The organism is Burkholderia sp. HI2761 (assembly GCF_002223355.1).
Taxonomy (GTDB): domain Bacteria; phylum Pseudomonadota; class Gammaproteobacteria; order Burkholderiales; family Burkholderiaceae; genus Burkholderia.
On the sequence record NZ_NKFN01000005.1, the window covers coordinates 55610 to 113280 of the forward strand.

Consider the following 57671-nt stretch of genomic DNA (forward strand, 5'->3'; position numbering starts at 1 on the left):
CGGGCCCGATCGACGTGCTCAGCGGAGGCGGCGCCGGCGCGATGCACGAGGACCTGCAGGAAGCCTGCCTCGAGGCGCTGAAGATCGAACGCACGACTGCGCGCGCGTGGGCGGAACGCTTCTCGTGGCGCGCGGCATCCGAGCAGTTCGCGTCGCATCTGAAGCCGCTGCCGAAGACCGCGTACTCGCCCGCCGAAGGTGCCGCCGTTTGAAACGAGACCTGAACGACAAGATCCCGCCCCCCGCCGCAACGCCGCCACGGCACCACCCGTTCGACGAGGAAGAGCCGCACGCCGAAACGGACGCGCATCCGCACGAGCCGCTCGGCCCGGACGATCAGCTGACGCCGCTGCCGCCGAACCCGTACAAGCGCCACCGCGGCATCACGCGCGCGTGGTTCGCGCTCAAGCATTCGCTGAACGGCTTTCGCGTCGCGATCCGCGAGGAAAGCGCGTTTCGCCAGGAGCTCACGCTCGCCGCGCTGATGCTGCCGATCGGCGCATTCGCGCCGGTGCCGGCCCCGTCGCGCGCGCTGCTGATCGCGTCGGTGCTGCTGGTGCTGATCGTCGAGCTGCTGAACTCGAGCGTCGAAGCCGCGATCGACCGCATCTCGCTCGAGCGCCACGAACTCTCGAAGCGCGCGAAGGACCTCGGCAGCGCGGCCGTGACGGTCGCGCTGTTCGCGTGCGTGACGACCTGGGGCTTCGTGCTCGGCCCGGTCGTCGCACGCTGGCTCGGCTTCTAGGCATCCCCACGCGCCCGCCCCGCCGCCCGCGTGCGGCGCTGCACCATGCGCCGCGCGGGGCCGCAATCACGAAATGCCCCGATGTGGCGAAACCCCGGTTTATAATCGTCCGCTAGACATAGAACAGCAACCCGCGCCGGACGAATCACGCAGCATCGATTGCAGCGCCCGCCAGTCCGGCACACACAGGGCCGGACGACATGGAAGCGAAACCTCCCCGCCGCACCCGCGAACGGATTCTCGAGTTGTCGTTGAAACTCTTCAACGAGATCGGCGAGCCGAACGTCACCACCACGACGATCGCCGAGGAAATGGAAATCAGTCCAGGCAACCTGTACTACCATTTCCGCAACAAGGACGACATCATCAACAGCATCTTCGCGCAGTTCGAGCAGCAGATCGAACGGCGGCTGCGCTTCCCCGAAGATCATCGTCCGACGATCGACGAAACCTGGTCGTACCTGCAGTACATGGCCGACTTCATGTGGACCTACCGGTTCCTGTATCGCGACCTCAACGACCTGCTCGCCCGCAACCGCACGCTCGAGACGCACTTCAAACAGATCATCAGCCACAAGGTGCGCTTCGCGCACGACATGTGCGAGCTGCTCGTGTCCGACGCCGAAATGGTCGCGACGCCCGCCGAGATCGAGGTCATCGCGACCAACATGGCGGTGATCTCGACGTACTGGCTGTCGTACCAGTACGTGATGCACCCGCGCAAGTACAACGACCAGGACGCGATCCGCGAGGAACTGCACCAGGTCAGCATGCACGTGATCTCCGTGATGGCCCCGTACCTGCGCGGCCGTTCGCGCCAGCTGTTCGACGATCTGGTCTCCGGCAAGCTGCCCAAGCGCCAGTTCACCGACTACCTGCCGCCGCGCGACGGTTCGCCGCGCCCCGCCGGCGGGCCGGTCACCGTTGGGCAGCCCCCGGCCAAGGACGCCAAGCAATGAAGGCAGTCTGCGTTTACTGCGGCTCGTCGTCCGGCGTGCGGCCCGTCTATGCCGATGCCGCGCGCGCCTTCGGCCGCGCGCTCGTCGATGCGGGCCTCACGCTCGTATACGGCGGCGGCCGCGTCGGCCTGATGGGCGTGATCGCCGACGAAGTGATGGCGGCCGGCGGCCGTGCGGTCGGCGTGATCCCCGAGTTGCTCGTCGACAAGGAAGTCGGCCATACGGGGCTGTCGGAACTGCACGTCGTGCCCGACATGCACCATCGCAAGAAGATGATGGCCGACCTCTCCGATGCGTTCGTCGCGATGCCGGGCGGCGCCGGCACGCTCGAGGAGCTCTTCGAGGTCTACACGTGGGCGCAGCTCGGCTATCACCGCAAGCCCGTCGCGCTCTACAACATCGATTCGTTCTACGATCCGCTGATCGCGCTGTTGCGCCATACGGTCGACGAAGGCTTCATGCGGCCGGCCTATTTCGACGCGCTGTGCGTCGAATCGGAACCCGCCGGGCTGATCGAGCGGCTGCGCCGCTACCAGCCGCCCGCCCGCGACAAGTGGGCATCCGACGCCGCGAAGTAACCTTCATCGGAGCCCGCACGCAATGACCGCACCGTCCGATCGTAAAGCCGTCCTCATCACTGGCGCGAGCCGTGGCATCGGCCGCGCGACCGCCGTGCTCGCGGCCGAACGCGGCTGGGACATCGGCATCAACTACGCGCGCGACGCGGCGGCGGCCGAACGGACCGCGCAGGCCGTGCGCGACGCGGGCGGCCGCGCGTGCATCGTCGCGGGCGATGTCGCGAACGAGGCGGACGTCGTCGCGATGTTCGACACCGTTGCCGCCGAATTCGGGCGCCTCGACGCGCTGGTCAACAATGCAGGCATCGTCGCGCCGTCGATGCCGCTTGCCGACATGCCGGTCGACCGGCTGCGGCGGATGTTCGATACCAACGTGCTCGGCGCCTATCTGTGCGCGCGCGAAGCCGCGCGCCGGCTGTCCACCGACCGCGGCGGCCGCGGCGGCGCGATCGTCAACGTGTCGTCGATCGCGTCGCGGCTCGGCTCGCCGAACGAGTACGTCGACTACGCGGGCTCGAAAGGCGCGGTCGATTCGCTGACGATCGGCCTGGCAAAGGAACTCGGCCCGCACGGCGTGCGCGTCAACGCGGTGCGCCCCGGCCTGATCGAGACCGAAATTCATGCAAGCGGCGGCCAGCCGGGCCGGGCGGCCCGTCTCGGCGCGCAGACACCGCTCGGCCGCGCGGGCGAAGCGCAGGAGATCGCCGAGGCGATCGTCTGGCTGCTCGGCGATATGGCGTCCTACACGACGGGCGCCCTGCTCGACGTCGGCGGCGGCCGCTAAGCTGACGCGCGGCGCAACAATACAGCGGTCGAAAACCGCCCCGTGGTCACGGCGCCACAAATCTCCACAATTCCGTGACAGTTTCAGTAAACGTCCGTAACAATTCCGTGCTCTACTAGCGGACATTCAGACAGGTGTCTTAAACACGCCGTCCGTTACCCGGATGTAGCCCCTTATCGGTCCTGCCCATGTCGCGGACCGGCTCGACTCGACCCGAGATCTTTTCCATGCCTGGAACCGCAGCGCCCAACCGGCGACGCACGCCCGTGCCCGCCCCGGCCGCGCACACCCGCTCGACCGCCGATACCGACATCGTCGCGACGCTGGACGTCGGCGGCACGCCCGTCGCCGCTTCGACCGCCGCCATCGGCACCCCGCGCGAGCGCTCGCTGCTGCTCGGCTGGCGCGCCTGGCTGTTCGTCGCCGCACTGGTGTGCGCGTACACGCTGCCCGGCGTGCTCGGACACGATCCGTGGAAACAGGACGAAACCTACACGTTCGGCATCATCCAGCACATGCTCGAAACCGGCGACTTCGTCGTGCCGACCAATGCCGGCCTGCCGTTCATGGAAAAGCCGCCGCTTTACGCGTGGGTCGCGACCAGCCTCGCGTGGCTGCTGCAGCGCGTGATGCCGCTGCACGACGCGGCGCGCCTCGCGAGCGCCCTGTTCGCCGCGCTCGCGTTCGGCTTCATCGCGCGCGCGGCCCGCGTGGCCAGCCGGGCGGACAGCTGGTTCGACCTGCGCGTGCTCGGCCCGGTCGTGCTGAGCGCGGGCACGCTCGTCGTCATCAAGCACGTACACGACATGATGACGGACGTCGCGCTGTTTGCCGGCACGGCAATGGGGTTCTGCGGGCTGCTCGAACTCGTGATCCAGCACGTCGCGCGTGCGCAGCAGATGCGGCACGGTCTGCCGGCGCATCCGGCGAGCCGCTGGGCCGCGCCGATCTTCGGCGCGGGCGTCGGCGTCGCGCTGATGGCGAAGGGGCTGTTCGTGCCGCTCGTGTTCGCGGCCACGCTCGTCTGCACGCTGGTGCTCTATCCGGCCTGTCGCACCCGCTCGTTCGCACGCGCGCTCGGCATTGCCGCGCTCGTGTTCGCGCCGTTCGCGCTGATCTGGCCGACCGCCCTGTTCCTGCGCTCGGAAACGCTGTTCATGACGTGGTTCTGGGACAACAACGTCGGCCGCTTCTTCGGCTTCTCCGTTCCCGAACTGGGCGCCGAAAACGACAAGCCGTTCTTCATCCTGCGCGCGTTCCTGCTCGTCGGCTTCCCGGTCGCCCCGCTCGCGATCGTCGCGCTCGCCCGCGGCGCATGGCGCGACTGGCACGCGCCACGCATCGCGCTGCCCGTGCTGTTCGCCGGCATCGGGCTCGTGGTGCTGCAGGTGTCCGCGACGTCGCGCCAGCTCTACATCCTGCCGTTCTTCGCACCGCTCGCGCTGGTCGCCGCGCAGGCGATCGACCGCCTGCCGCGCCGGCTGCATCTCGCGTGGGATTACCTGAGCCGTGTCCTGTTCGGCACGGTCGTCGTGCTCGCGTGGGCGATCTGGGCGGTGATGGCCGATCCGGCCGCGTCGCGCGCCGATCTCGCGCTGCTCGGCCGCTGGCTGCCGCTCGACTGGACGATGCCGATCCAGCCCGCGCTCGTGACCGGCGCGCTCGCGCTGACGGTCGGCTGGCTGACGCTGCTGCCGAAGCTGCGCACGACCGGCTTGTGGCGCGGCGCGCTGTCGTGGGGCGCCGGCGCGCTCGTCGCATGGGGGCTCATCTATACGCTGCTGCTGCCGTGGCTCGACGTCGCGAAGAGCTATCGCTCGGTGTTCGACGACCTGAACGCGCATCTCGCGCTCGAATGGAACGACGGCGACTGCATGGCGAGCCTGCACGGGCTCGGCGAATCGGAAGCGCCGATGCTGTACTACTTCTCCGGCATCCAGCACACCCCGATCGACGACGCGAAGACGACGCGCTGCACGTGGATGATCGTGCAGGGCGTGCGGGCCGTCGATCCGGCGCCCGGCAACGAATGGAAGCTGTTCTGGACCGGCGCCCGCCCGGGCGACAACACGGAACTGCTGCGCGTCTACGTGCGCACGCCCGAACAGCACCTGCAATGACATCGGGCGGCGCGATGCGCCGTCCTGCCCGCCTTTAGTTTCCGCTTCGGCACCGGCCGCGCGCTGTGCGCGATGCCGGCCGGCACGAACCCGCCGGCATCGCGCCCCTTCCGTCGTCACACCCCTGCCCGATCGTCAGAACGACGAGCCGGGCTCCCGCAGAAACACCGTTTCCTCGTCGGTCGACGCGCGACCGAGAATCGCGTTCCGGTGCGGAAAGCGGCCGAAGCGCTCGACGATCGCCGCATGCAGCAACGCGAAGCGGTGATAACTCTCGCATCCGGCCTCGTCGCGGATGCCCGCGCACAGGCGCACGGCCTCGCGCTGGCTCTCGACCGATTCGTCGTGCTCGAACGGCAGATATGCGAACGCACGGTGATGTCCGCTCGGCAACTGCGCATCCCAGCCGGCAGCGACGATGCGGCGGGCGAGCGCGAGCACCTTCGGATCGGCGGCAAACGCGCGCGGCGTGCCGCGATGGATGTTGCGCGAGAACTGGTCGAGCACGACGATCAACGCCAGCGCACCCTCCGGCGAATCGGCCCAGTGATCGCAGGCGCCGTCGCACGCGGCGTCGAGCAACGCGCCGTAACGCGTGCGCAGCACGTCGTCGAACGCCGCGCCGCCGTTGAACCAGATCTTGCGTTCCTGCCCGAATTCGGCCGAGCCCGGTTCGCCGAACCAGAAATCCAGAATCTCGCGCGCTTGCGGATCCAGCGCCGCCGCGCCCGCTTTCCCGCTATCGATCGTCATGCAAACTCCAGTACGAGGCGCCGTGTGCGCGCACTCTTCTTTTCCAGTTTCGCGACCCGCAGCCCGCCGATTTCGGACGTGTTGCGCACATGCGTGCCGCCGCACGGCTGCAGGTCGACGTTTTCGATGCGCAGCAGCCGCACGCGGCCGAGGCCCATCGGCGGCTTCACGCTCATCGTGCGCACGAGTTCGGGCCGCTCGGCCATCTCGTCGTCGGTGATCCATTCGGTCGTGACCGGATGCGCGCCGTCGACAAGGCCCGCGAGGCGCCGTTCGACGTCGTCGCGGTCGATCGCGTCGGACGTCGCGAAATCGAGCCGCACGTAGTCGGCCGTCACGCTGCAGCCGTCGACCGCGTACGGCAGCACCGCGCACATCAGGTGCGCGGCCGTGTGCAGGCGCATGTGCCGGTAGCGGCGCGGCCAGTCGATCGCGGCGACCACGCGCGTGCCGGGAGCAAGCGTCGCGACGCGCGCCTCCTGGCCCGGCGCGGGCACGTGCACGGCGTCGTCGGGCGTCGCGCCGTCGAACTTCGCCTTGCGCGTATCGGCAATCGCAAGCGTGCCGCCGTCGGGCAGCGTCAGCGTGCCGGCGTCGCCGGCCTGGCCGCCGCCGAGCGGATAGAACACCGTGCGGTCGAGGCGGATGCCGTCGTCGCCCACGGCCTGGACGATCGCCTCGCATTGCGTGAGGTACGCGTCTTCGCGAAACAGCGCTTGTGTCGTCATCGGGGGAGCCTCGTATCGATGGGGGAAACGGCCAGTGTCGCGCCGGGCTGCCCATGCGCCCAGACGCAGATCGTCCCGCGCGCAGGCAGCGGCGTACCGGTCGATCAACCGGGCCGGTTGCGCATCCAGTCGGCCGTGTCGTAGAACGAATGCATGAGCCGCTCGCGCAGCGGCTCCGGCAACCCGACATCCTCCATCGCCCACGCCATGCAGCGCAGCCACTGGTCGCGCTCGACCGACGCGATCGGGAACGGCAGGTGCCGCGCGCGCAGCCGGGGATGGCCGAACCGGCCGATGTAGTGGTCGGGGCCGCCGAGCCAGCCGCACAGGAACCAGAACAGCTTGTCGCGCGACCCGTCGAGCGACGGCGGATGCAGCGCGCGAATCTGCGCGAACTCGGGCTCGAGGTCCATCAGGTCGTAGAAGCGGTCCACCATTTCGCGCACGCGGGCTTCGCCGCCCACGAGCTCGAACGCCGTCGGCTGCGACGGCGCATCGTCATTCACATCGGTCATACGGATAGTCTGAAAACGGGATCTTCGGGCTGCGGGCGACGCTCAGGCGTCGCGCAGCGACTGCAGCGCGGGGCGCCGCAACACATTATGCAGGCTCAGCCAGCCGGCCGCACCGGCGCAGACGACGCCGGCCGCGATGCCGGCCGGCACGAGCCACGGATCGACGGCGAGCTGGAAATCGAACACGCGCGACGCGAGCACCCAGCCGACCGCGATCGCGCCCGCCGACGCCAGCGCGCCGGCCAGCGCGCCGACGACGATGAATTCCGCGCGCTGCACCGCATTGACCTGCGCGCGCGACGCGCCGAGCGCGCGCAACAGCGCGGCCTCGCGCACGCGCTCGTCGCGCGAGCCGGCGAGCGCCGTGTACAGCACGAGCACGCCGGCCGCGAGCGTGAACGCAAACAGGAACTGCACCGCCCCCACCACCTGCAGCATCATCCGCTGCAACTGCGCGAGGATCGGCGCGACGTCGATCGCGGTCAGGTTCGGGTAGCGCGCGATCAGCGGATCGAGCAGCGCGGCGTCCGATGCCGGCAGATGGAAGCTCGTCAGGTAGACGGCCGGAAAATCCTTCAGCACCGGCGGCGGCATCAGCACGAAGAAGTTGACGCGGAACGAGCCCCAGTCGAGCTTGCGCACGCTCGTGACGGGCGCATCGACCGTCAGCCCCGTCACGTCGAAGCGCAGCGTGTCGCCCGGCTTCACGTTCAGCGTCTTCGCAAGGCCGGCTTCGATCGAGATCTGCGGCGTGGCCGCGGTACCGAACCAGTCGCCTTCGACGATTCGGTTGTCGGACGGCAGCTCGGTCGTATACGACAGGTTGAATTCGCGATCGACGAGCCGGCGGGCCTCTTCGGACGGGTACGCGTCCGGATTCACCGGCTTGCCGTTGATCGCGACGAGGCGGCCGCGCACCATCGGCGCGGGGATGGCGTCGCGCACGCCGTGCGCGGCGAGATAGGCGGCGACGTCGGCGCGCTGGTCGGGCTGGATGTCGATCAGGAACTGGTTCGGCGCATCGGGCGGCGTCGACTGCCGCCAGCCCGCCACGAGGTCGTTGCGCGTGATCGCGATCAGCAACAGGCACATCAGGCCGAGCGCGAGCGCGGTGATCTGCAGCGCGCTGGCCGTGCCGCGCCGGTGCAGCGACGCCAGCGCGTAACGCCAGCCGACGCCCGCGGCTACGCGCGCATTGCGCACCGCGCGCGCGGCGGCGAACAGCACCAGCCGGGCGATCAGCGCGAACCCGACCAGCGCGCCGGCAAAGCCGCCCGCCACGATCAGGCCGAGCTTCAGGTTGCCGGCGGCCACGATCAGCAGCCCCGCGAACAGCACGACGCCGATCGCATACGCGGCCCACGCGGTGCGCGACGCATCGCCCCACTCGCGCCGCAGCACGCGCACCGGCGGCACGCGCGTGAGCGGCACGAGCGGCGGCAGCGCGAAGCCGAGTAGCAGTACGAGCGCGGCGCCCATGCCGATCACCGCCGGCCACAACGTGGGCGGCGGCAGCACGACGTCGATCAGGCCGCCGAGCGCGGCCAGCAATGCCCAGTGACCGCCGTAGCCGAGCACCGCGCCCGCGGCGCCCGACACGATGCCGACGCCGGCGAATTCGAGCGCGAACAGCGCGCCGAGCGTGCGGCGGCTCACGCCGAGGCAGCGCATCGTCGCGCAGCCGTCGAGATGGCGCCGCATGTAGCGCTGCGCGGCCATCGCAATCGCGACCGCCGCGAGCAGCGCGGTCAGCAATGCGACGAGCGTCAGGAAATGGCGCGCGCGATCCAGCGTCTGCCGCACCTGCGGCTGCCCTTCCTGCAACGACTCGAGCCCGACGCCGCGCAGTTTCCCGCCGTCGACGCGCGCGTGTGCATACGCTTCGAAGCGCGCGACGGCCGGTGCGTCGCCGGCGACCAGCAGCCGGTACGTGACGCGGCTGCCGTAGCCCGTGAGCCCCGTCGCGGCGAGCTCGTCCGCGCGCATCATCAGCCGCGGGGAAAAATTGACGAACGAAAAGCCGCGATCGAGTTCGCGGGAGATCGAGGCGGCGACCGTAAACGTGCGCAGCCCGACGCGCACCGTATCGCCCGCTTTGAGATGCAGCGCGTCGAGCAGCGCCGGGTCGGCCCAGACGGTGCCTGGCGCGGGAATCGCGGTCGCCTTCCGCGCGACGGCCGCGCCGGCCGGCAGGATCTCGACCGCGCCGCGCAGCGGATAGCCGGGCGACACGGCCTTCACGGCCGCGAGGCGCGACGGCGCCACATCGGCGGCCTGCCCGCCCGCGGCGGACGCGATCATGCTCGGGAAGATGGCCGTCGTCGCGGTACGCAGGCCGAGCGCGCGAGCCTGCCGGTCGAACGACGGATCGACGGGACGGTCGGCACGCACGACGAAATCGGCGCCGAGCATCTGGCGCGCGTCGCGCTCGAGCCCCTGGCGCAGCCGATCGGCGAGAAAGCCGACGCTCGTCAGCGCCGCGACCGCGAGCACCAGCGCGAGCACCAGCAGCGTCAGTTCGCCCGCGCGCCAGTCGCGCGCGGTCATCCGGGCGGCCTGGCGGATCAGGTCGCGCAGGCCGAAGCGGCCCGCATGCGCGCGCCCGTCATGGCCGGGTTGCCCGGCCGGCGGCTGCGCCGCCTGTTGCGGCCCCTTCAATCGCGTTTCCCTCCGATCGAGTTGAGCCGCGACACCATGTGGTTGGCCATCCCGCGAAAACCGCCCGACACGCCGCGCCACAGGCGCGGCAGCGCCCATGCCGACGCCGCGATGAACGCGGCGAGCAGCACGAGGAACGCGAGCGGAACGAAGAATGCGAGCGCGAGCCCGCCGACCACCAGACCGTCCTCGGTCGACGACGCGACCCAGTTCGAAAGCGGTTCGGGAGACAGGTTGATCAGCGCGCGCGTGCCGGCCTTCGCCACGTGCGCGGCGCCGGCAAGCGAGCCGCCGGCGAGCCCCGCGACCGCCAGCACGGTCGGATCGGCATGGCCGAGCGCGCCGGCCGCGAGCACGGCGCCGGCCGGAATGCGGATGAAGGTATGCACGGCATCCCACAGCGAGTCGAACGCGGGAATCTTGTCGGCAAGGAATTCGGTCACGGCGAGCACGGCCGCGGCGCCGATGACCCACGGCGACATCAGCACGGCCAGCGTGTCGGGCAGATGGAGCCAGCCGAACCGCGCCAGCACGCCGGCGATCAGCACCGTCAGGTACAGGCGCAGGCCGCTTGCCCACGCGAGCCCCGCGCCGAGCGAAATGGCTTCGATCATGGCCCTCTCCTTGCACTTTCCGTGCGCTTTGCCGATTGATCGGATCGGGTCGGACAGACCGGCCGCGCGGCGCGTGGCGACCGGCACCGCATGCCGCGAGCAACACGACGGTGTTCAGGCCCGAATGCTTTCCATTATAGACAGGCCGGCCGGGCGACCGGCGCAATTCCGCGGCGGCGCGGCGCCCGGGATGCCGTCGTCAGGCGGCCGACGACAGCTTCAGGCCGACCAGCCCCGCGACGATGAGCGCCGCGCTCGCGACGCGCGCGACGGTCAGCGCCTCGCCCATCATCACGATGCCGAACACGAACGCGCCGACCGCGCCGATGCCCGTCCACACCGCGTACGCGGTGCCGAGCGGCAACTGGCGCATCGCGACCGCGAGCAGCCCGAAGCTGGCCAGCGCCGTCACGATCGTAAACACCGACGGACCGAGCTTCGTGAAGCCGTCCGACGATTTCAGGCCGGCCGCCCAGGCCACTTCCAGCAAACCGGCGATCAACAACCATACCCACGCCATCTCGACGTACTCCGTATCGGATGGGGCCGTCCCCGTTGAAGCGAATGACCCGGGGTCGTCCCCGGGCGGCGCCGAGTATAACAAGCGGCTTACGGACCTGGCGGCTGCCGGCCACGCCCGCGGCCGATGCGGGGCGCGATCGGCCCGACGCGGTCAGTTCGCCACGCGCTTCGGCGCGACGCCGCCGACGCAGCGGTCGTCGCGGTACAACGCCCACTCCTCGCACACGCGGCCATCCTTGAACATGCACATGCCGACCTGCCCGCGCGGCAGGCTGCGGACCACGTGGCGACCGCCGAGCTTCTCGCAGTTGACCGACGCGGGATTGGCCAGCGCCGCTTGCGCGGGCGGCTGCTGCCCGGGCGGCAGCGGCTGGGCGAACGCGCCGGGCATGGCCAGCGCCAGCGCACCGATGACGACCAGACGGACGGACATTGCACGCTCCTCGTTTTCGTTCGCGGAACGTTCAGGATAGCGGGGATTGCGCAGCCGGTGTGCAAGGCCGGCCGCGCTCGGGAGACTGTCGCGCCGGCGCAACCTCGCCGGCGCGCGGCATCCTGGCCGCGTGCTGCGCTGCGCCCCCCCCCCCGTCACACGGCGCCGACTAGTCGGTAGCCGACGCCCGTCTCGGTGACGATGTGCTCGGGCTGCGCGGGATCGGCCTCGAGCTTCTGGCGCAGGTGCGCCATGTAGATGCGCAGGTAGTGATGGCTCTCGACGTGCGACGGCCCCCACACGTCACGCAGCAGCTGGCGGTGCGTGAGCACGCGCCCCGCGTGACGCACGAGCGTCGCGAGCAACCGGTATTCGAGCGGCGTCAGGTGCACGATCGCGTCGTCGCGCCACACCTGACGCAGCGCGAGATCGACGGTCACGGCGCCGAAGGCCACCTTCGGCGACTCGTTCGCGCCGCCCTGATTGCGCCGGCGCAGTTGCGCGCGAATCCGCGCGCGCAGTTCGGACACGCCGAACGGCTTGGTCAGGTAGTCGTCGGCGCCCGCGTCGAGCGCCGCGACTTTCTCCTCTTCCTGCGTGCGGGCGGACAGCACGATCACCGGCACCTCGGACCAGCCGCGCAGCTCGCGGATCACGTCGAGGCCGTCGGTGTCCGGCAGGCCGAGGTCGACGATCACGAGGTCGGGCTTGCGCGTCGCCGCGGCGATCAGCCCCTGCTTGCCCGTCTCGGCCTCGAACACCGCGATGTCCTCCTCTTCGAGCGCGGCGCGCACGAAGCGGCGGATCTGCTTTTCGTCCTCGATCAGGACGACGGTCAGGCTGGGTTCACTCATGGTCTGGCAATGACTCGGATGGGGGCGATGCGCCCGGCAGGTCGGATTCGTCGTCGGGCACGGGCGGCGCGGCCGGCGGCGTGTCGACCGGCAGCGTGAACCAGAAGCGCGCGCCCGTCACGTGGCCGTCGGGCGCAGTGCGGTTGAGCGCGCCGATTTTACCGCCGTGCGCCTCGACAATCGCACGGCAGATCGCAAGCCCGAGCCCGATGCCGGGCGTCGCCGATTCCTTCTCGCCGCGCGTGAATTTGTCGAAAATCCGCGCCTCCATGCCGGCCGGCAAGCCGGGGCCGTGATCGTCGACGTGCACGCGCACGAACGGGCTCCCGAACGGGTTCCCGTCGTCGGTCACGCGCTCCGCGCCGATGTCGAGCGACGTATCGGGCGGCGTGTACTTCGCCGCGTTCTCGAACAGGTTGGTGAACAGCCGCTCCATCAGCACCGCGTCCATCTGCAGCAGCGGCAGGTCGGCCGGCAGCGCGACGCGCACGGGATGGCGCGCGAGCACCCGCCGGCATGCGGCGAGCGCGGCGCCGACGGTTTCCTCGAGCAGCGACCACTGGCGCTTGAGCTGCAGGCTGCCGGCCTGCAGCCGCGCCATGTCGAGCAGGTTCGTGACGATGCCCGTCATGCGCAGCGCCTCGTCGTGGATCGCGTCGACGAGTTCGCCCTCGCGCTGCGCGAGGCGCCCGGCCGCCGCGGCGTCGCCCGCCTGCGCGGCCGCGCGCCCGTTCGCGAGCATCGACGAAAAGCCGACGATCGTCGTGAGCGGCGTGCGCAGGTCGTGCGAGATCGCCGACAGCAGCGAGTTGCGCAGCCGCTCGGACTCCATGTTGACGAGCGCGTCGCGCGCGATCTCGACGTAATGCACGCGCTCGAGCGCGAGCGCGATCTGCGCGGCGAATGCATCGAGCATCCGCTGCTGCTCGGGCACCTCGAGTTCGCGCGGCTCGCGCGATGCGACCGCGAGCACGCCGCGCGTGCGCATCGGCGCTTTCAGCGGCAGGTACAGCGCGGCCGTCGCCGGCAGCGTGTCGGTACCGCGCCCGGCCGGCTTCTGCTGGTCGTACACCCATTGGCCGACGTCGCTGTCGAGCTCCGCGCCCGTCAGCGTGACGGCCGCATCGGGCTCCTCGATCTTCTGCCGCACCTGGTCCGCGCTGTCGGGCAGCAGGAACGCGACGCGTGCGCGGAACACCTCGCCCACGTGGCGGCTGCCGATCTCGACGATCTGCTCGGTCGTCAACGCCGCGCCGAGCTCGCGCGCCATCGCGTAGATCGCGCCGGTGCGGCGCTCGCGGCGCTGCGCGACGCTCGCCTGGCGCGTGAGCGTCGACGTCAGGTGGCTGATCACGAGCGACGTCAGCAGCATCCCGAAGAAGGTCAGCAAGTATTGCGTGTCGCTGACCGAGAACGACATGCGCGGCGGCACGAAGAAGAAATCGAACGCGGCCACCGACAGGAACGACTGCAGCACGCCCGGGCCGCGCCCGAGCCGTACGGCCGAAAACACCACGCCGAGCAGGTACAGCATCACGAGATTCGTAAGGTCGAGCCGCCCGGACACGACGCTCGCGACGACGGTGATCGCCGCACAGATCGCGGCCGCATACGCGTAATGGCGCGGCGGCGAACGATGCGTGCCGAACTGCGCAAACGCATCGCGCCAGTCGCGTGCCCGCGCGTCCAGCGGCGCGGCGCGCGCCTCGTCGCTCGCGGATGCGCGGATCAGCATCAGGTCGACGTCGCCCGCGCGTTCGGCGAGCTGCTCGCCGAATGGCCGCGCGAAGCGGCGCGCAAGCCCGACCTTCGGCGAGCCGCCCGCGACGAGCTTCGATACGTTGCGCACCTTCGCATAGCCGATCAGCGCGGCGACCGCGTCGGCGCCGGCGAGCGTGGCCGTCTCCGCGCCGAGCTCGGCCGCGAGCTTCAGCGCGTCGAGCGTGCGCTGCCGCCGCGCGTCGGGCAGCCGCTGCAGGCGCGGCGTCTCGACATACACGGCGATCCAGTCGGCCTTCAGGCTCGCGGCGAGCCGCGCGGCCGCGCGCACGAGCGTCGGCGCCTCGGCGCCCGGGCCGACGCACACGAGCAGCCGCTCGCGCGCCTGCCAGATGCGCTGGATCGAACGATCGGCGCGGTACTCGCGCATCTGCGCGTCGACGCGATCGGCCGTGCGGCGCAGCGCCAGCTCGCGCAGCGCAATCAGGTTGCCCTTGCGGAAGAAGTTGCGCACCGCGCGCTCGGCCTGCTGCGCGAGATAGACCTTGCCGTCGCGCATGCGCTCGAGCAGCTCCTCGGCCGGCAGGTCGACGAGCGTGACTTCGTCGGCCGCGTCGAACACGCGATCGGGCACGGTCTCCCACACGCGGATGCCGGTGATGGCGCCGACGACGTCGTTCAGGCTTTCGAGGTGCTGGACGTTGACGGTCGTATACACGTCGATGCCCGCGTCGAGCAGCTCGTAGACGTCCTGCCAGCGCTTCAGGTGCCGTGCGCCCTGCACGTTCGAATGCGCGAGTTCGTCGACGAGGATCAGTTGCGGCTGGCGAGCGAGTGCGCCATCGAGATCGAATTCGGCGAGCGCGCGGCCGCGATGGTCGATGCGGGCGGGCGGCAGCACGTCGAGGCCGTCGAGCAGCGCGGCGGTCTCGCCGCGGCCGTGGGTCTCGACGATGCCGACGACGACGTCGACGCCTTCCTGCCGGCGCTGCCGCGCGGCCTGCAGCATCGCGTAGGTCTTGCCGACGCCGGCGGACGCGCCGAAGAAGATCTTGAGCTGGCCGCGCCGCTGCTTTTCTTCGTCTCGCTGCAGCTTGTCGAGAAGTTGGTCTGGATCGGGACGGTTCATGCGTGAGAAAAGCGGAGCGCCCGGATGCGCGCGAGTACGAGCATTGTGGTTCCAAATCGCCGCAAAAGGCAAAGACGGCGCGAACGCCGTCGGGGAAAGCGCATCCGGCGCGGTTCAGGCCGCGCCGGATGTCGGCCGGCACGCGCGATCGGTCAGTGCGCGGCCTGCGCCGCGTCGAGCGCGAGGTTCAGCTTCAGCACGTTCACACGCGGCTCGCCGAGCACGCCGAACTGGCGGCCCGTCGTGTTCGCGGCGACGAGTTGCGCGACCGCGTCCGGCGCCAGGTTGCGCACCTTCGCGACGCGCTCGACCTGGTACGCGGCGGCGGCCGGCGTGATCTCCGGATCGAGGCCGCTCGCCGACGCCGTCACGAGGTCGACCGGCACCGGCTTCGACAGGTCGGTGCCCGCTTCGCGCAGCGCGGCGATGCGCGCCTTCACCTGATCGGCGAGCGACGGGTTCAGCGGGCCGAGGTTCGAGCCGCCGGAGCCGGCCGCGTTGTACGGCATCGGCGCGGTGGCCGACAGCCGGCCCCAGAAATACTTCGGCGCGTCGAACGACTGGCCGATCAGCGCGGAGCCGACGATCTTGCCGTCCTGCTCGATCAGGCTGCCGTTGGCCTGCGACGGGAACACGGCCTGACCGAACACGGTCATCACGGCCGGGTAGGCGAGCCCCGTCACGACGGTCAGTACGACGAAGAGCACGACGAGCGGACGAATCAACGTTTTCATGAGAGTTCCTTCAAGTACGGCCGGCTCAGGCCCAGCCGAGTGCAGCAAGCGTCATGTCGATCAGCTTGATGAACGGGAACGGCAGCAGCACGCCGCCGAGGCCGTACACCAGCAGGTTGCGGCGCAGCAGCGACGCGGCGCCGAGCGGCCGGTAGGTCACGCCCTTCAGCGCGAGCGGGATCAGCGCGACGATGATCAGCGCGTTGAAGATCACCGCCGACAGGATCGCGGACGCCGGCGACGTCAGATGCATGATGTCGAGCACGCGAAGTTGCGGGTAGGTCGTCACGAACGCGGCCGGGATGATCGCGAAGTACTTCGCGATGTCGTTCGCGATCGAGAACGTGGTCAGCGACCCGCGCGTCATCAGCATCTGCTTGCCGATCTCGACGATCTCGATCAGCTTCGTCGGGTTCGAGTCGAGGTCGACCATGTTGCCGGCTTCCTTCGCCGCCTGCGTGCCGGTGTTCATCGCCACCGCGACGTCCGCCTGCGCGAGCGCCGGCGCGTCGTTGGTGCCGTCGCCCGTCATCGCGACGAGGCGCCCGGCCGCCTGATGCTCGCGGATCGTCGCGAGCTTGGTTTCCGGCGTCGCTTCCGCGAGGAAATCGTCGACGCCCGCTTCCGCCGCGATCGCCGCGGCCGTCAGCCGGTTGTCGCCCGTCACCATCACGGTCTTGATGCCCATCTTGCGCAGTTCCGCGAAGCGCTCCTTGATGCCGCCCTTCACGATGTCCTTCAGCTCGATCACGCCGAGCACGCGCGCCGCCCCTTCCTGCAGGTCGGCCACGACGAGCGGCGTGCTGCCGCGGCGCGCGACGTCGTCCACCGCGCGGCGCACTTCTTCCGGAAAGCGGCTGCCGTGGGTTTCGACGTAGCGGCGGATCGCGTCGGCCGCGCCCTTGCGGATTTCGCGGCCCGGCAGATCGACGCCGCTCATCCGCGTCTGCGCGGAAAAGCCGAGGAACGTCGCGTGCAGTTGCGCCATGTCGCGCTGGCGAATGTTGAAGCGCTCCTTCGCGAGGACGACGATGCTGCGGCCTTCCGGCGTTTCGTCGGCGAGCGACGACAGTTGCGCGGCGTCGGCCAGCGCTTCCTCGGTCACGCCCGGCGCGGGCACGAACATCGACGCCTGGCGGTTGCCGAGCGTGATCGTGCCGGTCTTGTCGAGCAGCAGCACGTCGACGTCGCCGGCCGCTTCCACCGCGCGGCCCGACGTCGCGATCACGTTCGCCTGCATCATCCGGCTCATCCCGGCCACGCCGATCGCGGACAGCAGGCCGCCGATCGTCGTCGGGATCAGGCACACGAGCAGCGCGACCAGCACGGTGATCGTCACCACGTGGCCGGCCTTCATCGCGTCGACCGCGAACGTCGAGAACGGCAGCAGCGTCGCGGTCGCGAGCAGCATCACGATCGTCAGCGCGACGAGCAGGATCGTCAGCGCGACCTCGTTCGGCGTCTTCTTGCGCTTCGCGCCTTCGACCATCGCGATCATCCGGTCGAGGAACGCCTCGCCCGGGTTCGCGGTGACCTTGACGACGATCCAGTCCGACAGCACGCGCGTGCCGCCCGTCACCGACGAGAAGTCGCCGCCCGATTCGCGGATCACCGGCGCGGATTCGCCGGTGATCGCCGATTCGTCGACCGACGCGACGCCGTCGACGACCTCGCCGTCGGCCGGGATCACGTCGCCGGTCTCGACCAGCACGACGTCGCCTTTACGCAAGTCGGACGCGGTCGTGATGCGGATCGGCGACTTCGGATGCGGCTCGTTGAGCTTCTTCGCCATCACGTCCTTCTTCGCGCTGCGCAGCGACGCGGCCTGCGCCTTCGAGCGCCCTTCCGCGAGCGCTTCGGCGAAGTTCGCGAACAGCACCGTGAACCACAGCCACAGCGCGATCGCGAGGATGAAGCCGGCGGGCGCCTCGGCCTGGCCGGCGAGCGCCGCGATCCACAGGATCGTGGTCAGGATGCTGCCGACGTACACGCAGAACATCACCGGGTTGCGGAACTGCGTGCGCGGCGTGAGTTTCTTGAACGAATCCACGATCGCCGGGCGCAGCAGCGCCGGATCGAACATGGATCGTGTTGCGGAATGTTGAGTCATTGCGATCTCTTCAAGCTCTTCAGTCTTTTCAATGTGTCGCCATGCGGGCGCGCGTCACGCGCCCAGCCACATCATCAGGTGCTCGACGCCCGGGCCGAGCGCGAGCGCCGGCACGTAGGTCAGCGCGCCCACCAGCAGCACGGTGCCGAGCAGCAGCACGACGAACAGCGGGCCGTGGGTCGGCAGCGTGCCGCCCGTCACCGCGATGCGCTTCTTCGCGGCGAGCGAGCCGGCGATCGCCAGCACCGGCACGATCGTGCCGAAGCGGCCGAACCACATCGCGATCGCGGTCATCCAGTTGTAGAACGGCGTGCCGACCGTCAGGCCTGCGAACGCGCTGCCGTTGTTGTTCGCGGCCGAGCTGAACGCGTACAGGATTTCCGAGAAGCCGTGCGGGCCCGGGTTCGCGATACCGGCCTTGCCCACGTCCGCCAACACCGCGATCGACGTGCCGATCAGCACCAGCAGCGGCGTGAGCAGCACGACGATCGACACCATCTTCATCTCGTACGACTCGATCTTCTTGCCGACGTATTCCGGCGTGCGGCCGATCATCAGGCCGGCGACGAACACCGCGAGCAGCGCGAACACGAGCATCCCGTAGAGGCCCGAGCCGACCCCGCCGTAGACCACCTCGCCAAGCTGCATCAGCAGCATCGGCACGAGGCCGCCGACCGGCGTCAGCGAATCGTGCATCGTGTCGACCGCGCCGCACGACGCGGCCGTCGTCGCGACCGTGAAGATGCCGGTCTGCGCGATCCCGAAGCGGGTTTCCTTGCCTTCCATGTTGCCGCCCGGCTGCAGCGCGCTCGCCGACTGGTCGACGTGCAGCGCGGCAAGCGTCGGGTTGCCGCCCTGCTCGGCGCTCACCTCGACGCCGACCGCGACCGCGAACGCGACCGTCATCGCCGCGAGCACCGCCATGCCCTGCCGGCGGTCGCCGATCACGCGGCCGAACACCAGGCACAGCGCGGCCGGAATGATCAGGATCGCGAAGATCTCGATGAAGTTCGCGAATGGCGTCGGGTTTTCGTACGGGTGCGCGGAGTTCGCGTTGAAGAAGCCGCCGCCGTTGGTGCCGAGCATCTTGATCGCTTCCTGCGACGCGACCGGGCCCATCGCGAGCGTCTGCTTCGTGAGCCGGGTCGGCACCGTGACCGCGTTGCCCTTGTCGTCCTTCACCGGGTTGCCCTGCGCGTCGAGCTTCGGCGCCGCATAGGTGCTCGCCTGCAGCACCGGCACGTCCTGGTACGCCTTCATGTTCTGGATCACGCCCTGGCTCATCAGCAGCGCGGCGACGATCATCGCCATCGGCACGAGCACGTACAGCGTCACGCGCGTGAGGTCGACCCAGAAGTTGCCGATGGTCTGCGCGGTGTGGCGCGCGAAGCCGCGGACCAGCGCGATCACGACGACGATGCCGGTCGCCGCCGACAGGAAGTTCTGCACGGTCAGGCCGAGCATCTGCGTCAGGTAGCTGACGGTCTGCTCCGGCGTGTAGTCCTGCCAGTTCGTGTTGGTGACGAAGCTGACGGCCGTGTTGAACGCGCCGTCGACCGTCATCGCGCCGAACTGCTGCGGGTTGCCGGGCAGAAAGCCCTGCAGGCGCAGCAGGCCGTAGAGGAACAATGCGCCGAGCGCGTTGAATGCGATCGTCGCGATCGCGTACTGCTTCCAGCTCATCTCGCTGCCGGTGTCGACGCCGGCGATGCGGTACAGCACGCGTTCGAGCGGCCCGAACACGCGCACGACGCGCGAGCTGCCGTCCATCACCGCCGTCAGGTAGCGCGCGACCGGCACGGCCGCCGCCAGCAGCACGACGATGAACAGCAGCATCTGCAACAGGTTGTTCGCGTTCATTCGATGTCCTCCGCGCGCAGCAGCGCAAAGACGAGATACGCGAACAGCAGGGCTGTCGATGCGCCCGCCAGCCAAAGCATCCAGGTCATGCCCGCCCCCCGCGACCGTATTGCACGAGCTTCTCGCAACCGGCAACCAAACCGAGGATCAGCACGGTGAAAAGCACCAGGGCGCCGATGAATACCCCATCCATTTTTGTGTTCTCCGTCGTCGAAATCAGACGACTGGAACCTTATGGGAACGCACGTAAAGGGCGGGTCAAAGGTATCGGGGCGGATATAAAAAACGTGTAAACGCGAGGCGGGAGAAAACGGAGGCGGGACGGGCGGCGGCGCGGCGCCGCCCGCGAAGGCGCGTGCCGGCATGGCGCCGGCACGAAAGGAATGGTCAGGGAACGAGGATCGTCGAGCCAGTGGTCCTGCGCGCCTCGAGATCCGCATGCGCGCGGCCGACTTCCGCGAGCGGATAGCGCTGGTTGATACTCGTCTTCACCTTGCCCGACAGGATCACGTCGAACAGCTCGGCGGCCGCTGCTTCGAGATCGGCGCGCTTCGCGATGTACGAGAACAGCGTGGGCCGCGTGAAGAACAGCGAGCCGCGCGACGAGAATTCCTTCGAGTCGATCGGCGGCAGCGGACCCGACGCGTTGCCGAAGCTGACGAAGTAGCCGAGCGGCGCGAGGCTGTCGAGCGAGCCGATATAGGTGTCCTTGCCGATCGAATCGTAGACGACCGGCACGCCCGCGCCATGGGTGATCTCCTTCACGCGCTGCGTGAAGTTCTCGCGCGTATAGACGATCGGATGATCGCAGCCGTGCGCCTTCGCGAGCGCGGCTTTCTCGTCCGAGCCGACCGTCCCGATCACGGTCGCGCCGAGCGCCTTCGCCCACTGGCACACGAGCAGCCCAACGCCGCCGGCCGCCGCATGGATCAGGATCGTGTCGCCGGCCTTCACCGGGTACGTGCGACGCAGCAGATAGTGCGCGGTCAGGCCCTGCAGCATCACGGACGCCGCATCGTCGTAGCTGATACCGTCGGGCAGCTTCACGAGCTTCTCGGCCGGCAGCACGCGCTCCTGCGCGTACGCGCCCGGCGGCTGCGCGACGTAGGCGACACGATCGCCGGCCTTCAATGCGCTCACGCCGTCGCCGACGGCCGTCACTTCGCCGGCCGCCTCCATCCCGATGCCCGCGGGCAGCGGCTGCGGATACAGGCCCGTGCGGAAATACACGTCGATGTAGTTGAGCCCGACCGCATGCTGGCGGATGCGCACCTCGCCGGCCTTCGGCGCGTCGACGTCGACATCGACCCACTTCATCACGTCCGGGCCGCCCGGCTGGTCGTATCGGATTGCTTTCGGCATCGTTTCGCTCCTCGTCTCTCGATCGGTCAGGGAAAAATTCGGGTCGCCGATGCGCGGGCCGGCCGATGGATGCGGAAACCGGCGGCGGACGCGCGGCGCGACGCACGATTCTCGCGCGTGGCGGCCAACCGTGCATGGCCCTGCCGCGAGCAGGGACAATCGGCCGCCGCCTGCGCCTAGCAAACGTCCTGCATGTTCCGCGCCAGATCGTCGAGCAGCATCCGCGCGGTCGCGACGTTCGTCGCCACCGGCACGTCGTGCACGTCGCAGGCGCGCACGAGCGCGGTGATGTCGGGATCGTGCGGCTGCGCGGTCATCGGATCGCGCAGGAACACGACGACGTCGACGCGGCCGTCGGCCAGTTCCGCGCCGATCTGCAGGTCGCCGCCGAGCGGCCCCGACAGCTTGCGCTCGACGTCGAGCCCGTGCGCGGCGGCGATGCGGCCGCCCGTGGTGCCGGTCGCGACGAGCCGGCATTGCGCGAGCGTCTCGCGGTACTGGCCCGCGAGTGCGACGATCTCGTCTTTCTTCGCGTCGTGCGCAATCAGTGCGATGCGAGGTTTGCTCATCTCTCCAGTTCCTTTGTCGTTCGGTTGTCGTCGTTCGGTCGTTATCGGCGATGATGCGCGCGCATCAGAACGTGCCCGGATACGCGCCGCCGTCGAGCAGCCAGTTCTGCCCGGTGATATAGCCGGCATGCACGCTGCACAGGAACGCGCATGCGGCGCCGAATTCCTCGCGCGTGCCGAGCCTGCCGGCCGGGATGTCCCTGGTGCGCCGCGCACGCATCTCGTCGAGCGTCACGCCTTGCGCCTTCGCGGACGCGGCGAGCGTCGTCGCGATCCGGTCGGTGTCGAACAGCCCCGGCAGCAGGTTGTTGATCGTCACCCCCTGCCCCGCGACCTTGCGCGACAGCCCCGCGACGAAGCCGGTCAGCCCCGAGCGCGCACCGTTCGACAGCGCCAGCACGTCGATCGGCGCCTTCACCGCCGAACTCGTGATGTTGACGATCCGGCCGAAGCCGCGGCCGATCATCCCGTCGATGGTCGCCCGGATCAGCTCGATCGGCGTCAGCATGTTCGACTCGAGCGCGCGGATCCAGTCGTCGTGGGAGAAATCGCGGAAATCGCCGGGCGGCGGGCCGCCGGCATTCGTCACGAGAATGTCCGGCTGCGGGCACGCGGCGAGCGCGGCCGCGCGGCCGTCCGGTGTCGTGATGTCGCAGGCGACCGCCGTGACCGACACGTTCGCGCCGGCGCGGATCTCTTCCGCGGTTTCCTCCAGCGTGTCGCGCGTGCGCGCGACGATCACGAGGTTCACGCCCTCCGCGGCCAGCGCTTGCGCGCAGCCCCGCCCGAGGCCCTTGCTGGCCGCGCACACGAGCGCGGTCTTTCCTTCAATGCCGAGATCCATCGTCGCTTCCCTGGTGGCGCGCGTGCCGGCGCGGCCCCGCGTTGCCGCCGGCCGGCGGGCGAACGGGCGTGCCCGGCACGCGGATTGTCGTGAGACGTCGATAATATCCGGATCGCGCGGCGCGCCTTGGTAAAATTGCGGCCATAAGCGACGGCCGGCCCGTGCCCGCCGCCGCCCCCGATCCCCTTTTGCCGCCAAGGCGCCCCGTCATGAAACAGGACAGCCGTTTCCCGAATCTCTTCATCACCGATCACCCGCTGATCCAGCACAAGCTCACGCACATGCGCGACAAGGACACGTCCACGCGCACGTTCCGCGAACTGCTGCGCGAGATCACGCTGCTGATGGGCTACGAGATCACCCGCAACCTGCCGATCACGACCAAGCGGGTCGAAACCCCGCTGGTGGCGGTCGACGCGCCGGTGATCGCGGGCAAGAAGCTCGCGATCGTGCCCGTGCTGCGCGCGGGCATCGGGATGTCGGACGGCCTGCTCGACCTGGTGCCGTCCGCGCGCGTCGGCCACATCGGCGTGTACCGCGCCGAAGACCACCGTCCGGTCGAATACCTGGTGCGCCTGCCGGACCTGGAAGACCGCATCTTCATCCTGTGCGATCCGATGGTCGCGACCGGCTACTCGGCCGTGCACGCGGTCGACGTGCTCAAGCGCCGCAACGTGCCGGCCGCGAACATCATGTTCGTCGCGCTGGTCGCCGCGCCGGAGGGCGTGCAGGTGTTCCAGGACGCGCACCCCGACGTGAAGCTGTTCGTCGCGTCGCTCGACTCGCACCTGAACGAGCACGCGTACATCGTGCCGGGCCTGGGCGACGCCGGCGACCGCCTGTTCGGCACCAAGAACTGATCGAATCGAGCGGCCGGCGCCGCCGTGCCGCGCGGCCGCGACGGCCGCCCCGGCCGTTCGGCCATGCGCGGCGGCCCCGAACCGGCGGTCGCCGCGTGATAAAATCACGCTCCACTCGACACGCGCGGCCCCGCGGCTTCATGCCCGCCGAAACGGCTGCCGATTCAACGACACATCGCAACAATCGCCCGCGCTGCGCGCCCGGGCACGGAGAAAGGTATGGCTGGTCATTCGAAATGGGCCAACATCAAGCATAAGAAGGCAGCGGCCGACGCGAAGCGCGGCAAGATCTGGACCCGCCTGATCAAGGAAATCCAGGTCGCGGCGCGCCTCGGCGGCGGCGACGTCAACTCGAACCCGCGCCTGCGTCTCGCGGTCGACAAGGCAGCCGACGCGAACATGCCGAAGGACAACGTCAAGCGCGCGATCGATCGCGGCGTCGGCGGCGCGGACGGCGCGAACTACGAAGAGATCCGTTACGAAGGCTACGGCATCAGCGGCGCGGCGGTCATCGTCGACACGCTGACCGACAACCGCACCCGCACGGTCGCGGAAGTCCGTCACGCATTCTCGAAGTTCGGCGGCAACATGGGCACCGACGGCTCGGTCGCATTCATGTTCGATCACGTCGGCCAGTTCCTGTTCGCGCCCGGCACCTCGGAAGACGCGCTGATGGAAGCCGCGCTCGAAGCCGGCGCGAACGACGTGAACACGAACGACGACGGCTCCATCGAAGTGCTGTGCGACTGGCAAGCGTTCTCGGCTGTGAAGGACGCGCTCGAAGCCGCCGGCTTCAAGGCCGAACTCGCCGAAGTGACGATGAAGCCGCAGAACGAAGTCGAATTCACCGGCGACGACGCGGCGAAGATGCAGAAGCTTCTGGACGCGCTCGAGAACCTCGACGACGTGCAGGACGTATATACGAACGCCGTCATCGTCGAGGAATGAAATGCCGGCCGCCGCATCTGTCGCGGCGGCGGCCCGACCGATTCCGCGGCCGGCGCGCCTGAGCGTGCCGGCCGCCCTGTTTTCTAGTCTGCGGGGAATCCCATGAAATTACTCGTCGTCGGTTCCGGCGGCCGCGAACATGCGCTGGCGTGGAAGCTCGCGCAGTCGCCGCGCGTCCAGATGGTCTACGTCGCGCCCGGCAATGGCGGCACGGCGCAGGACGAGCGTCTGAAGAACGTCGACATCACGTCGCTCGACGAACTCGCCGATTTCGCGGAACGCGAAGGCGTCGCGTTCACGCTCGTCGGGCCGGAAGCCCCGCTCGCGGCCGGCATCGTCAACCTGTTCCGCGCACGCGGCCTGAAGGTGTTCGGCCCGACCCGCGAAGCCGCGCAGCTCGAAAGCTCGAAGGATTTCGCGAAGGCGTTCATGAAGCGCCACGGCATCCCGACCGCCGACTACGAAACCTTCGCCGACGCGGCCGCTGCCCACGCGTACATCGACGCGAAGGGTGCGCCGATCGTCGTGAAGGCCGACGGCCTCGCGGCCGGCAAGGGCGTCGTCGTCGCGATGACGCTCGAAGAGGCACACGCCGCCGTCGACATGATGCTGTCGGGCAACAAGCTGGGCGACGCCGGCGCGCGCGTCGTGATCGAGGAATTCCTCGACGGCGAGGAAGCGAGCTTCATCGTGATGGTCGACGGCAAGCACGCGCTGGCGCTGGCTTCGAGCCAGGACCACAAGCGCCTGCTCGACGAGGATCGCGGCCCGAACACCGGCGGCATGGGCGCGTATTCGCCCGCGCCGATCGTCACGCCGCAGATGCACGCACGCGTGATGCGCGAAATCATCATGCCGACCGTGCGCGGGATGGAAAAGGACGGCATCCGCTTCACGGGCTTCCTGTACGCGGGCCTGATGATCGACAAGGACGGCAATCCGCGCACGCTCGAGTTCAACTGCCGGATGGGCGACCCGGAAACGCAGCCGATCATGGCGCGCCTGAAGAGCGATTTCTCGAAGGTCGTCGAGCAGGCGATCGCGGGCACGCTCGACACGGTCGAACTCGACTGGGATCGTCGCACCGCGCTCGGCGTCGTGCTGGCCGCGCACGGTTACCCGGACGCGCCGCGCAAGGGCGACCGCATCAACGGGATCCCGGTGGAAACCGGACAGGCGGTCACGTTCCATGCGGGCACGACGCTCGACGGCGACAAGCTGACGACGGCCGGCGGCCGCGTGCTGTGCGTGGTCGGCCTCGCCGATTCGGTGCGCGAAGCGCAGCAGCATGCCTACGACACGATCAACCAGATCAATTTCGAAGGCATGCAGTACCGCCGCGACATCGGCTTTCGCGCGCTCAACCGCAAGAGCACATGACGTCGCCATCGCCGCCCCGCGTCGTCGCGGCGGCGGCCCATCTGCCGGGGTTCGATAGAATGCCCGGCAGACGCCTTTTTTTCGGCCCCCGCTCAGGGCGGGGGCAGCCAGTCCAGACATGACCGATTCGACCTACGACGTGGCGCGTGTGCGCACGTACCTCCAGGGCCTGCAGACACGGATCGCCGACGCGCTCGGCGCGCTCGACGGCACGCCGCTCGCGACCGACGCGTGGCAGCGCGGGCCGGCCGAACGCCTGCGCGGCGGCGGCTGCACGCGGATTCTCGAAGGCGGCCGCGTGTTCGAACGCGCGGGAATCGGCTTTTCCGACGTCGCGGGCGACGCGCTGCCGCCGTCGGCGAGCGCCGCGCGCCCGCAGCTGGCCGGCCGCGGCTTCGAGGCGCTCGGCGTGTCGCTCGTGCTGCACCCGCGCAATCCGTACTGCCCGACCGTGCACATGAACGTGCGGATGCTGATCGCGACGAAACCGGGCGAGGCGCCCGTGTTCTGGTTCGGCGGCGGCATGGATCTGACACCGGTTTACGGTTTCGAGGACGACGCGCGGCATTTCCACCAGACCTGCAAGGATGCGCTCGACCCGTTCGGCATCGAGCTCTACCCGCGCTTCAAGCAATGGTGCGACGAATATTTCTTCCTGAAGCACCGCAACGAGATGCGCGGCATCGGCGGGATCTTCTTCGACGATTTCTCGGAACCCGGTTTCGAACGCTCGTTTGACATGATGCAAAGCGTCGGCGATGCGTTCCTGCAGGCGTACCTGCCGATCGTCGAGCGCCGCGTCGACCTGCCGTACGGCGAGCGCGAACGCGACTTCCAGGCATACCGCCGCGGCCGCTACGTCGAATTCAACCTCGTGTTCGACCGCGGCACGCTGTTCGGCCTGCAAAGCGGCGGCCGGACCGAGTCGATCCTGATGTCGATGCCGCCGGTCGCGAACTGGCGCTACAACTGGCAGCCCGAGCCGGGAACGCCTGAAGCGCGCCTGACCAGCGACTTCCTCGTGCCGCGCGACTGGGCCTGAGCCCGCGCGCCCCGCTGCCCCAACGAAAGGACGCGTTTTTCTGGACACCACCGCCCGCCCCGCCCCGCTGCCGCGCCGTATCGGCTTGCTGGGCGGTACTTTCGACCCGATCCACGACGGCCATCTCGCGCTCGCGCGCCGGTTCGCCGGGCTGCTCGACCTGACCGAACTCGTATTGCTGCCCGCCGGGCAGCCGTACCAGAAGCGCGACGTGTCGGCCGCCGAGCACCGGCTCGCGATGACGCGCGCGGCCGCCGGCACGCTGTCCGTGCCGGGCGTGACCGTGACCGTCGCCACCGACGAGATCGAACACACCGGCCCGACCTACACGGCCGAGACGCTCGCGCGCTGGCGCGAGCGGATCGGCCCGGATGCGTCGCTGTCGCTGCTGATCGGCGCCGATCAGCTCGTGCGCCTCGATACGTGGCGCGACTGGCGCACGCTGTTCGACTACGCGCACATCGGCGTGTCGACGCGCCCGGGCTTCGAGCTCGGCACGGCGCCGCCGGCCGTCGCGCGGGAAATCGCCGCGCGGCAGGCCGGCGCCGACGTGCTCAAGGCCACGCCGGCGGGCCGCCTGCTGATCGATACGACCCTTTCGTTCGACATCGCCGCGACCGACATTCGCACGCACCTGCGCGAATGCATCGCACGCCATGCGCAAATGCCCGACGCGTCGGCCGAACATGTGCCGGCCGCCGTATGGGCCTATATTCTTCAACATCGCCTCTACCATTCCTGAATCCATGGATATTCGCAAACTGCAGCGCGTGATCGTCGACGCCCTCGAAGACGTCAAGGCGCAAGACATCAAGGTGTTCAACACCAGCCACCTGACCGAACTGTTCGACCGCGTGGTCGTCGCATCGGGCACCTCCAACCGCCAGACCAAGGCCCTCGCGTCGAACGTGCGCGACAAGGTCAAGGAAGCCGGCGGCGACGTCGTCAGCTCCGAAGGCGAGGACACCGGCGAATGGGTGCTGGTCGACTGCGGCGACGCGGTCGTGCACATCCTGCAACCGGCGCTGCGCCAGTACTACAACCTCGAGGAAATCTGGGGCGACAAGCCCGTGCGGATGAAGCTCGGCGGCGGCAAGGGCAACGGCTTCGCCACGGCGAGCGAAGACGACGAGGAAGAGGAAGAAGCGCCCGCACGCCCGGCACGCAAGACGGCCGCCCGCCGCCGTTGAGCCGTCGCGCGTCTCCCGATGAAGCTTTTCATCCTCGCGGTCGGCCACAAGATGCCGGGCTGGATCGCATCCGGCTTCGACGAATACACGAAGCGGATGCCGCCCGAACTGCGCATCGAGTTGCGCGAAATCAAGCCTGAACTGCGTTCGGGCGGCCGCAGCGCCGAAAGCGTGATGGCGGCCGAACGGCAGAAGATCGAGGCCGCGCTGCCGAAGGGCGCGCGCCTCGTCGCGCTCGACGAGCGCGGCCGCGACTGGACCACGATGCAGCTCGCGCAGGCGCTGCCCGGCTGGCAGCAGGACGGCCGCGACGTCGCGTTCGTGATCGGCGGCGCCGACGGGCTCGATCCGGATCTGAAAGCGCGCGCCGACGTGCTGCTGCGCATCTCGAGCATGACGCTGCCGCACGGCATGGTGCGCGTGCTGCTCGCCGAACAGCTTTACCGGGCGTGGAGCATCACGCAGAATCACCCCTACCACCGCGCATGACGTGTCGTCCTCGAGACGCGCGCCGCGCGCGCTCAACGAGATAACGACACCATGCCGTCCAGCACGTCCCCCGCGCTTTTCCCGATCCTTTACCTCGCTTCGCAAAGCCCGCGCCGCCAGGAGCTGCTGCAGCAGATCGGCGTACGCTTCGAGCTGCTGCTGCCGCGCCCCGACGAGGACGCCGAGGCGCTCGAGGCCGAACTACCCGGTGAAGCCGCCGACGCGTACGTGCGGCGCGTGACCGTCGCGAAGGCCGAGGCCGCGCGTGCGCGCCTCGTCGCGAGCGGCAAGCCGGCCGCGCCGGTGCTGGTGGCCGATACGACCGTGACGATCGACGGCGCGATCCTCGGCAAGCCGGCCGACGCCGACGATGCGCTCGCGATGCTCACGCGCCTCGCCGGCCGCGAACACGCGGTGCTGACCGCCGTCGCCGTGATCGACGCCGGCGGCGAACTGCTGCCGCCCGCGCTGTCGCGCTCGTCGGTGCGCTTCGCGGCCGCGTCGCGCGACGCGTACGCGCGCTACGTCGAAACCGGCGAGCCGTTCGGCAAGGCCGGCGCGTATGCGATCCAGGGCCGCGCGGCCGAATTCATCGAGCGAATCGACGGTTCCCATTCGGGTATCATGGGTCTGCCCCTTTTTGAGACTGCCGCGCTGCTACGCACCGCGCGCATCTCCTTCTGAATCCCACCATGAACGAAGAAATCCTGATCAACCTCACGCCGCAGGAAACGCGGGTCGCACTCGTCCAGCAAGGCGCGGTGCAGGAGCTTCACGTCGAGCGCACGCTGTCGCGCGGGCGGGTCGGCAACATCTATCTCGGCAAGGTCGTGCGCGTGCTGCCCGGCATGCAGTCGGCGTTCATCGACATCGGTCTCGAGCGCGCGGCGTTCCTGCACGTCGCCGACATCTGGCATCCGCGCCTCGCGGGCGAGCCGCAGTCGGCCACGCCGCATCAGCCGATCGAGAAGATCGTGTTCGAGGGGCAGACGCTGATGGTGCAGGTGATCAAGGATCCGATCGGCACGAAAGGCGCGCGGCTGTCGACCCAGGTCAGTATCGCGGGCCGCACGCTCGTCTACCTGCCGCAGGAGCCGCATATCGGCATCTCGCAGAAGATCGAGAGCGAGGCCGAGCGTGAGGCCGTGCGCGCACGCCTGACGGCCGTGATCCCGCCGGACGAGAAAGGCGGCTACATCGTGCGCACGATCGCCGAGGACGCCACCTCCGACGAGCTGGCCGGCGACGTCACCTACCTGCGCAAGACCTGGGCGACGATCGTCGCTCAAGCGCAGCGGCTGCCGGCGACGAGCCTGCTGTACCAGGATCTCGATCTCGCGCAGCGCGTGCTGCGCGATTTCGCGAACGACGACACGACGCGCATCCAGGTCGATTCGCGCGAGACGTACCAGCGCCTCGCGGAATTCGCGGGCGAGTTCACGCCGGCCGTGAGCCCGAAGCTGCATCACTACACGGGCGAGCGGCCGCTGTTCGACCTGTACAACATCGAGACGGAGATCCAGCGCGCGCTGTCGCGCCGCGTCGACCTGAAGTCGGGCGGTTACCTGATGATCGACCAGACCGAGGCGATGACGACAATCGACGTGAACACCGGCGGCTATGTCGGCGCGCGCAACTTCGACGACACGATCTTCAAGACCAACCTCGAGGCCGCGCACACGATCGCGCGACAGTTGCGGCTGCGCAACCTCGGCGGGATCATCATCATCGACTTCATCGACATGGAGAACGCCGAGCATCGCGACGCGGTGCTGTCCGAGCTGAAGAAGGCGCTGTCGCGCGACCGCACGCGCGTGACGGTCAATACCTTCTCGCAGCTCGGGCTCGTCGAGATGACGCGCAAGCGCACGCGCGAATCGCTCGCGCACGTGCTGTGCGAACCGTGTCCGACCTGCCAGGGCAAGGGCCAGGTGAAGACGTCGCGCACCGTGTGCTACGACATCCTGCGCGAGATCCTGCGCGAGTCGCGGCAGTTCAACCCGCGCGAGTTTCGCGTGATCGCCGCGCAACAGGTGATCGACCTGTTCCTCGACGAGGAATCGCAGCATCTCGCGATGCTGATCGACTTCATCGGCAAGCCGGTGTCGCTGCAGGTCGAGTCGAATCTGAGCCAGGAGCAGTACGATATCGTGCTGATGTAACGTTCCGCCCATCCGCCGCCGGCAGCGCCGCGCGGCGCCCCGATGCGGCGGCCGGGCTGTTCGCGTATGCCGCGCCAGCACCCGCCGCCGCTCTTTTCATCGACCCTTTTCGCATTCATCACACACCATGAGCCAAGGCCACAACCGCCGCCAGCGCAAGAAACTCCACATCGGCGAATTCCAGGAACTCGCGTTCAACGCCACTGCCCATTACCGCAACGAAATGACCGATCTCGAGCGCGGCCAGCTGATCGACGCGTTCATCGACTTCGTCGAAGCGAACGGGCTGCTGACCGTCGCGTCCGCGGACGAAGGCATCGGCGCGTACGTGATCTCCGGCGCGCCGCGCGGCACGACGACCGACGCCGACCGCGAACTCGTGCGCAGGTGGCTGGCCGCCCGTCCGGAACTGACCGACGTCAAGGTCAGCGAATTCACCGACGCGTGGTATCCGGACGCCTGATCTCCCGTTTTCTCGACGTACCCTGCCGACGTCCGTGCCTGCCCGCCATGAGGGCCAGGTCCGGACGTCGCCTCCCGCGTCTCTCCCGCATCTCTCCCCGTCTCTCCCCGTCTCTCCCCGTCTCTCCCCGTCTCTCCCCGTCTCTCTCCCGCCTCTCTCCCGTCTCTCTCCCGTCTCTCTCCCGCCACACTTCCCCCGTCGCCCGCCCGCTGCGCGGCCCAACCGACCCACATCCCTCGCGCCGTGTCGACAGGGCTTTTCCCGATTCCGGCCATGAAACGGACGCTTACTTCAATTTAACGATGGTTAAAGGAAGTCTTGCGTCGGTGAGCCTACTCTGATCGTAAAGAATCCTACGAATTTCGGCTCGATCGGCAAGCAATACGAAAGAATGCAAACCGCGCGGCCGGCAGGCGTTCCGGATTCCCAACCAGGTGACAACGCGACACGGCGACAGGTCAATCAGGGAGACGACAACCGAGGTGCCCGCCGCTTCGCCTTCGCGGCGGCGACACAGCGACGCACGTGAAGGCCGCCTGACCCATTCCTTCAATCGAGACGAGGACGACATGAACACGCAAGCCATCCATCAAGCAGGACTCCGAATGATCTTGATCGCCGCGGGCGTCGCGACGCTGGTATCGCTGTCCGCGTGCGGCGGCTCCGGCTCGCTGAGCCAGGGCACAGGCGGCTCCGGATCGGGTTCGGGCGACACGACGGCCACGACGGGCGGCACGGGCAACGGCTCCGGGAGCGGTTCCGGCAGTGGCTCCGGGAGCGGCTCGACCGTTGGCGGCACGGGCAGCGGCTCGGGCACAGGCACATCGGGCACCGGCACGTCCGCCAATGCGTTCGGCCAGACCGTGGACGCGTCGAGCAATATCGTGACGGCCGCGGGCGGCGCGGTATCGGGCGTCGGCACGACGATCGCGGGCCAGTCGCTGCCGGGCACCAGTGCGTCGACCACACAAGGGCTCGGCACCGTCGTGCAGGATGCCGGCGCGGCCGTCACGACGCTCGGTACCGGCCTCGGCTCGGGTCTCGGCCAGCTCGGCGCATCGTCGAACCCGGTCGGCACGACCGTCGCGAGCACGGGCGGCGTGGTCACGGACCTCGGCAACGCGGTTGCCGCGACGGGCGGCGTCGTATCGAGCCTCGGCGGGAGCGGGTCGGCGCTGGCGCCGCTCGCGCCTGTCACGTCGCCGGTCGGCGGCGCGATCACGATGCTCGGCAACACCCTCGCCGGCGGCGGCGCGACGCTCGGCACGCAACTGTCGACGGGGCCCGTCGCGCAGGTCACGGGCGCCGCGAGCTCGGCGATCACGCCGATCACGTCGACGGTCGGCTCGGTCACGCAGACCGTCGCATCGAGCACGCCGCTCGGCGCGCCGCTCACGAATCTCGTGACGACGGTCGGCAACGGCATCGCGGGCGCCGGCACGACGATCGCGAAAACCGGCGGCAATCCGTTGACGACGGGCGTCGGCAACGTCGTGACGGCCACCGGCAACACGGTGGCAACCGCCGGCACGACACTGCTCGGCGGCGGCGCGGCGGCGACGAACCCGCTCGCTCCGGTGACCGGGCTCGTATCGACCGCCACCGGCGCGCTCGGCGGTGCGACGGGCGGCAGCAATCCGGCAGGCGCGCTCACGTCGGCGGTCGGCACCGTGACGGGCGCCGTGTCGGGCGCGGCCGGCGGCTCGCCGGTTGCGGGGCTGACGGGCGGCACCGGCGGCGGCGCCATCGCGAAAACCGGCGGCGGGCTGCTCGCCCCGGTGACGACGACGCTCGGCGCGTTGGTCAAGTAAGCGAACGGCACACGCGGCGCCCGCCTCGTCGTCGACGGGCGGGCGCCGAGCCAAACGCCGAGCCAAACGCCGAGCCAAACGCCGAGCCAAACGCCGAGCCAAACGCCGAGCCAAACGCCGAGCCAAACGCCGAGCCAAACGCCGAGCCAAACGCCGAGCCAAACGCCGAGCCAAACGCCGAGCCAAACGCCGAGCCAAACGCCGAGCCAAACGCCGAGCCAAGCCCCGAGCGCCGAGCGCCGAGCGCCGAGCGCCAAGTGCCAAGTGCCAAGTGCCAAGTGCCAAGTGCCGAGCCTAGCACTGAGCCAAGCGCCGAGCCGGCGTCGAAACCGCCCGGCAAGACGGGACCACCCCGCGAACTTCACCGTAAACATGCCGGGGCAGCCGAGTTCGATGTTGCCGCCGTCAAGCCTGCACCGCCGCTCCGCCTGTGCGCCCCTTCTCCTCACGGTCTGCGAACACTGTCCGGCCCCGCCCCCTTTCATCTTGCCCGCGCACTCGCCTGCGATCCGCCGTCGAAATCGGTCCTGAAAGCAAGACACGTTAAACTCTCACCTCGCGTGGTGCGCCGCCCGCACCCGCCATCCATCGCCAGCCGCGTGCCCTCGGGCCGCCCCCGACCCATGGAGTGAGTGTCAATGAGCGGCGGACTCCCGTTTCCCGCATCCCGCAAGTCGTTGCCGTCCTCGACGGTCTTCCTGATTCTCGCCGTCACAGCGTTGCTGTCCGGCTGCGGGCTGCTGCCGGTCCAGAACCCGCCCGCGCCGATCAGCGAGGCGCTCGTCGAGCCTGTCGAGGAAACCGCCGGCGAGCCGCTGACGATGCCGCCCGTGCCCGCGCCGACGCAACCGGAGGAACCGGAAGCGCCGAAGAAGCCGCACCGCGAGGTGACGCGGCCGAAGCCCGTGCAGCGCCCCGAATCGCCGACCCCGCCGCCGCCTCCGCCCCCGCCGCTCGTCGCGACGCGCGCGCTCGACCGCACCCAGATCCATGCGCTGCTCGACAGCGAAGTCGCGCGACGCAACGGCAAGGTAGTCGGCCGCGCGGTCGACATGGTGGTCGACGCGAGCGGCAAGCCGCGCGAAATGATCGTCAACCTGCAGGGCTTCATGGGGATCGGCGACCGCAAGGTCATCTTCCCGTGGAACGTATTCCGCTTCACGCCGGGCGGCAAACAGGAGCCGATCGTGCTCGACGTGCCGTCGGGCGACCTGCCGCCGGCCGCGCGACCGAAGGCCGTGCCGCTGTCGGGTTCGCCCGCGGCGTCGCCGGCGACGCGACTGCCGATGCTCGACAGCGATGTCGAGCGCCCGAACGGCACGAAGATCGGCCGCATCGTCGACGTGCTGATCGACCGCGGCGCACAGCCGCAGGCCGTCGTGCTCGACCTCGGCGGGCTCGTCAATACCGACCGCCGGTCGATCGCCGCGAGCTGGGGCGCGCTGCGCTTCGTCACGCGCGACAAGGCGCTGCACCCGCAACTCGACCTGAACGACGCCCAGATCAAGGCATCGCCGCCGTACGCGGCCGACAAGCCGATCGTCGCCGTCTTCCCGCCTGTTGTCCCGGCCGCGCCGGCTTCGTCTGCGAGTGCCACCCGATGACGATCAAGCATTCCGTCAGCGTTCGCAGTCTGCGCTCCCTCGACTGGCTCAACTTTTTCGTTGCAAACGTTCAAACCGGGTTCGGTCCGTTCATCGCGTCCTACCTCGCGTCGCACAAGTGGACGCAGGGCGAGATCGGCATGGTGCTGTCGATCGGCACGATCAGCGCGATGGTCAGCCAGGTACCGGGCGGCGCGGCCGTCGACGCGCTGAAGAACAAGAAAGGCGCGGCCGCGTGGGCGATCGTGGCCATCATCCTGTCCGCGGTCCTGCTCGCGTCGAGCCCGACGATCGTGCCGGTGATCGCCGCCGAGGTGTTCCACGGCTTCGCGAGCTGCATGCTGGTGCCGGCGATGGCCGCGATCTCGTTCTCGCTCGTCGGTCGCGCCGACCTCGGCGACCGGCTCGGCCGCAACGCGCGCTGGGCGTCGATCGGCAGCGCGGTCGCGGCGGGCCTGATGGGGTTGACCGGCGAATACTTCTCCGCGCGCGCGGTGTTCTGGCTGACCGCCGTGCTGGCGCTGCCCGCGCTGTTCGCGCTCGCGATGATCCAGCCGACGCACCAGGTGATTCCGCAATCGTCGAAGCCGGACGATCTCGACGAAACCGGCGAGCGCGAAACGCTGCTCGAATTGCTGCGCGACCGCCGGATGCTGATCTTCGCGGCCTGCGTCGTGCTGTTCCATCTGTCGAACGCCGCGATGCTGAACCTCGCGGCCGGCGAAGTCACGGCCGGGATGGGCGAAAACGTGCAGCTCGTGATCGCCGCGTGCATCATCGTGCCCCAAGCGATCGTCGCGATGCTGTCGCCGTGGGTCGGCCGCTCCGCGCAGCGCTGGGGGCGCCGGCCGATCCTGCTGCTCGGCTTCTCCGCGCTGCCGGTGCGTGCGCTGCTGTTCGCCGGCGTCAGCAGCCCCTACCTGCTCGTGCCGGTGCAGATGCTCGACGGCATCAGCGCGGCCGTGTTCGGCGTGATGCTGCCGCTGATCGCGGCCGACGTCGCGGGCGGCAAGGGCCGCTACAACCTGTGTATCGGGCTGTTCGGGCTCGCGGCCGGGATCGGGGCGACGCTCAGCACCGCCGTGGCCGGCTACGTCGCCGATCACTTCGGCAACGCGGTCAGCTTCTTCGGGCTCGCCGCCGCCGGTGCGCTCGCGGTGCTGCTGGTCTGGCTCGTGATGCCCGAAACCCGCGTCGAGAACGGCGATGCGACGGCCGACGAACCGGCGGCCGCCTCGCCCGAACAGGCGCATTGACGGCGGCGCGCCACCGCTCCCCGCTTCTCGGCCGATGCACGATGGATACGATCAGGACACTCAACGAAGCCCGCCAGCAGATTCAGCAATCGATCTTCGATCTGTTCAAGGGGCTGTCATTCAGCGAGCGGCTCGCGCAAGGCGGGCTGATGGCGCTGCAGGCCGTCTGCGGCGCGTGCCTCGCGTATGCGATCGGCCGCGCGATGCATACCGAGCAGGCCGTGTGGGCCGCGATCACCGCGATCGCCGTCACGCAGCACAACTACTCGGACACGATGTCGCTGTCGCGCGACCAGTTCATCGGCGCGATGGTCGGCGGCATCCTCGGTTTCGCCGGTGCGGCGTTGGGCGGCGATCGCCTCGTCGCATATGCGATCACGGTCGCGGTCGTGATCGTCTGCTGCTGGTGCCTGAACATCGGCAGCGCGGCACGGCTCGGCGGCGTGACCGCGACGATCGTGCTGCTGTTCCCGGGCAATGGCCCGCTGTGGGACGTTCCGCTGATCCGGCTCGGCGAAGTGACGCTCGGCACGGTGTGCGCGCTGGGTGTGTGCTGGCTGATGTCGAGAATCGAGCGGCGCTGGTTCCGCCGCGCGGCGGCAAAGTGACGCGGCGCCGGGCAACGCGCCCGGCAGCCGGATGAACGATCGGAACGCTGCGTAACGGGTACGAACCGGGTTACGGACCGACCCGTAGCACGATGCCCGAGCCGATCTGCACGAGCAGGTAGTCGCCGCCGACGCCGACCCAGTGGTAACCGCGCGGCGGCGCACTCAGGTGGTAGCCGCGCCAGTCGTCGACCACGTACTGGCGATCGCGGAACTCGTCCGGCAGCCGGTCGCCCCTGTGCCAGTCGCGGCGCGGCTGGTCGGCCCAGCGGGGCGGCACGTCGTCGTCCCGATGCATCGCCTGGCCCGGCGGCACGTGTTTCGGGCCGTGGCCGCGCTGCATGCCGGGGCCGCCGCGATCATCGCGATTGCCGTGGTTGCCGTGATCCTGCGCCATCGCCGCGGTGGCGGCGCAGCCCACCGCGATCAGTGCGGCCAGCATCATGCCGTGCATCTTCTTCATTGTCCTTCTCCGTGGTGTCGCGTCGAACAAGAAACGACCGGGACTGCCCGATGAAGACTAGCACACGGCATCGCGGCCGCATGACCGCGCGTCACGCCGCCTGCTGCTGATACTGGATCCGGTGCAGGTGCGCGTAGAGGCCGCCGTGGCGCAAGAGTTCGTCGTGGCTGCCTTCCTCCACGATCTTGCCGGCCTCGAGCACGAGGATGCGGTCCGCGCGCTCGATCGTCGACAGCCGGTGCGCGATCACCAGCGTCGTGCGACCTTCCATCAGCCGCTCGAGCGCGGCCTGCACGTGGCGCTCCGACTCCGAATCGAGCGCCGACGTCGCTTCGTCGAGGATCAGGATCGGCGCGTCCTTGTAGATCGCGCGCGCAATCGCGAGCCGCTGGCGCTGGCCGCCGGACAACCGCATCCCGTTGCCGCCGACCAGCGTATCGAGCCCGTCGGGCATCGCGGCGACCGCATCGGCGAGGTTCGCGGCCTCGAGCGCGGCCTGCACGCGCGCGCGGTCGGGTGTCTGCCCGTATGCGACGTTCGCGGCGATCGTGTCGTTGAACAGCACGACGTCCTGGCTGACCATCGCCATCTGGCTGCGCAGCGCGTGGAGATCGTAGTCGGGCACCGGCACGCCGTCGACCAGGATCGTGCCGTCCGTCGGGTCGAAGAAGCGCGGCAGCAGGTTCACGAGCGTCGTCTTGCCGCTCCCCGACGGGCCGGCCAGCGCGATCATTTCACCCGGCGCGACCTTGAACGAGATGCGGTCGAGCGTCGGCCGTTCGGCCGCGCCGTAGTCGAACGACACGGCTCGGAACTCGATCTCGCCGCGTGCCTGCGACAGCGGCCGCCCGCCGCCCCGCGGCTCGGCCGGCTCGTCGATCAGCCCGAAGATCAGCTCGGCGGCCGTCATCCCGCGCTGCAGCGGCTGGTTGACGTCGATCAGATGCTTGAGCGGCGAGATCACCAGCAGCATCGACGTGACGAACGCGACGAAACCGCCGACCGTCGTCTGGTCGTTCGACGACTGCACGACCGCGATCGTGATCACGACCGCCAGCGCGATCGACGCAAGGAACTGCGTGAGCGGCTGCGCGAGGCCGCCCGAGATCGTCATGCGCATCGCGTAGCCGCGCAGGCGCTTGCTCATCGCCGTGAAGCGGTCCATCTCGTACGCTTCGCCGTTGTGCACCTTGACGACCTTGTAGCCGCCGACCGTCTCCTCGACGATGTACGACAGCTCGTTGGTCAGCGTCTGGTGCTCGCGATTCAGGCGGCGCAGCCGGCGGTTGATCTTGCTGACGAGCCAGCCGATGCCCGGCAGGATCACCGCGACGATCAGCGTGAGCCGCCAGTTCAGGTAGAACAGATAGCCGAGCAGGAAGATCACCGTCAGCGAGTCGCGCACGAGCGTGACCATCACGCCCGTCAGCACCGACAGGATCTGGTTGACCTCGAACACGATGGCGTTGATCACCGTGCTCGCGGTTTCGCGCTGGAAGAACGACGCGCCCGTGTGGAGCATCCGCTGGAACATCTCGAGCCGCAGCTGCAGCAGGATGCGGTTCGATACGTAGTTGAGCAGGTAATTCGATGCGTACTGCGATACGCCGCGCACGAGCGCGAGGCCAATCACCGCGATCGGCACGTACCACTTTGCGCGGTCGCTGCCGTGCGAACCGAAGCCGTGGTCGAGCAGCGGCTTGAGCAGCGCCGGGATACCGGCTTCGGTGGCCGCGACGACGCCCATCGTCGCCACGGCGAGCACCACGATGCCGATGAGCGGCCGGATGTACGGCCACAGGCGCTTGAGGACCGTCACCGGCGAGGTGCCGGTACCGTCCATCGGTTTGCGAAGAGTGTTCTGGGTTTCCAAGGCAATCCTTCTTGAGCCGCGATGCGGCGCCCGGCGCGTGGCCGCCCGGGTGTGCGCCCTCGTCGGGCGGGTGCCGAAAAGGGCTCAACATTATAGCTGCACCGCCCCCGCCGGCACGGCCATCGCCGATGCGGCCGGCGGCCGGCCCGACGGTATACTGCCGCTCACCGTTTTCTCCGCCTTTCCGACGATTTCATGGCTGAACCCTCCCTCGGCGTCGCCCTCATCGCCCTCAACGCGTCCGCGCGGCTCGCGCAGTGTCTCGATGCGCTGTCGTTCGCCGACGATATCGTCGTCGTCGACGGCGGCAGCACCGACGATACCGTCGCGATCGCCCAGGCGCACGGCGCGCGCGTGATCGTCGAGCGCGACTGGCCGGGCTTCGGCCCGCAGAAGAACCGCGCGCTCGACGCGCTCGGCACCGACTGGATTCTCTCGCTCGATACCGACGAAATCGTCACGCCGGAACTCGCGCGGTCGATCCGCGACGCGATCCGCGCGCCGGCCGCGCAGGTCTATGCGCTCGACCGGCTGTCGAGTTTCTGCGGCCAGTGGATCCATCACAGCGGCTGGTATCCGGACTGGGTGCCGCGGCTGTTCCGGCGCGGCACCGCGCGGTTCTCGGACGATCTCGTGCACGAGCGCCTCGTGTTCGAGACCGCCGCGCAGCGCCTGCCCGGCAAGCTGATGCACTACTCGTACGAGGATTTCGAAACGGTCGTGCGCAAGCTCGACGCGTATTCGACGGCCGGCGCGCGCCAGCGCCGCGCGGCCGGCCAGCGCGGCGGCTTCGGCAAGGCGCTCGGCCGCGGCGCCTGGGCGTTCGTGCGCACCTACGTGCTGCGGCGCGGGTTCCTCGACGGCCGCGCCGGCTTCATGATTGCCGTGTTCAACGCGGAAACCGTGTATTACCGCTTCCTGAAGCTCGGTCACGAACCGGCCCGCTAGGCGCCCGCCGGCGCGCGGCCGGCCCGGCGTTACAATGCCGGGCTGCGCGCACCGCGCGTGCCCGCCCGAGCGGCTGCGCCGCGCGCCGCCCGCCACGACGACCACCGAATCCGACCGCCATGTTCTCCATCATCATCCCGACCTGGAACAACCTGCCGTACCTCAAGCTCGTCGTCGACAGCCTGCGCCGGCATTCCGCGTACGACCACCAGATCATCGTGCACGTGAACGACGGCTCGGACGGCACGCTCGACTGGGTGCGCAACGAAGGGATCGAACACACCGCGTCGCCGACCAACATCGGCATCTGCCATGCGGTCAACCTGGCCGCGGCGCGCGCCGCGCGCGACTACGTCGTCTACATGAACGACGACATGTTCTGCTGCCCGGGCTGGGACACGGCGCTCGTACGCCGCATCGAACAGATGCCGACCGACCTGTTCATGCTGTCGGGCACGATGATCGAGCCGGTCGACACGCGCAACCCGTGCGTGGTCGTCAGCAATTTCGGCCGCGACGCCGAGCAATTCGACGCGGCGGGCCTCGTCGCCGCGACCCCGAAGCTGGCGCGCGCGGACTGGCTCGGCTCGACCTGGCCGCCGACGCTCGTGCACCGCGACTGGTGGAACCGCATCGGCGGCTACAGCAGCGAGCTGTCGCCGGGCATGAGCAGCGACAACGACTTCTCGATGAAATTCTGGGACGCCGGCTGCCGGATCTTCATCGGTGTCGGCGACAGCCTCGTGTACCACTTCCAGCAGAAGAGCACCGGCAAGATCGTCAAGAACGACGGCCGCCGTCAGTTTCTGAACAAATGGGGCATGACCCAGGCGACGTTCGACCGCTACTACCTGCATCGCGGCGAGCCGCTCGGCACGCGGCTCGCGCTCGATACGCCGGCCGTGGAAGGCCGCCTCAAGCGCGCCCTGTTGCGCTCGCGGATCAAGCGCGCATTCAGCTGATCGAACCCTGAAAACCGCGCGGAAACCTGTCCTGCTTCGCGTATACTGCGCCGTTCGTCCCGGATCTCCCGCCGGGGCGCGCGGCGCGGCGCGGTGCACGCTGTCCGCGAGCCGCATTCGTCCATACGACAGGTTCCGATGCTTTCGTTTTCCACTCCCGCCACGCGGCGCCTGACCGCCGCCCGTGCATTCGCCGTCGCCGCGCTCTGCATGGTGCCCGTCTCGACCGCGCTGACCAACGTGTTCTGCGGGCTGTTCGCCGCCGCGCTCGTGATCTCCCCCGAATTCTGGCGCGACCTGCGCTCGTTCGTCACCGAGCCGGCTTCGCTCGCGGCGCTGCTCATTCTGGCCGCGCTGGCCGTGAGCGTCACCTATACGGTCGCGCCGCACAACAAGGCGTGGAACTGGGTCGCGAAGTACGACAAGCTGCTGCTGCTGCCGTTCGCCGTGCTCGCGTTCCGTCATTCGAACTGGGCGCCGATCGTGCGGCGCTGCTGGTTCGGCACGCTGTGCGTGATCCTGCTGCTGTCGACGACCAACTACCTCGGGCTGACCGCGATCGGGCCGGCGCATGCGACCCAGTTGCCGCTGTCGCGCGCATGGGTGTTCAAGAACCACATCGCCGCCGGCATGTTCGGGGCGTTGCTCTTTTACCAGGCAGCCGATCTCGCGCTGGCGGCCCGCACGATGCTCGCCCGTGCCGCGTATGCGGGCATCGCCGCGTGGTCGCTCGTCAACGTGTTCGTGATGCTGCAAGGACGCACGGGGCAGGTGATCGCGCTGTTGCTGATCCTCGTCGTCGCCGTGCGTTTCGTGCTGTTGCTGCGCCGGCAGTCCGCGTTGCGCGCAGGGCTCGCCGCCGGCATGCTCGTCCTCGTCGGCGCCGCGCTCGTGGTCGCCGCCTGCACGGTTCACAACGGCCGGTTGACGAAGGTCGTGACGGAAGTGCAGCAATACCGGCAGAGCGATGCGGCCACGTCGACCGGGCTGCGCCTCGAGTGGTACAAGAAAGGGTTCGAGCTGTATCGCCAGCGCCCCGTGATCGGCTACGGCGCGGGCGGCCTCGAATCCGAATTCGAGAAGCTCACGGCCGGCAAGACGGCGGCCGAAGGCCAGCTCACGTCGAACCCGCACAATGAATACCTGCTGATGGCCGTGCAGCTCGGCTCGCTCGGCGTGCTGCTGTTCATCAACCTGATCGTGCAGATCGCGCGCGGCAGCCGCACGGTCGATCCGCGCTCGCGGCACTTGCTGCTCGCATGGCTCGCGATCTTCGCGATCGGCAGTCTCGCGAATTCGCTGCTGCTCGATTTCGCCGAAGGGCACCTGATCGTGCTGCTGGCCGGCATCCTGCTCGGTTGCGGCGAGCGCGGCGAAGCGCTGCCGCGCGAAACGTCGGCGATCCGGCGCAGCATGTAACGCCCGCCGGCATACGTTGCGCGGCCATGCCGACCGGTTCGGCGGCAGCGGACATCCACCGTCGATGCCGGGGAGCCGCTTGGTTCTCCGCGAAACACGCGCTCTGCCAACGAAGCAAAACGCGCGCTTGCCGTGCGTCAGTCGGATCCGGCGCGGCGCAGCCGCGACGTGTCGACGACGATGTCGGCCGGGCCCGGCGGATTCAGTCCGAGCATCTCGGCAGCCGCAGCCTTCACGCGCTGCGCACCGAGATGGACGAGGCAGTCGCTGCGGCTGTCGACATGACGCTCGCAGCCTTCGTGCCGGCACGGCACGCAATCGCCCTCCCCTTGCAGCAGCCACACGTTCCCGTGCCGGCCCGAGCCGCGCAGCGACCACGGATTGTCGGTCGCGGGCCAGTGCTGCGGCCACGGCCCCCAGCGCACGGGGTCGGACGGCCCGAACAGTGCAATCGTGTCGGTGCCGGTCGCGGCCGCGACGTGCGTCGCGCCGGTGTCGGGCCCGATGAAGAGCCGCGCGCGCCGCACGAGCTCCGCGCTTTCGCCGAACGTCAGGCGGCCGACCAGGTTCAGCACGTCGCCGCCCGCCTCGGTCGCGACCTGTTCCGCATACTCGCGCTCGCGGTCGGCCGGCCCGCCCGACAACGCGACCGCGAAACCCTGCTCGCGCAGCCAGCCGATCATTTCGACCCAGCCGTCGAGCCGCCATTGCTTGTAACGGAACATCGGATACGGATGCAGCACGACCAGCGGCTTGCCGGCGCGGATCGCGGGCGACTCGGCGAGCCACGCGTCGAAACGCGCGCGCCGCGCGGGATCGTCGCCGATGCCGGGCGCGACGACCTCGGACACCGGCTCGATGCCGATCACCGGCGCGAGTGCGAGCGTACTGACGACCGTATGCGCGGATTCGTGGTGATTGATCGCGATCCCGTTCAGCATCATCCGCGTGAGCCACGTGACGCGGTTCGGGTCGACGAGGCCGACCCGCTTGCGGCCGGCGAACCAGCTATAGAAACGCGGCCGGTCGGAACTCAGCGCCGCGCACGCGAGATCGTAGCGGCGCCACATCGACAGCGCGTCGCGCAGCCGCTCGCCAAATCCCGCGCGTTGCGCGACCACGATCACGCGCCGCACGTCCGGATTGTGCTCGAGCACGCCCTCGGTGCCGCGAAACACCAACATGTCGATCTGCGCGTCCGGCCAGCGGGCCTTCAGCGATCGTACGAGCGGCGTCGTCAGCAGCACGTCGCCGATACGGCGCGGCGCGGCAACGAGGATGGTTCTGGGCGGACGGACGGAAGAAAACAGGGCCACGGCGATCGTCTGGCTGGCTGAACAAGGCTGGCAATGTACAGGATTTTGCAGCAGGCGGCGCGGCGTCGCGCACCGGCCGGGCAGACTACCGCGATGCGGCCCTGCCAGCGGTGCGGTACGCGGCCGCGCGGTGCGCGCGCCGCTACGAAGCGATCGTCACGATCGCGGGCGCCGTGGCGGCGGCCGGCTGCTCGGGCGCCGTGTCGGCCGCAGCATCGTCGCGATGGCCGCCCTCCGGCAGCAGGTGGCGCACCGCGCGCTCGACCGCATCGACGCCGATCGCATCGACGGTCGGGCCCGCGCGCAGGATCACGTGCGGCACGCCAAGCGGATGCCAGCGCAGGTATTTCTCGGGACGGTCCTCGAACAGTGCGGCCACCGGTACGCCGAGCGCCGACGCAAGATGGACGGGCGCGCTGTCGGCAGAGACAACCGCATCGAGCAGGCTCGCAGCCGCCACCAGTTCGGCGACCGACGCAGGCGCGACATGCCGTGCATTCACGTCGCGCCATAGCTCGTCTTCGGCAGCCTGGCCGATAGCCGGATCGCGAAACACGATGACATCCGCGACAGGGGCGAGCCGCTCGCCGAGGTCGCGCCAGCGGTCGGCGGGCCAGCGGCGCTCGACCGCCTTGTTCGACACGAACAGCCCGACGCGCGGCTTCGTGCGCGCACCGAGCAGACGATGCCACGCTTCCTGCAGCGCGCGATCGGGATGGACCGACAGCTCAAGACGGTCGAGATCGGCGCAACCGAGTTCGGGCACCAGGCGGAAACCCGACAACGCCTCGTGGCACATCGGCCGCTGCGCGACATGCTCGGGCTTGCGATCGTCGAATTCGGTCCTGGCATCGTGCCAGCGGCAATCCTTCGCGCGAAGCTGGCGCGCGAACTGCATGCTGCTGCGATGCATGCCGCCGTTCGGCACGATCACGAGGTCGAACCGCAAGCGGCGCAGACGGCGCACGAGTCGCAGCCGGTCGAAAAATGCACGCATCCGGCCGGGACGGTCGTTGCGCTCGCACTGGCGGCTGTACACGTAGGTGTGGATCGTGTGCACGTCCGGATTTCCGGCCAGCGCGGCCGCGTTGTAGCGGTTAGCGACCACATGCAGCTCCGCACCCGGCCAGCGCGCCTTCAGCGCGCGGAGAAACGCCGTCGTGCACAGCATGTCGCCCAGAAAATCGATCCGGATCACGAGGATCCGCTGCGGCGGGTTTCCATTGGCCATGGTCATGTGGTGACAATCAGTTTTTATCGTCGCGGCGGGCCGTTCCACGGCATCCCGGTCGAAGGCGGCGCTGGCGAGCGTTGCCACGCGCCGGCATGGATCCGCCCCTGTTTATGCATGCTACCGGCGCGGCGGCGCTCGCCGTGCGAACCGCGCGGCTGGCTGGGCGTTCGGATGATTAGCGCGGGATTGTATAGCGTCCGGATGGCCAGCCCAAGACCCAATTACCCTCGCACGTGAAAACGGCCCGCCGCATCGCGCGATGGCGATGCGACGGGCCGCCTGTACGCGACACTCGCCGAAGCGGGGTGCGGTCAGTACGTGATTTCGACGACGCTGCCGTCGAACGCCGCGCGCAGCTCCGCCAGCAGCACGTCGCTCGGCTTCACTCGCCAGGCGTCGCCCAGGCGCATTTCGCCTTGCGCGCGCGCGTTGCTGTAGTGGATCTGGACTGCAAGCCCGTTCGGCAGCGGCGCCTGCGGACGCCGGCCGCCATCGCGGCCGCCGCCGCGCGGCGCAGGCGCTTCGATCACCTTCGCCGCGGCCGGATCGTCCTTCGACACGTGCGGCTCGAGCACGCGGCGCAGCGCGACCGCGTCGGCGTTGCCGTTCATCGTCAGCCGCACGGCCTGCGCATAGCGGCTGCGCGCGCGCTCGAGATCCATCACGGTATCGGCCGTGAAGCGAATGCCGCCCGTGAACGCGTCGTTGCGCGCCTGCCCCTGCACGATCAGCAGCTCATCCTCCTTGAACAGCGCCTTGTTCGCCTCGAACTGTTCGTTGAAGATCGTGATCTCGCACTGGCCCGAGCCGTCGTCGAGCAGCGCGATCAGCATCTTGCCGCGTTGGGTCATCTGCGTGCGCAGCGACGCGATGATGCCGGCGAGGAGCTTGTCGCGCCCCTCCTTCAGGTCGCCGACCTTCTGTCGCACGAAGCGGCGCACTTCGTCTCGATACGCGTCGAACAGGTGGCCGGACAGGTAGAAACCGAGCGCGGCCTTTTCTTCCTGCAGACGGCGCTTGTCGTCCCACGCGGGTTCGTCGACGAGCGCGTGCGCATGCGGCGACTCGGCGCCCATGTCGAACAGGCCAGCCTGCATCGCGTTCGCTTCGGCCTGATCGGCCGCTTCCATCGCGAGCGGCACCGACGCGATCAACTGCGCACGGTTCGGGTTCAGCGAATCGAACGCGCCGGCGCGGATCAGCGCCTCGACCGTGCGGCGGTTGACGACGCGCCGATCGATCCGTTCGCAGAAGTCGAACAGGTCGGTGAATGCCTTTTCCTCGCGGGCGCGCAGGATTTCCTCGATCGCGTTCTGACCGCTGCCCTTCACCGCGCCGAGGCCGTAGCGAATCGTGCGCGAGCGCTTGCCGTCGGCTTCCGCGACCGGCTCGAACCGGTAATGCGACTGGTTGATGTCCGGCGGCAGCACGACGAGGTTGTTCACGATGCAGTCGTCGAACAGGATCTTCACCTTGTCGGTGTCGTCCATCGCGAGCGTCATGTTGGCCGCCATGAATTCGGCCGGATGGTGCGCCTTCAGCCACGCGGTGTAGTACGCGAGCAGCGCATACGCGGCCGCGTGCGACTTGTTGAAGCCGTAGCCCGCGAACTTCTCCATCAAGTCGAAGATCTCGTCGGACTTCTCGCGCGTGAGGCCGTTCTTCGCCGCACCCTCGGCGAAGATCTCGCGATGCTTGGCCATCTCCTCGGGCTTCTTCTTGCCCATCGCGCGACGCAGCAAGTCCGCGCCGCCGAGCGAGTAGCCGCCGATGATCTGCGCCATCTGCATCACCTGCTCCTGATAGACCATGATGCCGTAGGTCTCTTTCAGGACCGGTTCGACGCGCGGATCCGGATAGTCGACCTTCTCGCGCCCGTGCTTGCGTGCGCAGAAGCTCGGGATCAGATCCATCGGGCCCGGACGGTACAACGACACGAGCGCGATGATGTCCTCGAAGCGGTCGGGCTGCGCATCCTTCAGCATGCCCTGCATCCCGCGGCTTTCCAGCTGGAACACCGCGACCGTATTGGCCTTCTTCAGGATCTGGAACGAGGCCGGATCGTCGAGCGGCACCTGCGCGAGCGACCAGTCGGCCTTCGACGGATCGAGGCGGCGAATGTAGCGCTCGGCCCAGTCGAGGATCGTCAGCGTGGTGAGACCCAGAAAGTCGAACTTCACGAGGCCGACGGCTTCGACGTCGTCCTTGTCGTACTGACTGACCACGCCGCCGTCGTCGCCCTGCGTGTACAGCGGGCAGAAATCGGTCAGCTTGCCGGGCGCGATCAGCACGCCGCCCGCGTGCATCCCGACGTTACGCGTGAGGCCCTCGACGCGCTGCGCGAGATCGAGCAGCTGGTGCACTTCGTCCTCGTGGTCGTAGCGCTCCTGCAGCTGCGGCTCTTCCTTCATCGCGTCGGCAATCGTCACATGCTTGCCGGGCTTGAACGGAATCAGCTTCGCGACGCCGTCGGTGAACATGTAGCCGAGGTCGAGCACGCGGCCGATGTCGCGCACGGCCGCCTTCGCGGCCATCGTGCCGAACGTGGCGATCTGCGAGACGGCGTCCGCGCCGTATTTCTCCTTCACGTACTGGATCACGCGATCGCGGCCGTGCTGGCAGAAGTCGATGTCGAAGTCGGGCATCGACACGCGTTCCGGGTTCAGGAAGCGCTCGAACAGCAGGTTGTAGCGCAGCGGATCGAGGTCGGTAATGCCGAGCGCGTACGCGACCAGCGAGCCGGCGCCCGAGCCGCGGCCCGGGCCGACCGGCACGCCGTTGTTCTTCGCCCAGTTGATGAAGTCCGCGACGATCAGGAAGTAGCCGGGGAAGCCCATCTTCGTGATGGTCCCGCACTCGAATTCGAGGCGCTTGTAGTACGTGTCGCGCTGCGCGTCGCGCTCGGCTTCGACCGGATACAACTGCGCGAGGCGAGTCTCGAGCCCTTCCTTCGACAGCTGGACCAGGTAGTCGTCGAGCGACATGCCGTCGGGGGTCGGAAATAGCGGCAGTTTCGGTTTGCCGAGTTCGAGCTTCAGGTTGCAGCGCTTCGCGATCTCGACCGTGTTCGCGATGGCCGACGGCAGGTCGGCGAACAGCGCGACCATGTCGTCCTGCGTGCGGAAATACTGGTCGGTCGTGAAACGCTTCTGGCGCCGCGGGTTCGCGAGGATGTCGCCTTCCGAGATGCACACGCGCGCCTCGTGCGCGGTGAAATCGTCGTCGGTCATGAACTGCGTCGGGTGCGTTGCGACGACCGGCAGCTTCAGCGACGCGGCGAGCGTCGCGGCCTGCTGGATGTACGCCTCGGCGCCCGGCTGGCCGTAACGCTGCAGCTCGATGTAGAAGCCGCCCGGAAACACCCGCGCCCAGCGCTCGGCGTGACGGCGCGCGGCGTCTTCGTTGCCCGCGGCCAGCGCGAGCCCGATATCGCCCTGTTGCGCGCCCGACAGCGCGAGCAGCCCCTGCGCGAGCTCGCCGTCGAGCCAGCTCGCGTCGAGTTCCGCGCGGCCGCGGTACTGGTTCGTGAGCCATGCCTTCGACAGCAGCTCGCAGAGATTCAGGTAACCGACCTTGTCCTTGACCAGCAGCAGCAATCGCGACGGCTTGTCGCGGTCGTCGGGATTGGCAATCCAGACGTCGCAGCCGGCGATCGGCTTGATGCCCTTGCCGCGGGCTTCCTGGTAGAAACGGACGAGACCGAATGCGTTGCCGAGATCGGTGAGCGCGAGCGCGCCCTGACCGTCCGCGGCCGCCGCGTTGACGATGTCGTCAATGCGCACGATGCCGTCGGCGATCGAGAATTCGGAGTGAACGCGAAGATGGACGAAGCGAGGATCTGACATGGGCGCTATTGTAGCCGCCTCGCCGCGCAGGCTGCCCAAAAAATGCCCGCTTTGGCCGTTCGGCCGATGCACGCGGCGACGCGTCGCGCGGTTGGCCGATCGGCCGGGTACCGATGCCCGCGCCGTTTGCGGGATAATACGGTTTTTCGAATCAACGCCCCGGCTTCGCACCCTTTTTTGCGGGCCGCCGTGCGGCCGTTTTCCCGTCGAACCATCATGACCATCGTCAACCTCGCCGCCTACCACTTCGTCTCGCTCGACGCGAACGAGCAATGGCGCCCGCTCGTCACCGCCCGCTGCAACGAACTCGGCCTGCGCGGCACGATCCTGCTCGCGCCGGAAGGCATCAACCTGTTCGTCGCCGGCACGCGCGAAGCCGCCGACGCGTTCATCGCATACATCCGCCACGATCCGCTGTTCGAAGGCAAGTTCGCGACGCTGCAGTTCAAGGAAAGCCTGTCCGACTCGCAGCCGTTCCGCCGCATGCTCGTGCGCCTGAAGCGCGAGATCATCACGATGAAGAAGCCCGCGATCAAGCCGGAACTCGGCCGTGCGCCGTTCGTCGACGCGCGCACGCTGAAGGCGTGGCTCGACCGTGGTCACGACGATACCGGCCGCCCGGTCGTGATGCTCGACACGCGCAATGCGTTCGAAGTCGACGTCGGCACGTTCGACAACGCGCTCGACTACCGGATCGACAAGTTCAGCGAATTCCCGGAAGTGATCGACGCGAACCGCGCCGACCTGGAAGGCAAGACCGTCGTGTCGTTCTGCACCGGCGGCATCCGCTGCGAGAAGGCCGCGATCCACATGAAGGAAATCGGCATCGACAACGTGTACCAGCTCGAAGGCGGGATCCTGAAGTACTTCGAGGAAGTCGGCGGCGCGCACTATCACGGCGACTGCTTCGTGTTCGACTACCGCACCGCGCTGAACCCGCAGCTCCAGCCCACCGAGAACGTCACGTGCTTCGCGTGCCGCGCGGTCGTCACGCCGGAAGCGCAACAATCGCCGAGCTACGTGCCCGGCAAGTCGTGCCCGGCCTGCGCGCAGGCAGCCAGCGCCGCGTAACGGCGCGTCGCACCGCGCCCCGCCGATGAACCACGGCTATCGCGGCCGCTTCGCGCCATCACCCACCGGCCCGCTGCACTTCGGCTCGCTGGTCGGCGCGCTGGCGAGCTGGCTCGACGCACGCGCGCACGGCGGCACCTGGCTCGTGCGCATCGAGGATCTCGACGGCCCGCGCACGGTGCCCGGCGCGGCTGACGACATCCTCGCGACGCTCGCCCATTTCGGCATGACACCCGACGAGCCGCCCATCTGGCAGAGTACGCGCGACGCAGCTTACACGGCCGCGCTCGCGCGCCTCGTCGCGGCGGGGCTCGTGTATCCGTGCGGCTGTACACGCAAGGAAATCGCCGATTCGCTGCGCTCCGCCCATGAACGCCACACGACGCTCGCGTATCCGGGCACCTGCCGCACCGGTCTGCACGGCAAGCCCGCGCGCGCATGGCGGCTGCGCGTGCCGGACGGCGACGACGCGCTCATCGCGTTCGACGATCGCTGGCAGCACACGCAATCGCAGAACCTCGCGACCGAAGTCGGCGATTTCGTGCTCAAACGCGCGGACGGCCAATGGGCGTATCAGCTCGCGGTCGTCGTCGACGATGCCGACGCCGGCATCACGCACGTCGTGCGCGGCGCCGACCTGCTCGATTCGACCGCGCGCCAGATCTATCTGCAGCGCTGCGTCGGCGTGCCGACTCCCGAGTACCTGCACGTGCCGGTCGTCGTCGATTCCAACGGCGAAAAGCTCAGCAAGCAGACCGGCGCGACGGCGCTCGAACGCAACGATCCGCTGCCGGCGCTGCGGGCCGCGGCCGCACATCTCGGACTGTCGAACGATGGCGATCTACCGGGCGATACGATCGACGCGTTCCACGCGGCCGCGACCGATGCGTGGGCGCGTCGCTTCGGGCCGCGCGCCGGTTGAATCGCGGGCACGGCACCGGCCCATGCCGACTACGTTCCCGCATCGGTCAGCGTCGAATCCGATCGCATGAACGCGTGATGGAAACTTGAGCGCCACATCCGCCACGACACCGCATCGAAATATCCAGCCCGCGACAAGCAATCGCCCCCGCACGCACGCTCCGCCCCGATCGTCCGGCCCAATGAAAAACGGGCACATGCTTGTCGCATGCACCCGCCTGTCCGGCAGCACTCACGTGCCGCCCTGCCGCTTCGTCCCGCTTACGCCGACGGCTTGCGCGGCATTCCGAACCCGCCGAGCAGCGCGGCGACCTGACGCTTCGGCCCTTTCTTCTCGGGCTGCTGCTCGGCCGACGTGTCGTCCGGCTGCTTCGCCGACGCCGACGGTTCGTACGGTTTCAGGAAGAAATCGTCGACCGGCGCTTCGTGGCGGCGATGATGGCCACCACGCTCGGAACTGCCCGACCGGCGACCCGATGCACCGCGATGCTCGTCGCGTTCGCGCCGACCGCCCCGCTCGCCACCACGTTCGCCACCGCGCTCGCCTCCGCGCTCGTCGTGACGCTGGCGCGCCGGCTTGTCGAGCCTGAGCGTCTGCACTTCGAGCGGCCGCTTGATCAGCTTCTCGATATCGGCGAGCTGCTTGCGCTCGTTCGGGCTGCACAGCGACAGTGCGTCACCCGTCGCCCCCGCACGACCGGTACGGCCGATCCGGTGCACGTAGTCTTCCGCACTGAACGGCAGGTCGAAGTTGATCACGGCCGGGAGCTCGGCAATGTCGAGACCGCGCGCGGCCACGTCGGTCGCGACCAGCGCCTCGATTTCGCCGCGCTTGAATGCGTCGAGCGCCTGCATCCGCTCGAGCTGCGTCTTGTCGCCGTGAATCGCCGACGCGACCACGCCGTCGCGCTCGAGGTTGCGCGCGAGGCGGCTCGCGCCAATCTTGCTGTTGCAGAACACGATCACCTGCTTGAGACCGCGATCGCGCAGCAACTGCACGACGGCCGCCTGCTTGTCGCCTTCGGCGACGTCGTAGACGATCTGCGTGACGTTCGCGTTCGTCGAATTGCTGCGCGCGACCTCGATCGTCTGCGGGTTGCGCAGGTAGGTCGACGCGAGCTTCTTGATTTCGCCCGAGAACGTGGCCGAGAACAGCAGCGTCTGACGCTCCTTCGGCAGCAGGTTCAGGATGCGCTGCAGATCGGGCAGGAAGCCCATGTCGAGCATCCGGTCGGCTTCGTCGAGCACGAGGATCTGCACCTGGCCGAGGTTCGCCGTCTTTTGCTGCACGTGGTCGAGCAGGCGGCCCGGCGTCGCGATCAGGATCTCGACGCCGCGGCGCAGTTCGGCCGATTGCGGGTTCATGTCGACGCCGCCGAACACCACCGCGCTGCGCAGCGGCGTGTGCTTCGCATACGCGTGCACGTTCGCGGCGACCTGGTCGGCGAGTTCGCGGGTCGGCGTGAGGATCAGCGCCCGCACGGGGTGGCGCGCCGGTGACGCGCTCGTGCTGGCCTGCGGCAGCAGGCGCTGGATGATCGGCAGCGAGAAGCTCGCGGTCTTGCCGGTGCCCGTTTGCGCGGCGCCCATGACGTCGCGGCCGGCGAGCACGACCGGAATGGCCTGGGCCTGAATCGGCGTCGGCGTCGTATAGCCCTGCTCCACGATGGCTTTCAGGATATCGGCGGCAAGGCCGAATTGGTCGAAGGTTGCGTCGACGGGCTTGGCGACAGAATCGGACATGGTGGCGTTTCGCTCAAAAGGCGCGGCGGGGACATCGTGCGTCAGGCCGGCCGGGCCTGCGCTCATCACAATTCGGAAATAGACGGAACCGCGGCGCGCCGCGCGGCGCCGCTCTGGCGTTTGGGACCGGTTCAATGCGAACGCTGGACGCCAGGCCGTGCGGACTCCGTTCGGCGCGAATGCCGGCGGAAAGGGCCGTATTGTAGCACCGTGCGGGCATCTGTCCGTGACAACGCCGCGAACGACCACGACCGCCGCACGCGCGGCGTGCCTCTCGGGCCCGTGCGGCCGAGTAATTGGCCGATCGGGCTATCCGTATCGGCCAGCGAACAATATTAGGGGCTCGATCCAGACATCCCGTACCGACATGCCCGTCGTCCGCCCGCGTACCGGGCCTTCAGCCCGGCAGCCGGTCAACCGGTCAACCGGTCCGAATACGCTCCGCGAGCGCGCCCGCCGCTCAGCCCTTCTTCTTTTTCTTCTCGACCTGCACGCAGTCGCCCAGCAGCGGCGGCGACTGCGGGTCGGCGATCTCGTCGCGCAGCGTCGCTTCCTTGCCCTTCGTCCACCACGTATAGCGGCCGGCCTGGTAGCGCGCGCCCGACGCCGACACCGTATCGACGAACAGCATCTGCTTGCCGTCCACCGGAACGAGCGCGAAGCTCTGGCCGTTGCCCGCGAGCCAGTACGACACGCGCACGGGCGGCTTGTGGTTCGCGCACTGGTAGACGGTTTGCTGGCGCGCGTCGGCGTCGATCTCCTCGACGGTCAGTTGCGCGGCATGCGCGACGGAAACGGCGGTGCCGGCGAGCGCAAGCGCGGCGACGGTTTGGCGAATCATGCAGGTCCTCTCACGAGACGGGTGGAAACGCGCCCTCGCGGGGCGCGCGGTTATTGTTGACAGGATTGGCGGGAAATCGCGCCGGCGGGCAGAATCAGGGATCGATCACGTCCGCGCACGCATCGGTCGGCGCCGCGGCGATATGGCCGACGAGCGGCACGATCTTGAGCCCGGCCGACGCTACCCGGCACGGCGCGGCCGCGACGCCGCAGCCCGCGAGACTCGCGACGAGCGCCAGCGCGGCGCCCAGCTTTCCGATACGCAACCATCGCGACGTCATCGTCCTCTCCTCGTTCCGTCAGCGCGCCGACACGGGTCGGACGGCCGCGGCAGCGCGCTTCGCGCGTTCGCGGGCTTCGTCGACGGTCGCACCGGTCGCCAGCGCGACGCCCATGCGCCGCTTCGCAAAACTTTCCGGCTTGCCGAACAGGCGCAGGTCCGCGCCCGGCACCGCAAGCGCGTCGCGCACGCCTTCGAACGCGATCCCGCGCTCGTCGAGCCCGCCATAGATCACCGCCGACGCGGCCGGCGTGCCGAGCGCCGGATCGACCGGCAGCCCGAGAATCGCACGCGCGTGCAGCTCGAATTCCGACTGGCGCTGCGATGCGAGCGTGACGAGGCCCGTATCGTGCGGCCGCGGGCTCACCTCGGAGAACCATACGTCGTCGCCGCGCACGAACAGCTCGACGCCGAACATCCCGCGCCCGCCGAGCGCCTCGGTCACCTTGTGCGCGATCTCGCGCGACTTCTCGAGCGCCGCCGCGCTCATCGGCTGCGGCTGCCACGATTCGACATAGTCGCCCGCCACCTGCACGTGACCGACCGGTTCGCAGAAATAGGTGCGCGTGTCGAGCGTCGCCGGGTCGATCGCGCGCACGGTCAGTTGCGTGATCTCGTAGTCGAAATCGACGAAGCCCTCGACGATCACGCGGCCGTGGTTCACGCGGCCGCCCGCCATCGCGTAGTCCCACGCGGGTTTCACGTCGGCGTCGGTCTTCACGACCGACTGCCCCTTGCCCGACGACGACATCACGGGCTTCACGACGCACGGCATGCCGATCTTCGCGACGGCCGCGCTGAAGGCCTCGAACGAATCCGCGAACGCATACGGGGAAGTCGGCAGGCCGAGCTCCTCGGCCGCGAGCCGGCGGATCCCTTCGCGATTCATCGTGAGCTGCGTCGCGCGCGCGGTCGGGATCACCTCGGCGAGGCCGGCCGCCTCGATCGCCGCGAGTGCGTCGGTGGCGATCGCCTCGATCTCGGGGACGATCAGGTGCGGGCGTTCGGCTTCGACGACGGCCCGCAGCGCGGCCGGGTCCGTCATGTCGATCACGTGCGCGCGATGCGCGACCTGATGGCCCGGCGCGTCCTGATAGCGATCGACCGCGACGACTTCGACGCCGAGACGCTGCAACGCGATGATGACTTCCTTGCCGAGTTCGCCGGCGCCGAGCAGCATGACGCGCGTGGCCGAGGGTGAAAGCGGCGTACCGAGCCGCTGACCGATCTGCATGTGATTTCCCGCTGGTTCTGTTGGAGGACGAAAACGGCTTCGATGTTAACACGGGCATCCGGGCCGGTTTGGGCGGTTTGGCCGCGCCCGCGCCGGGTCGCGCGAGACCCGCGGGCGGGCCGCGAACGTTTTCATGCGCGAAGTGTCGGCTCGCCTGCCGCGGGGCGGGTGCGTTACTCTTACGCCTTGATCAGAATCCGAAGAGGAACGAGGCTCATGTCCCACCTGTCCGCGGCCGCACGCGCACGCACCGGCCTGCTTCGCCCGTTGCGCGCGCCGCTTTGCGCGTTGACGCTTGCCACGCTTCTCGCCGCCTGTGCGATGCCGACCCATCCCGATTCCGCCGCCCCCGCGCCCGACCCGTACAACCCGGCCGCCGTCCAGCTGCTCGACGACACGAGCTGGGAGCTCACCAGTTGGGTGAACGCCGACGGCACGCAACGCACGATCCCGCACGGCGACAACGGCGAGCCGATCAAGCTCGCGCTGTCGACCGACTCGGGCATCCGGCGCGCGAGCGGGTTCTCGGGTTGCAACCGCTACATGGGCACCTACGCGATCAAGAACGGCCTGCTGAGCTTCGGCCCGCTCGCCGACACGCGAATGGCCTGTCCGAACACGCTGGGCGGCCAACTCGAATCCGCGTACCTCGACGCGCTCGCCCACGTCGAGAAGACCGGCGTGCAGATGCGCGCCCCCCAGCAATTGCAGATCGTGACCCAAGCCGGCGCAACGCTGACGTTCACGCACCGGAGCCCCTGATGTACGGCGCGCGCGAAGGCCGACCGACCGCCTTCGCGTGGCGCGCCACGCGCACGTGCAACCCACGTGCGTCGCGCGGCGTGAATCGAAATCACGCCGCGTTAGAGTCTTGTTCGCCGGCCGGTTAAACTCGGCGGGTCGCGCCCCGCGCGCCCCGCCCCTCTCCAGTTTCAAAGCATGCACACGGTTGTCTTCGGCTGGTTCGGCATCTCCGCCGTCTGGTTCCTCCTTCTCTTCTGGCGTCTCGTGCAGTCGATGCTGCCCGGCGGCGGCGGGCTCGCCGGCCGCGGCTCGATCCGCCTGTGGCTCGGCTTCGCCGCGGTATTTGTCGCAAGCTGCACGCTGACGAGCCCGCTGTCCGGGCCCGACACCAACGCGCTCGGCCATGCATGCTCGGCCGGCTTCGCCCACCTGCTCGGCCCGATCGGCACGCCGGTCGCGATGGTCGTGCTGTTCTTCGCCGGCTTGCCGTGGCTGACTGGCATCGGCTGGCGGCAGTTCGCCGCGTGGGTCGACACGTCGTTCGGCGTCAAGCTGTCGCGCGACGGCGGCGACGACGACGCGCGCGGGATCGCCGACCTGCCGCGTAGCGCGCTGCATCGCGACGACGACGTCGTGCAGCCGACCACCGCGCACACCGTCAACTCGATGGCGCCGCGCCAGAACGGCCGGTATTCGCGCCCGACGGTGTGGAAACCCGATCCGCAGGCGCGACCGAAGCCGCGCAGCAAGACGTCGCCCCGCCCCCTTGCCGAGCCCGTCGCGCCGTCGGGCTGGCTGAAGCCGACCGCACCGCAGCGCACGCCGGCGACGCCCGCGCCGATCCCGGCCAGCGCGATGCCGCCGCCGACTACCGGCAGCACCGCCAGCCTCGCGCGCGCCGCGGCGAATGCGCAAGTGCCGCGCCCCGCGCCCGCTCCGCTTCCGGTCGGATTCGAACCCGTCCGGCCGCGTCCGACCGCCGCGCGGCCGGCCACCGCCACGCTGACGCAGACGGCGCCGCGCGCCACGGTCACGCCGCGACCGGCCGGTACGCAGCCGCAGCGTCCGCCGGTACGCCCGGTCGCGGGATCGGCGGCAGCCGGTCTGACGCCGGACGCGGCACGACGCCGACCGGCGCCGCCCGCGCCGGCGCGCGCGCCGCTCTACGCGTGGACCGAGAAGCCGGCCGCGCCGATCACGCCGGCGCCGAGCGTTCACGACACGCTGCGCTCGATCGAGGCCAGCACCGCGCAATGGGCGTCGCTCGGCGGCGCGCCGGCCGATGCCACGCACGCGGCGGCGGCAGCCGTTGCCGTGGCAGGCGTAGCCTCGGCAGCAGGCACCGCGGCCGCGCCGGCATCGGCGGCCGCGTCGAACGCGTTCGTCCCCGCGACGCACGACATCGCGGCCCAGGACGCCAATGGCCCGGCCGAACACGATGCCGCGCCCGCTTACGACAACGGCGCGCCGATCGTGCTCGACGCCTTCATGCCGGCGGAATCCGGCATCGCGCAGGCTCCGGGTGTCGATTCGTCCGCCCCGGCGTTCGACGACGCAACACCGCCCGCGCGGCCGGATACCGGCAGCGACGATCGCGCGTTTGCGCATCACGCCGACGACGAAATCCGTCGTATCGACGATGCGGCCGCCGCGCCGGCATTCGGGTTCGCAGCCGCGCCGTCGTTCGACACCCCCATCGACGTCGCGCCTTGGGAAGATGTCATCAGCCAGCCGGTTTCCGCGCTGGACGTGTTGGCCGACAACCCGACTGCCGAGTCGCCGGCACACACCGCGGAATCGATATCCGCTCATTCGGCGTTCGCACAAGCAGGCAATGCAGCGGTTCGCGACCTCGGCACCGGCAAGCCGACCGGGTCGGTCGATATTGACGACAAGGACGACGCACGACCGGCGCCTGCAATCGATCGCGTTGCACCGGCCTACCTTCATCAACCGGCTGCCGATGCGCACGCCGACGTGAAGCCGCCGGCCGACGGCATCGTTCCGTTCGCTGCCTTGCCCTCTTCGTCGATTGCGGCCACGTCCGCATCGGCCGTATCGAATCCCGCACCGGAAGCTGGCAAGCCGGTCGAGGCGGAGCCTGCTGCACCGCTGTCGGCTATCGCTCCACGAACGACACCCGCCGCCACGTATTGGACACCTTCGACGGTGCAGCCCACCGCGACGCCGACGACCGTCTCCGCCGAATTGCCGACATCACCGGCGGTTCAGCCGTTTGCCGCGGCATCGACAGCGTCGGCCGTCGCTGCATCGCCGCTGGCCGGCACGGCTCATGGTTCGACCGCACAAGCCTCCGCACCGGCTTCCGCATCGACCATCGCGCCCGTCGCCGCCGTTGCACCGGTTGGCGTAAC

General features: G+C 69.1%; 52 protein-coding genes (2 of these 52 running past the window's edge). 27 read left to right on the forward strand and 25 right to left on the reverse strand.

Annotated features, from left to right (window positions below):
* The 6 genes from CFB46_RS16005 to CFB46_RS16030 all read left to right on the forward strand — a co-directional run.
* Positions 1-212: the end of a glycosyltransferase family 4 protein gene (locus tag CFB46_RS16005; RefSeq protein ID WP_089500464.1), read on the forward strand. 823 nt of this gene lie to the left of the window's left edge; the window shows 212 of its 1035 coding nt (coding positions 824-1035); the start codon falls outside the window, past its left edge; the stop codon is at positions 210-212.
* A complete protein-coding gene (locus CFB46_RS16010; protein WP_089500465.1) occupies positions 209-745 on the forward strand; it encodes a diacylglycerol kinase in 537 nt (178 codons plus the stop codon). The genes CFB46_RS16005 and CFB46_RS16010 overlap by 4 nt, the downstream gene beginning before the upstream one ends.
* A gap of 200 nt (positions 746-945) precedes the next feature.
* Positions 946-1704 (forward strand): TetR/AcrR family transcriptional regulator, encoded by a 759-nt coding sequence (locus tag CFB46_RS16015; RefSeq protein WP_027785005.1) that lies wholly within the window; start codon positions 946-948, stop codon positions 1702-1704.
* Positions 1701-2282, forward strand: a complete 582-nt coding sequence (locus CFB46_RS16020) for a TIGR00730 family Rossman fold protein (RefSeq protein WP_027785006.1) — start codon at positions 1701-1703, stop codon at positions 2280-2282. The genes CFB46_RS16015 and CFB46_RS16020 overlap by 4 nt, the downstream gene beginning before the upstream one ends.
* 22 nt (positions 2283-2304) lie before the next feature.
* On the forward strand, positions 2305-3066 hold the full coding sequence (locus CFB46_RS16025) for an SDR family oxidoreductase (protein WP_089500466.1): 762 nt from the start codon (positions 2305-2307) through the stop codon (positions 3064-3066).
* A gap of 227 nt (positions 3067-3293) precedes the next feature.
* A complete protein-coding gene (locus CFB46_RS16030; RefSeq protein WP_089500521.1) occupies positions 3294-5186 on the forward strand; it encodes an ArnT family glycosyltransferase in 1893 nt (630 codons plus the stop codon).
* 135 nt (positions 5187-5321) lie between these two features.
* Here the strand turns inward: CFB46_RS16030 and CFB46_RS16035 are convergent, their stop codons facing one another.
* The 16 genes from CFB46_RS16035 to CFB46_RS16110 form a co-directional block, all read right to left on the reverse strand.
* Positions 5322-5939 carry a DUF924 family protein gene (locus CFB46_RS16035; RefSeq protein WP_089500467.1) on the reverse strand — a complete coding sequence of 206 codons (618 nt, stop codon included), beginning with the start codon at positions 5937-5939 and terminating at the stop codon, positions 5322-5324.
* Positions 5936-6667, reverse strand: coding sequence for an alanyl-tRNA editing protein (locus CFB46_RS16040; protein ID WP_089500468.1), 732 nt, complete (start codon positions 6665-6667; stop codon positions 5936-5938). The genes CFB46_RS16035 and CFB46_RS16040 overlap by 4 nt, the downstream gene beginning before the upstream one ends.
* Before the next feature lie 104 nt (positions 6668-6771).
* A complete protein-coding gene (locus CFB46_RS16045) occupies positions 6772-7182 on the reverse strand; it encodes a group II truncated hemoglobin (RefSeq protein WP_027785011.1) in 411 nt (136 codons plus the stop codon).
* A 42-nt stretch (positions 7183-7224) separates the two neighbouring features.
* Positions 7225-9840, reverse strand: coding sequence for an ABC transporter permease (locus CFB46_RS16050; protein WP_089500469.1), 2616 nt, complete (start codon positions 9838-9840; stop codon positions 7225-7227).
* Positions 9837-10454, reverse strand: coding sequence for a DUF4126 domain-containing protein (locus tag CFB46_RS16055; RefSeq protein ID WP_027785013.1), 618 nt, complete (start codon positions 10452-10454; stop codon positions 9837-9839). Before CFB46_RS16055 ends, CFB46_RS16050 begins: the two co-directional genes overlap by 4 nt.
* A gap of 199 nt (positions 10455-10653) precedes the next feature.
* Positions 10654-10974, reverse strand: a complete 321-nt coding sequence (gene sugE / locus CFB46_RS16060; RefSeq protein ID WP_006497024.1) for a quaternary ammonium compound efflux SMR transporter SugE — start codon at positions 10972-10974, stop codon at positions 10654-10656.
* A 153-nt stretch (positions 10975-11127) separates the two neighbouring features.
* Positions 11128-11409: a DUF333 domain-containing protein gene (locus tag CFB46_RS16065; RefSeq protein WP_089500470.1), complete on the reverse strand. Its 282-nt coding sequence runs from the start codon at positions 11407-11409 to the stop codon at positions 11128-11130.
* Between the two features lie 155 nt (positions 11410-11564).
* A complete protein-coding gene (gene kdpE / locus CFB46_RS16070) occupies positions 11565-12263 on the reverse strand; it encodes a two-component system response regulator KdpE (RefSeq protein ID WP_089500471.1) in 699 nt (232 codons plus the stop codon).
* A complete protein-coding gene (locus CFB46_RS16075) occupies positions 12256-15111 on the reverse strand; it encodes a sensor histidine kinase (protein WP_089500472.1) in 2856 nt (951 codons plus the stop codon). Before CFB46_RS16075 ends, kdpE begins: the two co-directional genes overlap by 8 nt.
* Before the next feature lie 152 nt (positions 15112-15263).
* Positions 15264-15845 carry a potassium-transporting ATPase subunit KdpC gene (kdpC, locus tag CFB46_RS16080; RefSeq protein WP_089500473.1) on the reverse strand — a complete coding sequence of 194 codons (582 nt, stop codon included), beginning with the start codon at positions 15843-15845 and terminating at the stop codon, positions 15264-15266.
* A gap of 25 nt (positions 15846-15870) precedes the next feature.
* Positions 15871-17955: a potassium-transporting ATPase subunit KdpB gene (gene kdpB, locus CFB46_RS16085; RefSeq protein ID WP_089500474.1), complete on the reverse strand. Its 2085-nt coding sequence runs from the start codon at positions 17953-17955 to the stop codon at positions 15871-15873.
* A 54-nt stretch (positions 17956-18009) separates the two neighbouring features.
* Positions 18010-19815 carry a potassium-transporting ATPase subunit KdpA gene (gene kdpA, locus CFB46_RS16090; protein WP_089500475.1) on the reverse strand — a complete coding sequence of 602 codons (1806 nt, stop codon included), beginning with the start codon at positions 19813-19815 and terminating at the stop codon, positions 18010-18012.
* Complete coding sequence (gene kdpF / locus CFB46_RS16095) at positions 19812-19904, reverse strand: K(+)-transporting ATPase subunit F (RefSeq protein ID WP_006752209.1); 93 nt, start codon at positions 19902-19904, stop codon at positions 19812-19814. The genes kdpA and kdpF overlap by 4 nt, the downstream gene beginning before the upstream one ends.
* A gap of 298 nt (positions 19905-20202) precedes the next feature.
* A complete protein-coding gene (locus CFB46_RS16100) occupies positions 20203-21177 on the reverse strand; it encodes a quinone oxidoreductase family protein (RefSeq protein WP_089500476.1) in 975 nt (324 codons plus the stop codon).
* A gap of 176 nt (positions 21178-21353) precedes the next feature.
* Positions 21354-21746: a methylglyoxal synthase gene (locus CFB46_RS16105; RefSeq protein ID WP_089500477.1), complete on the reverse strand. Its 393-nt coding sequence runs from the start codon at positions 21744-21746 to the stop codon at positions 21354-21356.
* A gap of 64 nt (positions 21747-21810) precedes the next feature.
* Positions 21811-22590: an SDR family oxidoreductase gene (locus CFB46_RS16110; RefSeq protein WP_027785025.1), complete on the reverse strand. Its 780-nt coding sequence runs from the start codon at positions 22588-22590 to the stop codon at positions 21811-21813.
* Between the two features lie 209 nt (positions 22591-22799).
* On the opposite strand from CFB46_RS16110, the gene upp reads away from it, so the two are divergent.
* From upp to CFB46_RS16185, 14 genes are all read left to right on the forward strand, one after another.
* Positions 22800-23450: a uracil phosphoribosyltransferase gene (gene upp, locus CFB46_RS16115; protein WP_006478229.1), complete on the forward strand. Its 651-nt coding sequence runs from the start codon at positions 22800-22802 to the stop codon at positions 23448-23450.
* 219 nt (positions 23451-23669) lie between these two features.
* On the forward strand, positions 23670-24398 hold the full coding sequence (locus CFB46_RS16120; protein ID WP_089500478.1) for a YebC/PmpR family DNA-binding transcriptional regulator: 729 nt from the start codon (positions 23670-23672) through the stop codon (positions 24396-24398).
* 102 nt (positions 24399-24500) lie between these two features.
* Positions 24501-25778 carry a phosphoribosylamine--glycine ligase gene (gene purD / locus CFB46_RS16125; RefSeq protein ID WP_089500479.1) on the forward strand — a complete coding sequence of 426 codons (1278 nt, stop codon included), beginning with the start codon at positions 24501-24503 and terminating at the stop codon, positions 25776-25778.
* Positions 25779-25896: 118 nt separating this feature from the next.
* The gene (gene hemF, locus CFB46_RS16130) at positions 25897-26820 is read left to right on the forward strand and encodes an oxygen-dependent coproporphyrinogen oxidase (protein WP_089500480.1); all 924 of its coding nucleotides are present in this window, start codon (positions 25897-25899) and stop codon (positions 26818-26820) included.
* A gap of 85 nt (positions 26821-26905) precedes the next feature.
* Positions 26906-27562 (forward strand): nicotinate-nucleotide adenylyltransferase, encoded by a 657-nt coding sequence (locus CFB46_RS16135; RefSeq protein ID WP_027785028.1) that lies wholly within the window; start codon positions 26906-26908, stop codon positions 27560-27562.
* A 4-nt stretch (positions 27563-27566) separates the two neighbouring features.
* The gene (gene rsfS / locus CFB46_RS16140; protein WP_006484266.1) at positions 27567-28010 is read left to right on the forward strand and encodes a ribosome silencing factor; all 444 of its coding nucleotides are present in this window, start codon (positions 27567-27569) and stop codon (positions 28008-28010) included.
* Positions 28011-28028: 18 nt separating this feature from the next.
* Positions 28029-28499 carry a 23S rRNA (pseudouridine(1915)-N(3))-methyltransferase RlmH gene (gene rlmH / locus CFB46_RS16145; RefSeq protein ID WP_006478222.1) on the forward strand — a complete coding sequence of 157 codons (471 nt, stop codon included), beginning with the start codon at positions 28029-28031 and terminating at the stop codon, positions 28497-28499.
* 51 nt (positions 28500-28550) lie between these two features.
* Positions 28551-29183: a Maf family protein gene (locus CFB46_RS16150; protein ID WP_089500481.1), complete on the forward strand. Its 633-nt coding sequence runs from the start codon at positions 28551-28553 to the stop codon at positions 29181-29183.
* A gap of 8 nt (positions 29184-29191) precedes the next feature.
* Entirely contained in the window at positions 29192-30661 is a 1470-nt protein-coding gene (gene rng / locus CFB46_RS16155; protein ID WP_027785030.1) for a ribonuclease G, read from the forward strand.
* Positions 30662-30788: 127 nt separating this feature from the next.
* A complete protein-coding gene (locus tag CFB46_RS16160) occupies positions 30789-31124 on the forward strand; it encodes a YggL family protein (RefSeq protein WP_089500482.1) in 336 nt (111 codons plus the stop codon).
* A 569-nt stretch (positions 31125-31693) separates the two neighbouring features.
* Positions 31694-32935, forward strand: coding sequence for a collagen-like triple helix repeat-containing protein (locus CFB46_RS16165; protein ID WP_089500483.1), 1242 nt, complete (start codon positions 31694-31696; stop codon positions 32933-32935).
* 638 nt (positions 32936-33573) lie between these two features.
* Positions 33574-34539, forward strand: coding sequence for a PRC-barrel domain-containing protein (locus tag CFB46_RS16175; RefSeq protein WP_089500484.1), 966 nt, complete (start codon positions 33574-33576; stop codon positions 34537-34539).
* Complete coding sequence (locus CFB46_RS16180) at positions 34536-35795, forward strand: MFS transporter (RefSeq protein WP_089500485.1); 1260 nt, start codon at positions 34536-34538, stop codon at positions 35793-35795. Before CFB46_RS16175 ends, CFB46_RS16180 begins: the two co-directional genes overlap by 4 nt.
* A 41-nt stretch (positions 35796-35836) precedes the next feature.
* Complete coding sequence (locus CFB46_RS16185; RefSeq protein ID WP_089500486.1) at positions 35837-36403, forward strand: FUSC family protein; 567 nt, start codon at positions 35837-35839, stop codon at positions 36401-36403.
* Between the two features lie 70 nt (positions 36404-36473).
* Here CFB46_RS16185 and CFB46_RS16190 read toward each other — a convergent pair whose 3' ends face one another.
* A complete protein-coding gene (locus tag CFB46_RS16190; RefSeq protein ID WP_089500487.1) occupies positions 36474-36866 on the reverse strand; it encodes an RcnB family protein in 393 nt (130 codons plus the stop codon).
* 91 nt (positions 36867-36957) lie between these two features.
* A complete protein-coding gene (gene msbA / locus CFB46_RS16195; protein WP_034185430.1) occupies positions 36958-38709 on the reverse strand; it encodes a lipid A export permease/ATP-binding protein MsbA in 1752 nt (583 codons plus the stop codon).
* A gap of 225 nt (positions 38710-38934) precedes the next feature.
* Between msbA and CFB46_RS16200 the strand changes: the two genes are divergently transcribed.
* From CFB46_RS16200 to CFB46_RS16210, 3 genes are all read left to right on the forward strand, one after another.
* Positions 38935-39687 (forward strand): glycosyltransferase family 2 protein, encoded by a 753-nt coding sequence (locus CFB46_RS16200; protein ID WP_027785038.1) that lies wholly within the window; start codon positions 38935-38937, stop codon positions 39685-39687.
* 119 nt (positions 39688-39806) lie between these two features.
* Positions 39807-40649, forward strand: coding sequence for a glycosyltransferase family 2 protein (locus CFB46_RS16205; protein ID WP_089500488.1), 843 nt, complete (start codon positions 39807-39809; stop codon positions 40647-40649).
* 138 nt (positions 40650-40787) lie between these two features.
* The gene (locus CFB46_RS16210; RefSeq protein WP_089500489.1) at positions 40788-42068 is read left to right on the forward strand and encodes an O-antigen ligase family protein; all 1281 of its coding nucleotides are present in this window, start codon (positions 40788-40790) and stop codon (positions 42066-42068) included.
* A 137-nt stretch (positions 42069-42205) separates the two neighbouring features.
* On the opposite strand, the gene CFB46_RS16215 is transcribed toward CFB46_RS16210, so the two are convergent.
* From CFB46_RS16215 to dnaE, 3 genes are all read right to left on the reverse strand, one after another.
* Positions 42206-43384: a glycosyltransferase family 9 protein gene (locus tag CFB46_RS16215; RefSeq protein WP_089500490.1), complete on the reverse strand. Its 1179-nt coding sequence runs from the start codon at positions 43382-43384 to the stop codon at positions 42206-42208.
* A 142-nt stretch (positions 43385-43526) separates the two neighbouring features.
* Positions 43527-44615: a glycosyltransferase family 9 protein gene (locus CFB46_RS16220; RefSeq protein WP_089500491.1), complete on the reverse strand. Its 1089-nt coding sequence runs from the start codon at positions 44613-44615 to the stop codon at positions 43527-43529.
* A gap of 314 nt (positions 44616-44929) precedes the next feature.
* A complete protein-coding gene (dnaE, locus tag CFB46_RS16225) occupies positions 44930-48463 on the reverse strand; it encodes a DNA polymerase III subunit alpha (protein WP_089500492.1) in 3534 nt (1177 codons plus the stop codon).
* 216 nt (positions 48464-48679) lie between these two features.
* On the opposite strand from dnaE, the gene CFB46_RS16230 reads away from it, so the two are divergent.
* Positions 48680-49534, forward strand: coding sequence for a sulfurtransferase (locus tag CFB46_RS16230; RefSeq protein WP_089500493.1), 855 nt, complete (start codon positions 48680-48682; stop codon positions 49532-49534).
* A 25-nt stretch (positions 49535-49559) separates the two neighbouring features.
* The gene (gene gluQRS / locus CFB46_RS16235) at positions 49560-50456 is read left to right on the forward strand and encodes a tRNA glutamyl-Q(34) synthetase GluQRS (protein WP_089500494.1); all 897 of its coding nucleotides are present in this window, start codon (positions 49560-49562) and stop codon (positions 50454-50456) included.
* Between the two features lie 260 nt (positions 50457-50716).
* Here gluQRS and CFB46_RS16240 read toward each other — a convergent pair whose 3' ends face one another.
* From CFB46_RS16240 to purT, 4 genes are all read right to left on the reverse strand, one after another.
* Positions 50717-52264, reverse strand: a complete 1548-nt coding sequence (locus CFB46_RS16240) for a DEAD/DEAH box helicase (protein ID WP_089500495.1) — start codon at positions 52262-52264, stop codon at positions 50717-50719.
* Positions 52265-52658: 394 nt separating this feature from the next.
* Positions 52659-53039, reverse strand: coding sequence for an MliC family protein (locus CFB46_RS16250; RefSeq protein WP_089500496.1), 381 nt, complete (start codon positions 53037-53039; stop codon positions 52659-52661).
* Positions 53040-53133: 94 nt separating this feature from the next.
* Complete coding sequence (locus CFB46_RS16255; RefSeq protein ID WP_027785048.1) at positions 53134-53319, reverse strand: DUF6726 family protein; 186 nt, start codon at positions 53317-53319, stop codon at positions 53134-53136.
* 18 nt (positions 53320-53337) lie between these two features.
* Positions 53338-54552 (reverse strand): formate-dependent phosphoribosylglycinamide formyltransferase, encoded by a 1215-nt coding sequence (gene purT, locus CFB46_RS16260; protein WP_089500497.1) that lies wholly within the window; start codon positions 54550-54552, stop codon positions 53338-53340.
* A gap of 216 nt (positions 54553-54768) precedes the next feature.
* On the opposite strand from purT, the gene CFB46_RS16265 reads away from it, so the two are divergent.
* Positions 54769-55314, forward strand: a complete 546-nt coding sequence (locus CFB46_RS16265) for an META domain-containing protein (protein ID WP_089500498.1) — start codon at positions 54769-54771, stop codon at positions 55312-55314.
* A gap of 177 nt (positions 55315-55491) precedes the next feature.
* Positions 55492-57671: the 5' portion of an FtsK/SpoIIIE family DNA translocase gene (locus tag CFB46_RS16270; protein ID WP_089500499.1), read on the forward strand. 2353 nt of this gene lie beyond the right edge of the window; only the first 2180 of its 4533 coding nucleotides appear in the window; the start codon lies at positions 55492-55494; the stop codon falls past the right edge of the window.

Excerpts from the sequence above, each read along its gene's own strand:
- CFB46_RS16150 (WP_089500481.1), top strand. The coding sequence starts at position 28,551 with ATGCCGTCCAGCACGTCCCCCGCGCTTTTCCCGATCCTTTACCTCGCT.
- CFB46_RS16160 (WP_089500482.1), top strand. The coding sequence starts at position 30,789 with ATGAGCCAAGGCCACAACCGCCGCCAGCGCAAGAAACTCCACATCGGC.
- kdpC (WP_089500473.1), bottom strand. The coding sequence starts at position 15,845 with ATGAAAACGTTGATTCGTCCGCTCGTCGTGCTCTTCGTCGTACTGACC.
- rng (WP_027785030.1), top strand. The coding sequence starts at position 29,192 with ATGAACGAAGAAATCCTGATCAACCTCACGCCGCAGGAAACGCGGGTC.
- CFB46_RS16240 (WP_089500495.1), bottom strand. The coding sequence starts at position 52,264 with ATGAGCGCAGGCCCGGCCGGCCTGACGCACGATGTCCCCGCCGCGCCT.
- CFB46_RS16035 (WP_089500467.1), bottom strand. The coding sequence starts at position 5,939 with ATGACGATCGATAGCGGGAAAGCGGGCGCGGCGGCGCTGGATCCGCAA.
- CFB46_RS16120 (WP_089500478.1), top strand. The coding sequence starts at position 23,670 with ATGGCTGGTCATTCGAAATGGGCCAACATCAAGCATAAGAAGGCAGCG.
- CFB46_RS16105 (WP_089500477.1), bottom strand. The coding sequence starts at position 21,746 with ATGAGCAAACCTCGCATCGCACTGATTGCGCACGACGCGAAGAAAGAC.
- CFB46_RS16210 (WP_089500489.1), top strand. The coding sequence starts at position 40,788 with ATGCTTTCGTTTTCCACTCCCGCCACGCGGCGCCTGACCGCCGCCCGT.
- CFB46_RS16015 (WP_027785005.1), top strand. The coding sequence starts at position 946 with ATGGAAGCGAAACCTCCCCGCCGCACCCGCGAACGGATTCTCGAGTTG.
- gluQRS (WP_089500494.1), top strand. The coding sequence starts at position 49,560 with ATGAACCACGGCTATCGCGGCCGCTTCGCGCCATCACCCACCGGCCCG.
- CFB46_RS16040 (WP_089500468.1), bottom strand. The coding sequence starts at position 6,667 with ATGACGACACAAGCGCTGTTTCGCGAAGACGCGTACCTCACGCAATGC.
- CFB46_RS16075 (WP_089500472.1), bottom strand. The coding sequence starts at position 15,111 with ATGAACCGTCCCGATCCAGACCAACTTCTCGACAAGCTGCAGCGAGAC.
- CFB46_RS16175 (WP_089500484.1), top strand. The coding sequence starts at position 33,574 with ATGAGCGGCGGACTCCCGTTTCCCGCATCCCGCAAGTCGTTGCCGTCC.
- CFB46_RS16265 (WP_089500498.1), top strand. The coding sequence starts at position 54,769 with ATGTCCCACCTGTCCGCGGCCGCACGCGCACGCACCGGCCTGCTTCGC.
- rsfS (WP_006484266.1), top strand. The coding sequence starts at position 27,567 with ATGGATATTCGCAAACTGCAGCGCGTGATCGTCGACGCCCTCGAAGAC.
- CFB46_RS16190 (WP_089500487.1), bottom strand. The coding sequence starts at position 36,866 with ATGAAGAAGATGCACGGCATGATGCTGGCCGCACTGATCGCGGTGGGC.
- msbA (WP_034185430.1), bottom strand. The coding sequence starts at position 38,709 with ATGGACGGTACCGGCACCTCGCCGGTGACGGTCCTCAAGCGCCTGTGG.
- CFB46_RS16200 (WP_027785038.1), top strand. The coding sequence starts at position 38,935 with ATGGCTGAACCCTCCCTCGGCGTCGCCCTCATCGCCCTCAACGCGTCC.
- dnaE (WP_089500492.1), bottom strand. The coding sequence starts at position 48,463 with ATGTCAGATCCTCGCTTCGTCCATCTTCGCGTTCACTCCGAATTCTCG.
- CFB46_RS16230 (WP_089500493.1), top strand. The coding sequence starts at position 48,680 with ATGACCATCGTCAACCTCGCCGCCTACCACTTCGTCTCGCTCGACGCG.
- CFB46_RS16055 (WP_027785013.1), bottom strand. The coding sequence starts at position 10,454 with ATGATCGAAGCCATTTCGCTCGGCGCGGGGCTCGCGTGGGCAAGCGGC.
- CFB46_RS16025 (WP_089500466.1), top strand. The coding sequence starts at position 2,305 with ATGACCGCACCGTCCGATCGTAAAGCCGTCCTCATCACTGGCGCGAGC.
- CFB46_RS16065 (WP_089500470.1), bottom strand. The coding sequence starts at position 11,409 with ATGTCCGTCCGTCTGGTCGTCATCGGTGCGCTGGCGCTGGCCATGCCC.
- CFB46_RS16020 (WP_027785006.1), top strand. The coding sequence starts at position 1,701 with ATGAAGGCAGTCTGCGTTTACTGCGGCTCGTCGTCCGGCGTGCGGCCC.
- CFB46_RS16220 (WP_089500491.1), bottom strand. The coding sequence starts at position 44,615 with ATGGCCAATGGAAACCCGCCGCAGCGGATCCTCGTGATCCGGATCGAT.
- kdpA (WP_089500475.1), bottom strand. The coding sequence starts at position 19,815 with ATGAACGCGAACAACCTGTTGCAGATGCTGCTGTTCATCGTCGTGCTG.
- rlmH (WP_006478222.1), top strand. The coding sequence starts at position 28,029 with ATGAAGCTTTTCATCCTCGCGGTCGGCCACAAGATGCCGGGCTGGATC.
- CFB46_RS16250 (WP_089500496.1), bottom strand. The coding sequence starts at position 53,039 with ATGATTCGCCAAACCGTCGCCGCGCTTGCGCTCGCCGGCACCGCCGTT.
- purT (WP_089500497.1), bottom strand. The coding sequence starts at position 54,552 with ATGCAGATCGGTCAGCGGCTCGGTACGCCGCTTTCACCCTCGGCCACG.
- sugE (WP_006497024.1), bottom strand. The coding sequence starts at position 10,974 with ATGGCGTGGGTATGGTTGTTGATCGCCGGTTTGCTGGAAGTGGCCTGG.
- CFB46_RS16030 (WP_089500521.1), top strand. The coding sequence starts at position 3,294 with ATGCCTGGAACCGCAGCGCCCAACCGGCGACGCACGCCCGTGCCCGCC.
- purD (WP_089500479.1), top strand. The coding sequence starts at position 24,501 with ATGAAATTACTCGTCGTCGGTTCCGGCGGCCGCGAACATGCGCTGGCG.
- CFB46_RS16110 (WP_027785025.1), bottom strand. The coding sequence starts at position 22,590 with ATGGATCTCGGCATTGAAGGAAAGACCGCGCTCGTGTGCGCGGCCAGC.
- kdpF (WP_006752209.1), bottom strand. The coding sequence starts at position 19,904 with ATGACCTGGATGCTTTGGCTGGCGGGCGCATCGACAGCCCTGCTGTTC.
- CFB46_RS16180 (WP_089500485.1), top strand. The coding sequence starts at position 34,536 with ATGACGATCAAGCATTCCGTCAGCGTTCGCAGTCTGCGCTCCCTCGAC.
- CFB46_RS16205 (WP_089500488.1), top strand. The coding sequence starts at position 39,807 with ATGTTCTCCATCATCATCCCGACCTGGAACAACCTGCCGTACCTCAAG.
- kdpE (WP_089500471.1), bottom strand. The coding sequence starts at position 12,263 with ATGAGTGAACCCAGCCTGACCGTCGTCCTGATCGAGGACGAAAAGCAG.
- CFB46_RS16185 (WP_089500486.1), top strand. The coding sequence starts at position 35,837 with ATGGATACGATCAGGACACTCAACGAAGCCCGCCAGCAGATTCAGCAA.
- CFB46_RS16100 (WP_089500476.1), bottom strand. The coding sequence starts at position 21,177 with ATGCCGAAAGCAATCCGATACGACCAGCCGGGCGGCCCGGACGTGATG.
- hemF (WP_089500480.1), top strand. The coding sequence starts at position 25,897 with ATGACCGATTCGACCTACGACGTGGCGCGTGTGCGCACGTACCTCCAG.
- CFB46_RS16255 (WP_027785048.1), bottom strand. The coding sequence starts at position 53,319 with ATGACGTCGCGATGGTTGCGTATCGGAAAGCTGGGCGCCGCGCTGGCG.
- CFB46_RS16165 (WP_089500483.1), top strand. The coding sequence starts at position 31,694 with ATGAACACGCAAGCCATCCATCAAGCAGGACTCCGAATGATCTTGATC.
- kdpB (WP_089500474.1), bottom strand. The coding sequence starts at position 17,955 with ATGACTCAACATTCCGCAACACGATCCATGTTCGATCCGGCGCTGCTG.
- upp (WP_006478229.1), top strand. The coding sequence starts at position 22,800 with ATGAAACAGGACAGCCGTTTCCCGAATCTCTTCATCACCGATCACCCG.
- CFB46_RS16045 (WP_027785011.1), bottom strand. The coding sequence starts at position 7,182 with ATGACCGATGTGAATGACGATGCGCCGTCGCAGCCGACGGCGTTCGAG.